We start from the raw sequence: 57,671 nt of genomic DNA on the forward strand, positions 1-57,671 counted from the left end.
AAAGGTCATGCAAATTAACCAACTCTCTCCCTGCGATACTGTGGAATCGATGATCCGGGCGTTACGTACGGGGAATTACAGCGTGGTGATTGGATGGTTATCCGACGAATTGACCGATGAGGATCATTTTCGGCTGACGGAAGCGGCTGAAGAAGGTAGTGCGATCGGGTTGATCATGCGCCCGGTTCGACCAGATTCTTATCGCAGAGGACAACTTTCTGGCCTAAAAATTCACTCAAATTTGTATCATTGAGGAAAATTAAGATTATTCCTGGAATTTTTTTTGACCACAAGATGCGATTTTAGTTCCAGGCGCCAAAACTGCGGCAAGGCTTGTCTGGTGCGGTTCTCCTTAATTTTATTGCACAAAACTCGTTCGAAAAATGTTAAATAATCGGTATACGGAACTTTTTTTTTCATATGCCTGACGGACTTCACACTTGTAAGTTTTCAGCTACGTTGTAGACTTTACATCGCCAGGGGTGCTCGGCCTAAGCCGAAGATATCGGTAGATTTATATTTGACCACGCCCCCCGGTGAAGGATTTAACCGTGAATCTCTATTGAGACCTTCATGGCGAATTTTGGATGATAACGAGGCGCAAAAAATGAAAAAGACAGCTATCGCGATTGCAGTGGCACTGGCTGGCTTCGCTACCGTAGCGCAGGCCGCTCCGAAAGATAATACCTGGTATGCAGGTGGTAAACTGGGCTGGTCTCAGTTCCATGACACCGGCTGGTACAACAGCAGCCTGAACAACGATGGCCCTACTCACGAGAGCCAGCTTGGTGCAGGTGCGTTCGGTGGCTATCAGGTTAACCCGTATGTTGGTTTTGAAATGGGTTACGACTGGTTAGGTCGTATGCCATACAAAGGCGACAACGTAAACGGCGCTTTTAAAGCTCAGGGCGTACAGCTGACCGCTAAACTGGGTTACCCAGTAACTGACGATCTGGACGTGTACACTCGTCTGGGCGGCATGGTATGGCGCGCTGACTCCAGCAACAGCATCGCTGGCGACGACCATGACACCGGTGTTTCCCCAGTATTCGCTGGTGGCGTTGAGTGGGCTATGACCCGTGATATCGCTACCCGTCTGGAATACCAGTGGGTTAACAACATCGGCGACGGCAACACCGTTGGTGTTCGTCCGGACAACGGCATGCTGAGCGTAGGTGTTTCCTACCGTTTCGGCCAGCAGGAAGATGCAGCGCCAATCGTTGCTCCAGCGCCGGCTCCAGCTCCAGAAGTACAGACCAAGCACTTCACTCTGAAGTCTGACGTTCTGTTCAACTTCAACAAAGCTACCCTGAAACCAGAAGGTCAGCAGGCACTGGATCAGCTGTACACCCAGCTGAGCAACCTGGATCCTAAAGACGGTTCTGTAGTGGTTCTGGGCTTCACCGACCGTATCGGTTCTGACGCTTACAACCAGAAACTGTCTGAGAAACGTGCTCAGTCTGTTGTTGATTACCTGATCTCTAAAGGTATCCCAGCTAACAAGATCTCCCCACGTGGTATGGGCGAAGCTAACCCAGTTACTGGCAACACCTGTGACAACGTTAAAGCTCGCGCTGCACTGATCGACTGCCTGGCTCCAGATCGTCGCGTAGAGATCGAAGTTAAAGGCATCAAAGACGTTGTAACTCAGCCAGCGGCATAAGTTATCGTCTTATAAAAAAACCCCGCACTGCGGGGTTTTTTATTATCTGAATCTGAAGAAAACAAAAATCTATTTCTTACCCAACAGAGCCTGAAGATCATTCTTCAGCGTCGACATCTGGTTGGCGTACTTCTCTTTATGCTCGGCATCTTCAATCAACTGCACTATCGTTTCTGACAGCGTTTTTCCACGCCGTTGCGCAAGCCCTGCCAGACGCTGCCAGACCATAAACTCCAGGTCGATGGATTTTTTGCGAGTATGCTGATGCTCCGCATTAAAATGCCGCTTGCGACGCGCACGAATAGTTTGCTTCATCCGGTTTAACAACGCAGGATTAATGTGTTTCTCAATCCAGCCGTTAACCTGTACCGGTTCATTTTCGAGGGTCAGCAAAATATCCACGGCTTCTTGCGCTGCGCTGGCTTCGATGTAGCAGGTGATCAGCTCCCCTTCACGGTGCTTTTTGACCAGGTACTTCCATTTCCAGCCGCTTTCGAGATTTTCCAGTTGTTGATATTTCATTGCGATCTCAGTGTTACCACGTAACTCTGTTCAGAATATCAGTTTTTTGGCAATCTGCTGAAAAGAAATCATATCCTGTGAGTGAATGCAGCCAATCACCCTGCCGAAATGCCCAATCCTGCTTGGGTAGAGCCCCCCGCTTACGGTATACTCCACGCTTTTACATCTAACTAAAAAACATCAACTTTGACCATTACGAAACTTGCATCGCGTGACCTCGTTCCGGATACCGAGAGCTATCAGGAACTGTTTGCACGACCCGATCTCGCAAAAGAACACGAATTCATCCTTAGCGATACGCAACCCCGTTTGCATTATGCGCTGGAGCAGGTGTTAAGCCCCTGGGCAACATCACCCTTCATGATGCTCAAGGCCCCGGAAGAAGCGGAATATCTGACGCTTCTGGGTGATGCCATGCGCCAGTTGCGACCGCAAGCGAACGCCGTCTTTGGCGGCCAATATCGTATCGCGGGACATGATGTCACATTCGAACCGGCAGAGCAGCCCGACGACCGCTTTGCTGCCAGGGGTGAAGTGATTACCGCTAACTGGGTCGAGGCTGAACAACTCTTTGGTTGTCTGCGCCAGTTTAACGGTGAGCTCTCGCTGCAACCTGGGCTGGTGCACCGCGCGAATGGCGGCGTATTGATCATCTCGTTGCGCACCCTTCTCTCACAACCTCTGCTGTGGATGCGCCTGAAAACGGTGGTTAATCAGCAGCGTTTTGACTGGGTTGGCTACGACGAGTCTCGTCCCCTGCCCGTCTCAGTTCCTTCAATGCCGCTGTCGCTGACCGTGGTGCTGACGGGTGATCGTGAATCGTTGGCTGACTTCCAGGAGATGGAGCCCGAACTGGCTGATCAGGCGGTCTACAGCGAATACGAAGATAACATCCAGATTACCGATGCCGATGATATGGCACAGTGGTGCCAGTGGGTGTTGGGCGTTGCGGAACGTTTCGCACTGCCAACGCCGGCCGCCGACGCCTGGCCTGGTTTGATCCGCGAAGCGGTTCGCTATACCGGTGACCAGGAGACGCTGCCGCTCTGCCCGCTCTGGATAGGCAAGCAGTTACGTGAAGTGGGTGTCGTCAGCGGTAACGGCGCATTCACCGGTGAGCAGCTTACCCAGATGCTGGCGCAGCGTGAGTGGCGTGAAGGCTATCTTGCTGACCGTATGCAGGATGAAATTCTGCTGGAACAAATTCTGGTTGAGACCGAAGGCGAACGTATCGGGCAGATCAATGCCCTGTCGGTGATTGAATTCCCCGGCCACCCGCGCGCTTTCGGGGAGCCTTCCCGTATCAGCTGCGTTGTGCATGTCGGTGACGGTGAGTTCACTGATATCGAACGCAAAGCCGAGTTGGGCGGCAACATTCACGCTAAAGGCATGATGATCATGCAGGCGTTCCTGATGTCAGAGCTGCAGCTTGAGCAGCAAATCCCCTTCTCCGCCTCGCTGACGTTTGAGCAATCATACAGTGAAGTCGATGGTGATAGCGCCTCTATGGCGGAGCTGTGCGCCTTAATCAGCGCCCTGGCAGAAGTGCCAGTTAATCAGAACATCGCGATCACCGGCTCGGTCGATCAGTTTGGTCGTGCGCAGCCAGTGGGTGGTCTGAACGAAAAGATTGAAGGCTTCTTCTCGATTTGTCAGCAGCGTGGGTTAAACGGCAAACAGGGGGTGATTATTCCTGCCCCTAACGCCCGCCATTTGAGCCTCAGCCAGGACATTCTTGATGCCGTGGAACAGGAACAATTCACCATCTGGGCCATCGAAGGCATTGATGATGCACTACCCTTACTGACAAACCTGGTATGGGACGGCGAAGGGCAAACAACCCTGATGCAGACTATCCAGGAGCGCATTGCTCAGGCGACGCAGCAGGATGCTCGTCATCGTTATCCCTGGCCGTTACGCTGGTTAGGCTGGTTTAGTTCAAACTGATCGGACTTGTTCAGCGTACACGTGTTAGCTATCCTGCGTCCTTCACTAAAATAAGGCTTACTGAGAACATGGTAGATAAACGCGAATCCTATACAAAAGAAGACCTTCTTGCCTCTGGTCGCGGTGAACTGTTTGGCGCTAACGGCCCACAGTTACCGGCCCCGAACATGCTGATGATGGACCGTGTCGTGAAAATGACCGAAACCGGCGGCAACTTCGATAAGGGTTACGTAGAAGCAGAACTCGATATCAACCCGGACCTGTGGTTCTTCGGTTGCCACTTTATTGGCGATCCGGTAATGCCTGGCTGTCTGGGTCTGGATGCAATGTGGCAGCTGGTTGGCTTCTATCTGGGCTGGCTGGGTGGTGAAGGTAAAGGCCGTGCGCTGGGTGTGGGCGAAGTGAAATTCACCGGACAGGTTCTGCCTACTGCGAAGAAAGTGACCTATCGTATTCACTTCAAACGCATCGTTAACCGCCGCCTGATTATGGGCCTGGCAGATGGCGAAGTGCTGGTAGACGGTCGTCAGATTTATACCGCAAACGACCTGAAAGTGGGTCTGTTCCAGGACACTTCCGCGTTCTGATTTCGCGTTGAGCGACCCCATAAAGGCGAAACCTCCGCAGTGCGGAGGTTTCTTTTTTTGAAAGAGACGTTATCAGGCTATGAGTGCCCTGTCGCCGATGGCTTCTCGCCAGCCTCCAAGCCATTGTGACCTTTGATTTATCGTCTGATAAGGACACATTTCTTTAGATCGTCCAGCGATGCCGGCCTGATAACCACGTTGATGAGCCCGTTCCAGGCGATCTCGTTTCTGTCTCTTCATGCCTCGTTTCCCTCATTCTTTTGTCTGGTGGAAAGAAAACAGTGTCTGCACAAACTTGCGCAGGCACAGATAACGAATACCCCGAATTAGTCGCAGCGTCAATGTTCAAAATTCATACGGGTGTCATATTTGTGAGCTACCTGGAAGATCATTTGTACAAAAATTGTGACCCGGCACAAGTAACGGTCTGAAGTGAAACTGAAAAAAAAACCGCAATCAGCAACAGGCCGACTGCGGTTTTTACCGATGAATTTTACTTATGGCAGCCGGGAAATCTCCCTGGCGATGCTGGCCGACTCTTGCGCCCACCCCTGGGCCAGCACTTTCACCATTTCATCGTAGCCATCTTTCTGCTGTTTCAGCTCAAGATGGAAAGGACGCTTAATCATCTGGCCCTGATGGTTCAGCAACCACTCTCCGCTAATCACCACCGCACCGTCATAACGGCCATGGAAACCCGTAACCGTGACGTTCAGCGTATCCTGGTCGTTACCCAGCGGCTGCGACGCGACAACCCAACCCGGAAGCTGGTTGCCCAGATTGGCCACCAGCGTGTTGCGCAGCTGCTGATCCAGCGGGCTGGCCCACAGGTTGTTTGTCGCAATCACGTATTTTACGTCGCTGGTCTGGTAGACCACGCCGTTGCCTGCCAGATAATCCGGCACGGCAACCTGCTCAACCCACAGCAGACGGTTTCCCTGACTGGCGGTACTTTGTACCCCGTTTTGCGCTGCAAGAGGCAACTGATAGTAGCTCTTGTTCTCCACGCCTGAACTGCACGCCGTTAACAGCAGAGCGCCAACCATTAATAGCCATTTATTCATTCTTTTGCCCTCTTAGGCTCAGGATCCTTTTTATCTTTCGCTTCGAACACCAGCGCGTTGCTCTTCTCATTGAGCGTTTTCAGAACCGGCTGCAGTTCACGCAAGACCTGATCAAGACGTTGCATATCTGCCACCATCTTGTTGTACGCCGCCGAGCCAGGCTGGAAGCCCTGCATACTGCGGTTAAGCTCACGCAGCGTTTTCTGCATATCCTGCGGCAGCTGCTGCATACTCTGGCTTGCGGTGATCTTGTTGATGTTATCCAACGTGGTTTGCAGGCGACGCATCGTTGCCTGACTTTCGCTGAGCGAACTGGTCGCGGCTTCAATCATCGGATTCAGTGGCAGATTGTTAATCTTATCCAGTGTCTCCATCAGACGCTGCTGGATCTGTGCCAGGCCGCTGCTCACCGTCGGGATGATCTTATAACCACCGAACTCCCGGATACCGGTAATCGGCGGGGCTTTTGGATAGAAGTCCATATCCACATACAGCGCACCGGTCACCAGGTTGCCCGTCTTCAGCGACCCACGCAGACCCCGGTTCATCAGTTCGGTAATATGCGTACCAATGTCCTGATTCTCGCCAATCTGGTTGAGCAGACGTTCCGGCTCAATGCGAATCAGCACCGGAATGCGGTAATCGTCATCCAGAACCTGCTGCAGACCCGGTACAAAGAACGGAACTTGCCCCACCGTACCCAGGCGAATGCCGCGGAATTCAACAGGCGCGCCCGGCTGAAGGCCACGGACGGAATCTTTAAAGAACATCAGGAAGTCGATGTGATCGGTATAGAGTGCGTCCTGAATGCTGCGTTGATCGTCAAAGAGCCTGAACGCCGTTTTCTCTGCAACCGGCTGTCCCAAATCTTGCCCTTCCGGCACATCAAAGCTTACACCGCCACCAAACAGCGTGGTCAGGGAGCCCATCTCCACGCGCATTCCCGCTGACGTCAGATCAACCGCGATCCCGCTGTCCTTCCAGAAACGGACGTTGCTGGTGACCAGCCGATCGTTTGGCGCATTGATGAACAGCTGATAGCTGATGGTGCGCTTTTGCGGATCAAAGGTACTTGTTTCAACCGATCCCACGCGATAACCGCGGAACAGCACGGGATCGCCCGCCGTTAACTGGCCCGCTTTTTTACTGTCCAGGATCACGCGGATGCCTTTCGCATCTGGCGGCGCAAGCGGTGGTGAGTCAAGCAGCTGGTATTGCGCCGGCTGGCTTCCTTTTTTACCCGGCTGCAGTTCAATGTAGGCACCGGAGAGCAGCGTACCTAAGCCGCTGATCCCTTCACGTCCTACCTGCGGCTTGACCACCCAGAAAGCTGAATCACCGTGCAGCAGTTTTTCCATGCCCGCGTTCAGGCGTGCCTTGATTTCCACATGGGTTAAATCGTCGGTCAGGGTTGCGCTTTCAACCACGCCCACATCGACGCTACGGCTTTTGATGGTCGTTTTACCGCCCTCAATCCCCTCGGCATTGGTGGTGATGAGCGTCACTTCCGGTCCCTGATGGCTGTAATGATAAAACAGGATCCATGCACCGATCAGCGCGGTCACGATGGGGAAAATCCACACCGGCGACCAGTTTTTGACCTTCTGCACTTTCGCCTCTCCACTCTTATTTTCCATGCTCTTACTGTTCCTCATGGCTTGATTCAGGCTCACGATCCCACGATAAACGAGGGTCGAAGGTCATGGCCGCGAACATGGTCATAATAACGACCAGCGCAAACATTAATGCCCCCATCGCGGGATAAATACTCATCAATCCGCCCATCCGCACCAGTGCAGAGAGAACGGCAATAACAAACACATCAATCATTGACCAGCGTCCAACAAACTCGACGACTTCATAAATCAGGTGCATGCGTTCGCTGTCGCGTTTGCCATGGCCTTTCGCATCCCAGCAGAGCCAGGCAATGGCGATCATTTTTAACGTGGGTACCATAATACTGGCAATAAAGATCACCCCCGCAACGGGATAGGAGCCTTCACCCCACAGCAGTATTACCCCGGCAAGGATTGTCGAGGGCATTTTGTCACCGAGCAAATCGGTGATCATAATCGGCAGGATATTGGCCGGCAGGTACAACATGATGGAAGTCACCAGCAGCGCCATTGTCCACTGCAGGCTATTTTTACGTCGCACATATCCTTTTGTTTCGCAGCGCGGGCACACATCCAGATCGGCTGGCAGCACAGCGGTGCAGCATGGGCAAGAACGAAGCCCCTGACGAATGCCTGGCACCCCCACCTTTACCGTCTGTACCAGCGTCGGTGCCGGCGCGATATCGTCCCACGCCCAACGTCTGTCCACACACTGGAAGGCGCGCAGTTGCAGCACGCAGTACAGACACCAGGGTACAAAGCTGCTGCCGATACCCACATCGCCATACGCCATCAGTTTGACGAAACTGACCAGGATACCTGCCAGAAAGATTTCGGCCATACCCCAGCTTTTTAACTGGAACAGGATACGCGCGAGCCAGATTTTAAGCGCGAGGGGCATCGCGACGCGGTTCACCAGCAACAGAATGACGACCAGACAAAAAGCCGGGACGATCTGTACGAACAGGAGGAAAAAGGTGCCGAGGCTGGCATAGTCTTCCGAGAACATAACCCCCGGAATTTCAAGCAAATCGACCTGGCTGGTCATCCCTCCCACCTTCATATAAATGAAGGGGAAGAGATTGGAAAGCAGCAGCATGAACAACGCCGCCAGCGCATAAGCAGTGGGACGCTGCCTTGGTGCGTCCCACTCGGTTGTCAACGTCGTACCGCAACGGGGACACAGGGCTTTATGTCCGTGACCAAGCTCTGGCAACGCCACGAGCATATCGCATTGAGAGCATAATATATGCCTGTCGGCATGGTGCTGGTCACACATATTGTATCCCTGTTTATGCGCCGTTCTTCAGAGACTCAAGGTACTCCCAGCGCTCAAATGCTTCTTCCAGGGCTTTTTCAGCCGCGGACAGTTCTGCCAGTACTTTTTGAGTATAGTCATGCGATTGGGTAAAGAATGACGCATCAGCGACCTGCGCCTGCAGATCTTCAAGTGCGGCTTCCAGCTCTTCAAGACGCTGAGGGAGTCCTTCCAGTTCGCGCTGCAGGTTATAGCTTAGTTTAACCGAGGTTTTCTTGACAGTTTCTGCTTTTGTTACAGCAGGTTCGGAACTGGTTCTGGATTTAGCCTGTTTTAGCGCCTGAGACTGCGACTGCTGTCCTTTTGCATCGTGATAGCCGCCCACATACTGACCGATTCGCCCTTCACCTTCGAAGATCCAGCACTCGGTCACGGTGTTATCGACGAACTGACGGTCGTGGCTTACCAGCATCACGGTTCCCTGATAGCCGTCGATCAGCTCTTCCAGCAGTTCGAGCGTTTCCACGTCCAGGTCGTTTGTTGGTTCATCGAGGATCAGCAGGTTACTTGGCTTCAGGAACAGACGTGCCAGCAGCAGACGATTTCGCTCACCGCCTGACAACGCGCGTACCGGCGTCAGCGCGCGTTTCGGATGGAACAGGAAGTCCTGCAGGTAGCCCAGCACATGGCGCGGCTTACCGTTAACCATCACCTCTTGTTTACCTTCCGCCAGGTTATCCATCACCGTTCTGTCCGGATCCAGCTCCGCACGGTGCTGGTCGAAGTAAGCCACTTCGAGCTTAGTACCGCAGTGAATGCGGCCGCTGTCAGGCTTCAGCTGATCCAGCATCAGCTTCAACAGCGTGGTTTTACCGCAGCCATTCGGCCCGATCAGCGCGATTTTATCCCCACGCTGAACCTGTGCGGAGAAGTCTTTCACCAGCACTTTGCCATCAACCTGATAGTTGACGTTTTCCATTTCGAAGACAATTTTGCCGGAACGGGAGGCCTCTTCAACCTGCATTCTGGCGCTGCCCATCACTTCGCGGCGCTCGCTGCGTTCACGACGCATCGCTTTCAGCGCGCGAACGCGGCCTTCATTACGGGTACGACGAGCTTTGATGCCCTGACGGATCCAGACCTCTTCCTGCGCCAGCTTGCGGTCGAATTCAGCGTTCTGCAACTCTTCCACACGCAGGTTTTCTTCTTTCTCCAGCAGATAGGTATCGTAATCGCCAGGGTAGGTCACCAGCTTGCCGCGATCGAGATCGACAATACGCGTGGCCATATTGCGGATAAACGAACGGTCGTGGGAGATGAAGATAATGGTCCCGTTGAAGGTTTTGAGGAACCCTTCCAGCCAGTCTATCGCTTCGATATCCAGGTGGTTCGTCGGTTCATCCAGCAGCAGCACTTTCGGCCCGCTGACCAGCGCGCGGCCAAGCGCAGCCTTACGCAGCCAGCCGCCAGAAAGCGCCGACAGCTCCATGTACGGTTCCAGTCCGAGCTGCGCCAGCACTTCATTGATGCGGTTTTCGAGCTGCCACAGACCGTGGTGATCGAGCATCTCCTGCACTTTCGCCAGTTCGTTAAGATTCTTGTCGCTCGGGTCGGTCATCACCAGGTGAGAAATCTCGTGATAACGCTTCAGGTATTCGGCCTGCTCAGAGATACCTTCGGCAACAAAATCGTAAACGCTGCCGGTCACGTGACGCGGCGGATCCTGCTGCAGGCGAGAGACGATAAGATCCTGCTCGTAAACAATACGCCCGTCGTCCAGGCCCTGTTCGCGGTTGAGGATTTTCATCAGCGTGGATTTACCCGCGCCGTTACGGCCGACCAGACAAACGCGCTCGTTGTCCTCGATGTGCAGTTCTGCATTGTCGAGAAGCGGCGAGTCGCTGAAAGAGAGCCACGCGCCGTGCATACTAATTAAAGACATGTATTATTCCTTTCAGACCGCGGAGATCAACCAGCAGTTATGGATCTGACGATTACGGGCAAAGTCCTGGGACAGCGTTTTTTGGCTAATTTCTTGTGCTTTCAGTCCCAGAGCAGCCAGCCCCTCATGATCCATGCGGAAGCCGCGTTTGTTATTCGAGAACATAATGGTACCGCCCTTACGCAGCAGGCGTTTCAGGTCGGTCATCAGGCGCAGGTGATCGCGTTGAACGTCAAAGCTATCTTCCATACGCTTGGAGTTAGAGAACGTTGGGGGATCGATGAAGATCAGATCAAATTGTTCGTCCGTTTCGCGTAGCCAGCCCAGCACGTCAGCCTGCATCAGACGATGCTGACGCCCGGTGAGACCGTTCAGGCGCAGGTTACGTTCTGCCCATTCCAGGTAAGTACGGGACATATCCACCGTGGTGGTACTGCGCGCGCCGCCAAGGCCAGCATGCACACTGGCGCTGCCGGTATAGGAGAACAGGTTCAGGAAGTCTTTACCCTTGCTCATCTGGCCCAGCATGCGGCGGGCGATACGGTGGTCAAGGAACAGACCGGTATCCAGATAATCGGTCAGGTTAACCCACAGGCGCGCGTTGTATTCGCCCACCTCGATAAAGTCACCCTTCTCACCCATTTTCTGATACTGATTTTTCCCTTTCTGACGCTCACGGGTTTTCAGCACCAGTTTGTTAGGCGCAATGCCCAGCACCGAAATCGTTGCCGCAATCACGTCCAGCATACGCTGACGCGCTTTTTGTGCATCAATCGTTTTTGGCGGCGCATATTCCTGCACCACAACCCAGTCAGCGTAACGGTCAACCGCCACGTTGTACTCCGGCAGATCGGCATCATACAGGCGATAACATTCGATACCTTCCTGTTTCGCCCATTTTTCGAATTTCTTCAGATTCTTACGCAGGCGGTTAGCGTAATCTTCCGCCACACCCGATGGTTTACTGTCCGCCGCTTTCTCGGCCAGATGGTAGTTTTTCTGCACGCAGTCCAGCGGGCCGTTTTTCGCCTTAAACTGGCGTTCGGCACGCAGTTGCAGACAGCTCAGCAGTTCTGGCGAGGCGCTAAACAGCGACAGGTTCCAGCCGCCAAAGTCATTTTTCATATTACGGCCCAGCAGGCTGTGCAGGGCAATCAGCGCCGGTTCGCTATCAAGACGCTCGCCGTAAGGCGGGTTGCTGATAACGGTACCGTATGGGCCTTTTGGCAGCGGATTGGTCAGGTTCGCGACGTCTTTCACCTCGAAGGTGACCAGCTCGCCGATACCGGCACGGCGGGCGTTGCTGCGCGCACGCTCAATGACGCGTGAGTCGCTGTCAGAGCCGTAGAAATGGGAGGTGTACTCCGCCAGACCTTTACGTGCACGGGTCTGCGCTTCGTCTTTGACTTCTTTCCACAGCGCCTCATCGTGCTGCGCCCAGCCACTGAAGCCCCAATGGCCGCGGTGCAGGCCCGGTGCGCGGTCGGTGGCCAGCATAGCGGCCTCAATCAGCAGCGTACCGGAGCCGCACATCGGATCGAGCAGCGGTGTGCCTGGCTGCCAGCCGGAACGCATCACGATGGCGGCGGCGAGAGTCTCTTTGATGGGCGCCATACCGGTACGATCGCGATAACCACGCAGGTGCAGACCCGCGCCGCTCAGATCCAGAGAGATACTGGCGGTGTCGCCGTTGAGCCAGACGTTGATCCGCAGATCGGGATTTTCACGATCGACGTTTGGGCGTTCCTTATTTTTACGCGTGAAGCAGTCCACAATGGCGTCTTTAACGCGCAGGGCACCGTACTGGCTGTTGCGGATTTCATCGTTCACGCCATTAAAGTGCACGGCAAAGGTGGCATTTGGGGAGAAGATCTCTGTCCAGTCGATCATCTGTACGCCGGTATAGAGGTCAAGGTCGCTGTAAACCTTGCACTCTTTCATCGGCAGCATGATGCGTGATGCCAGACGGCTCCACATCAGGCTCTGGTAAATAAGCCGTGTGTCGCCCTCAAAATGGACACCACCCTGAACCACCTGGCACTCTTGCGCCCCCAGGGTTTCCAGTTCAGTTTTTAACAGCTCTTCCAGCCCACGGGCCGTACTGGCAAACAGAGAATTCATATCGTCACTTTTACTCTTAGAAAATTGTCGCGCATTATAGCTAATATGGCGTGTATGTCATAAAGTTGAAGGCTTATTTTCATTCGAGGGGCTGTGCAGTGGCGACGTTATCCAGGCTTTTTATTCATCCGGTGAAATCCATGCGCGGGATCGGCGTTTCACACGCGCTGGCCGACATGAGCGGATTTGCCTTCGATCGTATCTTTATGGTCACCGAACCTGACGGTACGTTCATTACCGCACGCCAGTTCCCACAAATGGTTCGCTTTACCCCTTCCCCGCTTTATGACGGTTTGCATCTCACCGCGCCGGATGGCTCCAGCGTGGTGATCCGCTTTGCTGATTTTGCGCCTGTCGAAGCGCCAACGGAAGTGTGGGGCAATCATTTTACCGCGCGCATCGCCCCGGATGACATTAACCGCTGGCTGAGCGGCTTATTCTCCCGGGATGTGCAGCTGCGCTGGGTCGGCCCGGCGCTGACGCGGCGCGTTAAGCGCCACGAGGCGGTCCCGCTCTCATTCGCGGACGGCTTCCCCTTCCTGCTGACTAACGACGCCTCCCTGCGCGACCTGCAGCGTCGCTGTAAAGCCAGCGTCCAGATGGAGCAGTTTCGTCCCAACCTGGTTGTTACAGGCGCTGACGCCTGGGAAGAGGATACCTGGAAGGTGATCCGTATCGGCAGCGTGGTATTTGATATCGTGAAGCCTTGCAGCCGCTGTATCTTTACCACCGTCAGTCCCGAAAAAGGCCAGAAACACCCTTCCGGCGAGCCGTTAAAAACCCTGCAGTCATTCCGCACAGCGCAGGACAATGGCGATGTGGATTTCGGCCAGAACCTCATTCCGCGCTCAAGCGGCGTCATCCGCGTGGGTGACGAAGTCGAAATTCTCGCCCGTGGACCCGCAAGAGTGTATGGCGCAGGTCAGGAAGAAGAGTTCGTCGACGTTGAGACGCCAGCCAGCTCGCCCGTAGACATTCACTGGCAGGGCACCGTTATCCGCGGCAACAATCAGCAGGTTTTACTTGAACAGCTGGAACAAGCGGGGATCCGCGTACCTTACTCCTGCCGGGCAGGCATCTGTGGGTGCTGTCGAATCAAGCTGGTCGAAGGGGAAGTCAGCGCGCTGAAAAAATCCGCGATTGGTGATGATGGTACAATTCTGTGCTGCAGCTGTATTCCGAAAACGTCGGTACAGCTGGAAGCTTAAACGGCCTGCTCGAGGCTGAAAGCGTCTACGCGTTGCTGCGGTTTCAGCCTGTCATTCATTACCTTAATGGCATCCCCCAGTTGCATCGTCCGCCCGGCAATGGTCACACCGGGCTGGGCCAGCAGACAGAGCGCGGCATTTTCGCCAGGCTCAACCACCAGCAGGCTCACCTCTTCAGCGGTATCGCTTAGGTTTACGCTCGCCGCATCGCCGGTGGCGGGGGACCAGTTCATGCTGTGCGGTAAAAAATGCCAGCTTTTCGGCATTTGCGGTTTCAGGAATCGAATAGCCACTAACGCGTTTAATACCAGTTCGGCACGCTGCTCTTTAGAAAGCACCAGGTCGCGGCATTTTTCTTCAAAGGAGAAATAAAGCGCAGCGTCGTCAACACAAAAGCCTGACGGGGAGAAGGCGTCCGGGGTTAACATTCGGCGAGCAAAACGGGAACGAAACAACATACCATTGGCTAAATCGAGCATCATGCGGTCATGCTCGTCACAAAAATACCAGCGCCAGTTATCGTCAGGTTTAATTCGCATGTTTCTCTCCCGTCCCCAAACTTCCTGTACTAAAAATGTCCTGTTTGCCGCTTCGTTTATAACACCATTAATAAAAGACTATAATGACTAAATAAGCAACAATGACGGAATATAAAACAACCAGGGCTGGAAATAAAGCCCTGGTTGTCTGATAAAGAGAAAAGATTAGATATGAGTAACGATTTCTTTAATCAGCTGCGGTCCTTTAAAAATAAAACCGGAATAGATTTGCACCAGTGAGGCACCCGCCGCCATCTTCTCGCGAGCCGCAATCACGGAGTCGATACCACCGACGCCAATAATCGGCAGTCGTCCTTTTAATTCTGCTGACAGGGCACGAATAATTTCTGTGCTTTTTAATTGTACCGGACGTCCACTTAACCCACCCGCTTCGTCACAGTTTTTCATTCCCTGAACGAGCGAGCGATCGAGTGTGGTATTGGTCGCAATCACCCCGTCAATATTATGGCGAACTAAACTGTCGGCAACCTGGATCAATTCTTCAGCAGAAAGATCCGGTGCGATCTTAACCGCGACAGGAACATATTTATGGTGGATCGCCTGGAGCTCATTTTGTTTATTTTTAATGGCACTCAGAAGATCGTCCAGTGCTTCGCCATATTGTAAAGAGCGCAGACCTGGGGTATTTGGTGAGGAAATATTCACCGCAATATACCCCGCGTAGGCATAGACTTTTTCCATACAAATCAGATAGTCATCTTTACCCTGCTCTACCGGCGTGTCTTTATTTTTGCCAATATTGATGCCTAATACACCATCAAAATGGGCTTTTTTTACGTTCTCAACAAGGTGATCAACGCCGAGGTTATTAAAGCCCATGCGGTTGATCAGCCCTTCGGCTTCGACCAGGCGGAACAGACGCGGCTTATCATTACCTGGCTGCGGACGCGGCGTGACGGTACCGATTTCGATGGAGCCAAAGCCCATCGCGCCCAGGGCATCAATGCACTCACCATTTTTATCCAGACCCGCCGCGAGACCCAGCGGATTTTTAAAGGTCAGGCCCATGCATTGCACAGGTTTTTCCGGCACGTTTTGACGCACCAGTGCGGCCAGCGGTGTTCCGGTAATACGACGTAACTGCTGGAATGTAAATTCATGAGCGCGCTCAGGGTCGAGCTGGAAAAGGGCTTTACGAACGAAGGGGTAGTACATGAACTCTCCTGGATTCCCGGTGTGCAAACCGGGAGGGGATTATGTGCGATCCGGCCCGGAAAGGGAATTGACCTGTGGCAAAAAAAACACCGTTAGACGCAATCGTTTACCTCGCCGCCCCGTTCTTATGCGCTTTTTCGCATTTTAATTGCAGATAAATCATTTAGTGGAATAACCGGGCAGTGTCACACTCCTGAAAATTGTTATGAATGTTAGATAAAAGCAAACAATTAGTTATAAGGAGCATGCATGCGCGTCATAACCCTGGCCGGAAGTCCACGATTCCCCTCTCGCTCCAGCGCACTGCTGGAATATGCCCGTGAAAAGCTCAATGCTCTGGATGTGGAAATATGCCACTGGAATCTGCATAACTTCGACCCCGAGGATCTGCTCTACGCCCGTTTTGACAGTCCGGCGCTGCAAACGCTGACTGAACAGCTTAAAGGGGCTGATGGCTTAATCGTGGCGACGCCTATCTATAAAGCTTCGTTTTCCGGGGCCCTGAAAACCCTGCTCGATCTGCTGCCTGAACGTGCGCTGGACGGCAAAGTAGTCCTGCCACTGGCAACGGGCGGCACGGTGGCCCATTTACTGGCGGTGGATTATGCCCTCAAGCCGGTACTCAATGCGCTAAAAGCGCAGGAGATCCTCCACGGCGTCTTTGCCGACGACTCGCAGGTTATCGATTATCAACACAAGCCTCACTTCACGCCGAATCTGCAAACCCGTCTCGACAGCGCCCTGGAAACCTTCTGGCATGCCCTGCACCGCAGAGATATCCACGCCCCGGCGTTTAACCCGTCACAGGGAGTCGCTCATGTTTAAAAGATTAACCCGTCTCGGACTGGCCGGGCTGTTGGCGCTCACCTCGCTGGCCCACGCGGCAGAGACGGCGCCTGAACATTTACGCATCGGCTATCAGAAAGGCAGCGTCAGTATGGTGCTGGCTAAAAGCCATCAGCTTCTGGAAAAACGCTTCCCGAAGACCACATTCTCCTGGATTGAGTTCCCTGCTGGCCCGCAAATGCTGGAAGCCCTAAATGTCGGAAGCATCGACCTCGGCAGCACCGGGGATATTCCGCCAATATTCGCGCAGGCGGCGGGGGCCGACCTGGTTTATGTCGGCGTTGAGCCGGCCAAGCCGAAGGCTGAGGTCATTCTGGTCCCTGAAAATAGCACCATTAAGACGGTCGCCGATCTCAAAGGCCACAAGGTTGCATTCCAGAAAGGCTCAAGCTCGCATAACCTGCTGCTGCGGGCCCTGCAGGAGGCCGGGCTTAAATTCACCGACATTCAACCCGTTTATTTGACGCCGGCTGATGCTCGTGCCGCTTTCCAGCAGGGCAATGTCGACGCATGGGCTATCTGGGATCCCTACTACTCCGCAGCTTTACTGCAGGGTGGCGTGCGGGTATTAAAAGATGGCACCACGCTGAAACAAACCGGCTCGTTCTACCTCGCCGCGCGCCCGTATGCGGAAAAGAATGGCGCTTTTATTCAGGATGTTCTTAACACCTTTACTCAGGCGGATGCGCTAACGCAAAGCCAACGTCAGGAGAGCATTACCCTGCTGGCGAAAACCATGGGCTTACCTGAGCCGGTGATCGCGAGCTATCTCGATCACCGTCCACAGACCACCATTACCCCGGTGGACGCACACGTCGCTGCGCTGCAGCAGCAAACCGCAGATCTCTTCTATCAAAATCGCCTTGTTCCAAAACAGGTGAATATTCGCGAACGCATCTGGCAACCCGCAGGCAAAGAAGGAACCAAATCATGAGTCTGAATCTTTTCTGGTTTTTACCCACCCACGGTGATGGACACTATCTTGGCACAGAAGAGGGTTCACGCCCGGTTGACCACGGCTATCTGCAGCAGATTGCGCAGGCAGCCGACCGAATCGGTTTTACCGGCGTACTGATCCCCACCGGACGCTCGTGCGAGGATGCGTGGCTGGTAGCCGCATCGATGATCCCCGTGACCCAACGCCTGAAGTTCCTCGTGGCACTGCGTCCGAGCGTGGTCTCCCCGACCGTCGCGGCGCGCCAGGCGGCAACGCTCGACCGGCTCTCTAACGGCCGGGCCCTGTTTAACCTGGTCACCGGAAGCGATCCGCAGGAGCTGGCGGGTGACGGCGTGTTCCTCGATCACACCGAACGCTATGAAGCGTCCGCCGAGTTCACCCGCGTCTGGCGACGTCTGCTGGAGGGGGAAACCGTCACCTTCGAAGGTAAACATATTCACGTTCGCGACGCCAGGCTCTACTTCCCGCCGGTGCAGCAGCCGCGCCCTCCTCTTTACTTCGGCGGCTCATCAGATGTGGCGCAGGATCTGGCGGCTGAACAGGTTGATCTCTACCTCACCTGGGGTGAGCCGCCCGAGCTGGTCAAAGAGAAAATTGCCCAGGTACGCGCCAAAGCGGCAGCGCATGGTCGCAAGGTGCGCTTTGGTATTCGCCTGCATGTGATTGTGCGTGAAACCAATGAAGAAGCCTGGCAGGCGGCCGACCGGCTGATCGCGCATCTGGATGATGAGACTATCGCTAAAGCTCAGGCGGCGTTTGCGAAAACCGACTCCGTCGGCCAGCACAGAATGGCGTCATTGCACAACGGTAAGCGCGAGAATCTGGAGATCAGCCCGAACCTGTGGGCGGGCGTCGGTCTGGTACGCGGCGGTGCGGGTACCGCGCTGGTCGGCGACGGTCCAACTGTGGCTGCGCGGATCAATGAATACGCGGACCTGGGTATCGACAGTTTTATCCTCTCCGGTTATCCGCACCTGGAAGAGGCCTACAAAGTGGGCGAGCTGTTATTCCCGCATCTGGATGTCGCCATCCCGGACGTACCGCAGCCCCGCCAGCTCCAGCTTCAGGGTGAAGCCGTGGCTAACGAGTTTATCCCGCGAAGAGCCGCACAAAGCTAAGGAGTTGCCATGAATGCCCCCTCACAAAAATGGTTGCTACGTGCCGCCCCATGGTTTTTACCCGTTGGCATTGTGCTTGTCTGGCAACTGGCATCCTCTGCCGGCTGGCTGTCGAGCCGTATTCTGCCCTCTCCGGAGGGCGTAATAGAGGCATTCTGGTCGCTGAGCGTCAGCGGCGAACTCTGGCAGCATTTGGCCATCAGCTCATGGCGCGCGGTAATTGGTTTTTCGATTGGCGGAAGCATCGGCCTGGTACTGGGTTTGATCAGCGGGCTTTCTCGCTGGGGCGAGCGGCTGCTCGATACCTCCATTCAGATGCTGCGTAATGTGCCGCATCTGGCGCTGATCCCGCTGGTCATTTTGTGGTTTGGTATTGATGAGAGCGCCAAAATTTTTCTCGTCGCGCTGGGCACGCTGTTCCCGATTTACATTAATACCTGGCATGGGATCCGCAACATCGATCGCGGACTGGTCGAAATGGCACGCAGTTACGGCCTGTCCGGTTTTGCCCTCTTTATGCATGTGATCCTGCCGGGCGCCCTGCCCTCCATAATGGTCGGCGTGCGCTTTGCGCTCGGCCTGATGTGGCTGACGCTGATTGTGGCAGAGACCATCTCTGCAAACTCAGGGATTGGCTATCTGGCGATGAACGCCCGCGAATTCCTGCAAACGGACGTGGTGGTGGTGGCCATTATCCTCTATGCCCTGCTCGGCAAACTTGCCGACGTCAGCGCCCAGTGGCTGGAACGCAGCTGGCTGCGCTGGAATCCAGCCTATATTTCACAGGAGGCTAAAGCATGAATACTGCCCGACTGACTCAGGGTACACCGCTGCTCCTTAACGGTGTCACGAAGCGCTATGGCGAAAACACGATTCTCAACGCGCTGGATCTGCATATTCCTGCCGGACAATTTGTCGCCATTGTGGGCCGCAGCGGTGGCGGCAAGAGTACGTTGTTACGCCTTTTAGCCGGGCTGGAATCCCCCAACGGCGGCGAAATTCTGGCAGGCGCGACACCGCTGGCCACTATTCAGGACGATACCCGCATGATGTTTCAGGACGCGCGCCTGCTGCCCTGGAAAACGGTGATTGATAATGTCGGACTGGGCCTCAACGGCAACTGGCGGGATGAAGCCCGCCAGGCGCTGGCCGCCGTAGGGCTGGAAAACCGTGCGGGTGAATGGCCTGCTGCGCTCTCCGGCGGGCAGAAGCAGCGCGTGGCGCTGGCGCGGGCGCTGATACATCGTCCGGGCTTGCTGCTGCTGGATGAGCCACTCGGCGCGCTCGACGCCCTGACGCGAATCGAAATGCAGGACCTGATTGCTTCACTCTGGCAAAAGCATGGCTTTACGGTACTTCTGGTGACGCACGACGTGAGCGAAGCCGTCGCGATGGCAGACCGCGTGCTGCTAATAGAAGAAGGGAAAATCGGTCTTGATGTCACGGTCGATATTGCGCGTCCGCGCCGCGTAGGGTCGGCAAGACTGGCAGAGCTGGAGGCGGAAGTGCTGAATCGGGTGATGAAGCGCGGGGTCAGCGAGAGAGCGTTAATGACGGCTCACGGCTGACATCCTCCCTCTCCCACAGGGAGAGGGAGGATGGGTCTTTCGATCAGGCCAGTGCCTTAGCGATCTTCTCGTACAGATCGCCAGACAGGTTTTCCAGCCCTTTCAGCTGCTCAAGCGCAGCACGCATTTTCGCCTGGCGCTGTGCATCATAGCGTTTCAGACGGATCAGCGGCTCAATCAGGCGTGACGCCACCTGTGGGTTACGGCTGTTCAGCTCGGTCAACATTTCCACCATAAACTGATAACCGCTGCCATCTTCCGCATGGAACGCCGCCGGGTTGCTGCTGGCAAACGCGCCAATCAGGGAACGCACGCGGTTTGGGTTGCTCATGGTGAAGGAGCGATGCTTCAGCAGACTGCGTACATTGCTGAGGGCATCGGCCGCCGGGCTGGTGGCCTGCAGGATGAACCACTTGTCCATCACCAGACCATCCTGATGCCACTTGTCATCGTACTCCTGCATCAGCGCATCACGGCATGGCAGTTCGGCGGCAACACTCGCAGCCAGGGCGGCCAGCGCGTCGGTCATGTTGTCCGCTTCGTGATACTGCTTGCTCACCAGCGTGTTTGCCAGCTCGCGCTCACCGAAGGCCAGATAACGCAGGCAGGTGTTACGCAGGGAACGTTTACCGATGTCAGCATGTTCCACACGATAAGCGTCAAGCTTATTGGCGTTGTAGATTGCGAGGAATTCGTCTGCAAGCTCGTTCGCCAGCGTACGGGTCAGCGCTTCGCGCACCGCCACAATGGCAATCGGATCGATGATGTCGAACAGTTCGGCGATTTCGCCTGCGGATGGCAACGTCAGAATTTCAGCCGCCAGCGCCGGGTCAATCTTCTCATCCAGCAGGACTGCGCGGAATGCGTCCGCAACGTGAACCGGCAGCGACAGCGGCTGGCCCTGCTGATGACGATTAACGTTCAGCTTGATGTAGGTCGCCAGCAGGCTTTGCGCCGCATCCCAGCGTGAGAAGTCATTGCGTGCATGGCGCATCAGGAACGTCAGTTGCTGGTCGCTCCACTTATATTCCAGTTTCACGGGCGCAGAGAATTCACACAGCAGCGCGGGAACCGGCTGGAAATAGACGTTATCAAAGATAAAGGTCTGTTCCGCCTGGGTCACGTTCAGGACGTGGTGGACCGGATGGCCGCCCTTCTGCAGCGGGATCACGTTACCCTCGTTGTCATACAGTTCAATACTGAACGGAATGTGCAGCGGATGTTTTTCTTCCTGCTCTGCCGTTGGCGGCGTGCGCTGACTGATGGTCAGGGTGTACTGCTCGGTTTCCGGATTGTAGTCGTCTTTGACGGTGACAATCGGCGTGCCGGCCTGGCTGTACCAGCGGCGGAAATGGGAAAGATCGACATTAGACGCATCCTCCATCGCCTGCACAAAATCGTCGCAGGTGGCTGCGCTGCCGTCATGACGCTCGAAGTAGAGCTGCATCCCTTTCTGGAAGTTCTCTTCACCCAGCAGGGTATGGATCATACGGATAATTTCCGCCCCTTTTTCGTACACCGTCAGGGTGTAGAAGTTATTCATCTCGATGACTTTATCGGGACGGATAGGGTGTGCCATTGGGCTGGCATCTTCCGCAAACTGCAGGCCACGCATGGTGCGCACGTTGTTAATGCGGTTCACCGCACGGGAACCCAGATCGGAACTGAACTCCTGGTCACGGAAGACGGTCAGGCCCTCTTTCAGGCTCAGCTGGAACCAGTCACGGCAGGTGACGCGGTTTCCGGTCCAGTTATGGAAATACTCGTGTCCGATGACGCGTTCAATATCCAGGTAATCTTTATCGGTCGCGGTATCGGTACGCGCCAGCACGTATTTGGAGTTAAAGACGTTAAGACCTTTATTCTCCATCGCGCCCATGTTGAAGAAGTCGACAGCAACGATCATATAGATGTCGAGGTCATACTCGAGGCCAAAGCGCTCTTCATCCCACTTCATGGAGTTGATAAGCGAGGTCATCGCCCATGGCGCACGGTCCAGGTTGCCGCGGTCGACGAACAACTCCAGCGCGACGTCGCGGCCTGAACGGGTTTTGAACGTATCACGCAGCACGTCGAAATCACCCGCCACCAGCGCAAACAGGTAGCACGGTTTCGGGAATGGATCCTGCCACTGTACCCAGTGGCGACCGTTTTCCAGCTCGCCTTCACCTACGCGGTTGCCGTTGGAAAGCAGGAACGGATAGAGGGTTTTATCGGCAATGATTTTCGTTGTAAAGCGTGCCAGCACGTCCGGGCGGTCAAGATACCAGGTAATGTGGCGGAAACCTTCGGCCTCACACTGGGTGCACAGGGCCACGCCAGACTGGTAAAGCCCTTCCAGCGCCGTGTTGGCAGCCGGGCTGATTTCATTCACGATGCGCAGCGTAAAGCGTTCCGGCAGGTTGTCGATAACCAGCTGGTTGCCTTCTATTTTATAGTCAGACCATGCTTGATCATTGATCTGCACGGAGACCAGCGTCAGGTCTTCACCTTCCAGACGCAGCGGCACAGCCGTCGCGCTCTGGCGCGTGAGCTGGCTTACCGCCGTGACAACGGTTTTAGTGGCATCCAGGTCAAAAGTCAGATCGATATCGCTAATCAGGTAATCCGGCGCACGGTAGTCGTGGCGGTATTTGGCTTGTGGCTGTTGTGTCATAGAAAACCTTATGCATCGTTTGTCGAATAACGAATCCAGTCTATTCCTGTTGTGTAAAACGCGCTATGCAGAATGTTCATCTTTTCAGGTACAAACACCTTTTTCGCTACATTTGTATAACACGTGGCACAAAATGCCCTCGACCATAAAGAGCGCTTATGTTGTGATCGGGGTTCAATAAATCACTAAACAAGGTATACTCCGGAGTTGTTTATTGTACTAAACGCTCCTGTGAGAGGATGCTACTGCGCACCTATGACTCAATTCGCTTCTCCTGTTCTGCATACATTGCTGGATACCGACGCGTATAAACTGCATATGCAGCAAGCCGTTTTCCACCATTACTATGACGTCCATGTCGCGGCGGAATTCCGCTGCCGTGGTGACGACTTGCTCGGTATCTACGCAGACTCCATTCGTGAACAGGTCGATGCTATGCAGCATCTGACGCTGCAGGACGACGAATATCAGTGGCTCTCTGGCCTGCCCTTCTTTAAAGCTGACTACCTGAACTGGCTGCGCGACTTCCGCTATAAGCCGGAGCAGGTGACCGTGGTCAATGATAACGGCAAGCTGGATATTCGTCTTGAAGGACCGTGGCGTGAAGTGATCATGTGGGAAGTTCCGCTTCTCGCGGTGATCAGTGAACTGGCCCACCGCTACCGTTCGCCGGAAACCGGCGTTGAGCAGGCGGTCGCGTCGCTGGAAAATAAACTGGCCGCATTCTCAACGCTGACCGAAGGGCTGGATATGTCCCGCTTCCGCCTGATGGATTTTGGCACGCGTCGCCGTTTCTCTCGCGAAGTGCAGCAGGCTATTGTGAAGCGTCTGCAGCAGGAGCCGTGGTTCGTGGGCACCAGCAACTACGATCTGGCACGTCGTCTGGATCTGACCCCAATGGGTACCCAGGCGCATGAGTGGTTCCAGGCGCATCAGCAGATAAGCCCGGACCTGGCAAACAGCCAGCGTGCCGCACTGGCCGCGTGGCTGGAAGAATATCCCAATCAACTGGGCATCGCGCTTACCGACTGTATTACGATGGACGCGTTCCTGCGTGATTTTGGCCCTGAATTTGCCGAACGTTATCAGGGATTACGCCATGATTCCGGGGATCCGGTTGAATGGGGTGAAAAGGCCATTGCCCATTACGAAAAACTGGGCATTGACCCAATGACCAAGGTGCTGGTCTTCTCTGATAACCTCGATCTGGCAAAAGCGGTCGATCTCTATCGTCATTTCACCTCCAGAATTAACCTGAGCTTTGGGATTGGTACCCGTCTGACCTGCGACATCCCTCAGGTAAAACCTCTGAACATCGTGATAAAACTGGTGGAATGTAACGGTAAGCCGGTAGCGAAGCTCTCCGATAGCCCCGGTAAAACCATCTGCCATGACAAAGCCTTTGTGCGCGCATTACGCAAAGCATTCGATCTGCCGCAGATCAAAAAAGCCAGTTAACTGCTTTCGGGAGCCTTTCAGGCTCCCCTCTCCTCAATTTATTTCTTAATTCTTCTCTTTTGACTGCGAAATCTGCTTGTCTGATGGCGGATGCCAGGTAACATAGATATCCCCCCCAGTAAGGGTGGACAAGTGTTTATTTTTTCCGACTATTAACAGAGAGAATATTATGAGCGTTGTGCCTGTAGCCGACGTACTCCAGGGCCGTGTCGCCGTTGACCAAGAAGTCACCGTGCGCGGATGGGTGCGTACTCGCCGAGATTCTAAAGCTGGCATCTCCTTCCTTGCCGTCTATGACGGTTCCTGCTTTGATCCTGTACAGGCCGTCATTAATAATTCTCTGCCCAATTACAATGATGACGTTCTGCGCCTGACAACGGGTTGTTCCGTTATCGTAACCGGTGTTGTTGTGGCATCACCTGGTCAGGGTCAGAGTTTCGAAATTCAGGCCTCAGCCATTGAAGTCACTGGCTGGGTTGAAGATCCCGACACCTACCCAATGGCGGCAAAACGTCACAGCATCGAATACCTGCGTGAAGTGGCGCACCTGCGTCCACGCACCAACCTGATTGGTGCGGTTGCCCGCGTGCGTCATACGCTGGCGCAGGCGCTGCATCGTTTCTTCGACGAGCAGGGTTATTTCTGGGTGTCTACCCCACTGATCACCGCGTCCGATACGGAAGGCGCGGGTGAAATGTTCCGCGTCTCTACGCTGGACATGGAAAACCTGCCGCGTACGTCAGAAGGTAAAGTGGACTATGACAAAGACTTCTTCGGTAAAGAGGCCTTCCTGACGGTTTCTGGTCAGCTCAACGGTGAAACTTACGCCTGCGCGCTGTCCAAAATCTACACCTTTGGTCCTACCTTCCGTGCAGAAAACTCCAACACCAGCCGTCACCTGGCGGAATTCTGGATGCTGGAGCCTGAAGTGGCGTTCGCAGATCTGGATGATGTCGCGGGTCTGGCAGAAGCGATGCTGAAATATGTCTTCAAAGCGGTGCTGGAAGAGCGTCCTGACGACATGAAATTCTTCGCAGAGCGTGTCGACAGCGATGCAGTCGCACGTCTGGAGCGTTTCGTCTCAGCAGATTTCGCGCAGGTGGACTACACCGACGCGGTGGCCATCCTCGAGAAATGCGGTGAGAAGTTTGAGAACCCGGTTTACTGGGGCGTTGACCTGGCGTCTGAGCACGAGCGTTACCTGGCCGAGAAGCACTTCAAAGCACCGGTTGTGGTGAAAAACTACCCGAAAGACATTAAGGCCTTCTATATGCGCCTTAACGAAGACGGTAAAACCGTTGCGGCGATGGACGTCCTGGCACCGGGCATTGGTGAAATCATCGGTGGTTCTCAGCGTGAAGAGCGTCTTGACGTACTGGACGCACGCATGGAAGAGATGGGCCTTAATCCTGCGGATTACAGCTGGTATCGCGATTTACGCCGTTACGGTACCGTCCCGCATGCCGGTTTTGGTCTGGGCTTTGAGCGTCTGATCGCCTATGTCACCGGTGTTCAGAACGTCCGTGACGTTATTCCATTCCCACGCACACCGCGTAACGCAAGTTTCTAATCGACTGAATAACAAATGGCCAGCAATTGCTGGCCATTATTTTATTCTGCATTGTCAGTTTTCGTCAGCGCAAAGTCAGCATTTTTAAACCACAACCCCGTTACAACCACTACCTGTTACGTTTTGTTTCCACGAAACATCTACGCACAAAAAATAAACCCTATTCTTATTGCGCTTATTGCAATCTGAAGCAATAGCACAAAATTCAACCAGTTTTACAGCCATCCAGAAGTCTTTTTCGGGTCATAAGAAAAAATGAGCCGTTTGGCTTCTGTTTATAGGAATTGCCTTTATCTAAATTAATTATAAGCTTTTCATATAGATATCAAAGTATCTGCCGTTTAATTCGCCAGTGAACGCTGAAATTTGAGGTGGTTCACAAAGTTCCGAAAAATACACATTTGGTTACACATGATTTCTTTTTGTAACTTAATCTTGAGAATTGTAGCACTTTCAGGCTAGCGAAACGGTTCTATGAATGGAAAGATGCCTGTCAGATACATAAAGACACCTAACTCTCATCAATAGTTCCGGAAATATTTATTGACAGAATTTATTGGCGGCAGTGGCGAGTGTCATAAAAAAACCAATGAGGGTAATAAATAATGATGAAGCGCAATATTCTGGCAGTGGTAATCCCTGCCCTGCTGGTAGCCGGTGCAGCTAACGCTGCAGAAATCTATAACAAAAGCGGCAACAAACTGGATCTGTACGGGAAAGTGGTTGGTGAGCACGACTTCGTTACCTCTGGTGACAACACTGACAGCAACGACGCTACCTATGCTCAGATCGGTTTCAAAGGCGAGACTCAAATTAACGACCAACTGACTGGTTTCGGTCAGTGGGAATACCGTGCTCTGGCAAGCCAGGCAGAAAGCAACCAGACTCAGCGTACCCGTCTGGCGTTCGCCGGTCTGAAAGCGGGTGATGCAGGTTCCATCGACTACGGCCGTAACTACGGTATCGTATACGACGTAGAATCTTACACCGATATGGCGCCATCTTTCTCAGGTATGACCTGGGCAAACTACTCTGACAACTTCATGACTGGCCGTAACTCTGGTCTCCTGACTTACCGCAACTCAGACTTCTTCGGTCTGGTTGATGGTCTGAGCTTGGGTCTGCAATATCAGGGCAAAAACGAGCGTACTGACGTGAGAACCGCTAACGGTGACGGTTTCGGTACCTCTGTAGGTTATGAGTTCGGTGAAGGTTTCGGCCTGATCGGCGCATACAGCAACTCTGACCGTACTGACGGGCAATCCGCAGACGGCAAAGGCGAGAAAGCGGAAGCATGGGCTGTTGGTGCTAAATACGATGCGAACAACATCTACCTGGCAACCACCTATGCTGAAACGCGTAACATGACCCGTGAAGACGACGGTTCTTTCGCAAACAAAACGCAGAACTTCGAAGTTATCGCTCAGTACCAGTTCGACTTCGGTCTGCGCCCATCAGTGTCCTACGTGCAGTCTAAAGGTAAAAACCTTGCACAACGTGGCACCTTCGCTGGCGGCGATGCTGACCTGCAGAAATTCGTTGAACTGGGTGCAACTTACTACTTCAACAAAAACTTCAACATCTATGTTGATTACCAGTTGAACCTGATCGACGACACCGACTACTCTCGTAGCGTGGGTATCGTGAACGGTAAAGACGACCAGGTTGCAATGGCTGTGACCTACCAGTTCTAATCAGTACACCACGTTGTTATATGCTTAATGAACAGGGCTTCGGCCCTGTTTTTTTTATGTCTGATAGCAAAAAATGGCGACTTTTGAAAAGCCGCACGCTTTTTGTCGCAAACGGTTGGCATTTTGTAAATCTACCGTTAACCTGATAGCGGATTTCACTTCTGTAATCACAATGGAACTTCGTCATGTTTGAGAACATTACCGCCGCTCCTGCCGACCCTATTTTGGGCCTGGCCGATCTGTTTCGTGCCGACGACCGCCCTGGTAAAATCAACCTGGGTATTGGTGTATATAAAGATGAAACCGGCAAAACCCCGGTGCTGACCAGCGTTAAAAAAGCTGAGCAGTATCTGCTGGAAAATGAAACCACCAAAAATTACCTCGGTATTGATGGTATCCCTGAATTTGGTCGTTGCACTCAGGAACTGCTGTTCGGCAAAGGCAGTGCAATTGTGAGCGACAAGCGTGCGCGTACAGCACAGACTCCTGGCGGTACCGGCGCGCTGCGCGTCGCGGCGGATTTCCTTGCGAAAAACACCTCTGTTAAGCGTGTCTGGGTGAGCAACCCAAGCTGGCCAAACCACAAGAGCGTATTCAACTCTGCAGGCCTGGAAGTCCGCGAATATGCTTACTACGACGCAGCTAACCACTCTCTGGACTTCGACGGTCTGCTGGCCAGCCTGAACGAGGCTCAGGCGGGTGATGTGGTGCTGTTCCACGGCTGCTGCCACAACCCAACCGGTATTGATCCAACGCTTGAACAGTGGGAACAGCTGGCGAAGCTCTCCGTAGAAAAAGGCTGGCTGCCGCTGTTTGACTTTGCATACCAGGGCTTCGCCCGTGGTCTGGAAGAAGATGCGGAAGGCCTGCGCGCTTTTGCTGCCGTACATCAGGAACTGATCGTGGCAAGCTCTTACTCCAAGAACTTCGGTCTGTACAATGAGCGTGTCGGTGCCTGTACGCTGGTTGCGGCGAATACTGAAACCGTTGATCGTGCATTCAGCCAGATGAAATCCGTGATCCGCGCTAACTACTCTAACCCGCCTGCACACGGTGCCTCTGTCGTTGCGACTATCCTGAGCAACGATGCACTGCGCGCTATCTGGGAACAAGAGCTGAACGATATGCGTCAGCGTATTCAGCGCATGCGTCTGCTGTTTGTGAACACCCTTGCGGAGAAAGGCGCTGACCGTGACTTCAGCTTTATTATTAAGCAGAACGGTATGTTCTCTTTCAGCGGCCTGACCAAAGAACAGGTTCTGCGTCTGCGTGAAGAGTTTGGCGTCTACGCCGTGGCGTCTGGCCGCGTCAACGTTGCAGGCATGACCCCAGACAATATGGCGCCGCTGTGCGAAGCCATCGTCGCCGTGCTGTAAATTACACCCATAAAAAAAGCCTGCGTAATGCAGGCTTTTTTTATTCTGGTTACCAGACAGGCATTTCGTCCTGAAGGAACGGGTTATGGAGTCGTTCATAACCCAGCGTCGACATCGGACCGTGTCCAGGGATAAACGTCACATCATCGCCCAGCGGCAACAACTTCTGTTTAATCGACTGAATCAGCTGTCCGTGGTCGCCTCGTGGAAAATCGCTGCGTCCTACGCCACCTTTGAAAATCACATCGCCGGAAATCAGCAGACGGGACTGGTCATCAAAGAAGACAATATGGCCTGGCGTATGCCCAGGACAATGCAACACCTGTAAAGTCACATTCCCTACGTTAACGCGCTCTCCTTCATTTAGCCAGCGATCGGGCGTCAGGGGCAGACACTCATCAAGGCCAAACATGCGGCTCTGGGCTGGTAAACCCTGCAGCCAGAACTCATCTTCTTTTTCCGGACCGATCACAGGCACACCGAAGTGCTGTGCCAGCTCCGCCGCCGCACCAACATGATCAAGATGACCATGCGTCAGTAAAATCTGCATCAGCGTGACACCGCTATCAGCGACTTCCTGCTTGATTTTCTCAGCGTCACCGCCGGGATCGACAAGCGCGGCCAGTTTGGTTTGCTCACACCAGATTAATGAACAATTCTGGGAGAATGCAGTAACCGGAATAATACGATAGTTCATACTGCTCCTGTGTTTCGTTATTACCAGTGCCGGACCGGACCGGTATCAATATGCACAAAGTTGCTACTTGGGTAATATCCTACACCACCTGCGCGCATAGATAACGCAGCTTTGCGAATATTGGCTAACGAAACGCCTTCAATATGGAAATCCATTGCCTGTCCCTTCGTGTGATAGCTTTTTTTCGCTACCCCACGGCTGTGGGCGCGCAGTTCATTATTGGTATCAACAGAGCGATAACCAGAAATAAGCTGCACTGGCTTGCTGGTACCCAGCAGGCCCTGAAGGCGGAATAACTGATCAAACAGTCCTGGGTCGATGGCTTTTATTTTATTCGCGCGGAAATCACGGAAAAAATGGTTAAGTCTTGCTAATTCATCCTGAATATAGCCTCTGCCATCGAAGAACTCCGCTTTTAACGACTCACCGGTGTGGAGATTGTTGAGCGTTAAAACTCGCGGACGAGGTGTCGAGAGGGTGGCAAATGCTGGCGTCGGCAAGATGGCCGCTGCGCCGAGCGCAACACCACCTAACGCCAGCAGTTTGCGGCGATTAGCGTCAAATTTGTCCATGATAATCAGGTCTACAGGTCAATGTTTATCGTAAATATGCTTAGCGCACGAAGGGCACCTTAACTGGCAAAGCCGACTACGTCAAGGCACCCAACCCCAGTAAATACGCGGCCTCCAGCCATATAGCCCCGTATTCACCATTACTTACGACAACCTATTTTCCCGAACTGCTTCATTTACCTGATTAATTGTTCAGCTTTTGGCAAAATTTGTGCGCCGGATCGCGCCGTGAGATCATAATTGTAAATATCTGTACGATACTGCGTCCGCCCGTCCTCACCCACAAACGCCGTCAGATAATAAAGATTGACCGGAATATTATGGCGAATATTAACGTAACGCGTATCCCCCTGCTTCAGGGCGTCAGAGATGCGCGTATCGTTCCAGCCTGCATCCTGCAACAGCATATTAGCCAGCTCCGAGGCTTTATTGACACGCACACAGCCTGAACTCAGCGCGCGGGTGTCTTTCTGGAACAGATTGTGGTTCGGCGTATCGTGCAGATAGATAGCATCTGAACTCGGCATATTGAACTTGTAGCGTCCGAGCGAGTTATGCGCACCGGGTGCCTGCTGGAACCGGAATGGCAGATTAGACGCGGTAATGGTTGACCAGTCGACCATATAGGGGTCTATCGCCTCTTTGCTGTTCCAGCCGCGCATCACCGTATAGCCATGGCGTTCAAGGTAACCCGGATCGTTCCAGACCTTGGGCAGAATGTCTTTACGTGCCAGCGTCGGCGGTACGTTCCACGGCGGGTTAACCACCACGTTGTTCAGGGCACTGCTCATCATCGGCGTTTTGCGATCGGGACGTCCCACAATCACGCGTGACGCCAGCACTTCACTGCCGTTCTGGTAATAGACCAGCGAATACGCTGGAATATTCACCATGATGCCGGTAGAGAGGGTCCCTGGCAGCAAGCGTAAACGCTGGATATTGAGCGCCAGCACCCCTGCCCGCTGCGCAGGTGAGACGTTCAGCCAGTCGCGCGTTGACTGGCCAATCACGCCATCAGCACCCAGCCCCTGAGCAGCCTGAAACTGCTTAACCGCTGCAACCAGCTCCCGATCGTAGGCCGCGGGCTTATCACTCAGAACGGCGGCTTTTTTCTCTTTCACCGGGGCTGACGGGCTGACAACGACGCTTTGTGCATCGTCACCCGGCAGGGCAATTTTAGGCCCGCTATCCAGAATACCAGAGCGTTTGAGGATCTCACGCAGGGCAGGCACATCGCTGCTCCACTGTCCAGGACGCAGCGTCGCGGTACCACGCATCTGCGGCCACGGACGTGAATCCCCGACCAGTTCCAGAAGCGACTGATGCATGGTCGCGTATTGCGGATGTGCCGGCGCGAGGCTCGCAATAAAGCGCGGCAGATCGCCACTATCCAGCGCCAGTTGCCACTGGTTAATTACCGACAGTGCCGGAGTCGCCAGCTTGTAAGGCTTATCGCTGTACAACCAACGGTTACCATTGACCGGAATACCGGCCACAAACTGGAGATACCCCATCATGGCATCGGAAAGCACCACGTCCCGCGCCTGCCCGGTGACAGCAGGATCGGTTAAGAGCTCAACCCATTTTGTGAACTGCGGCTGGAACCCTGCAATGGCGACTTCTGCCAGCTGTTGCTGGAAGGCGCGCACGGCATCACGGTTTTCCCACATGGGTTTCATGTCACGCGCCGCATAGAGCAGCGTGAGCTGGCTGGTATAGACAGGCGTGTAGCCTGCTGGCAGCCCAGACAGCAGCTGCTGGCGAAGCGATTCCGCGTCGATGCCTTCTGGCAACGGTTTAATACCGGCCATGATGGCCGTCGCAGGAGACTGCTCCAGCGGTTGAGACAGCGACGTTGGCTGTGTGCCAGTCGTTGCTGTGCTGTCAGTCGGCACAATTTCAGGCTCGTCGGCCTGAGCGGTTAACAGTGGAGCAAACGTCACTGCCAGGCATAAACTTAGCGCAGACAGCTGACGACCACATTTTTTCTTTAGCAACATCCCTTGCCCCCTGTTTTCACGACATGCCCATCACGTTGGGGCTTTCTTTTATTATAGGGTGACGGCAAACCTGTTGCCTTACCTTATGTAAAGAAGTTTAAAGATAACGCAGCCTTAAACACAAGTTAAGCGAAAAAAAAAGCGGCGCTGGTGCGCCGCTCACGGTTAGAAAACGCCTCAGGACGCGTCTGCCGTTGTTTCCGGTAAGGATTCTGGCGGCTGTGGGGCAAAACCGCGTAACCCGACCACGTGAACGTGTTCGGTATTCTGGAATACCTTACGCACCAGTTTATACGTGGTGCCTTTCTCAGGACTGATGTTCTCCGGCGCTGCGATAATGAGCTGCATATCAAGACGCTCACAGAGTTCAAACAGCGTGGCAATTGAGCGGGCGTCAAGACGCGCCGCTTCATCCAGGAACAGCAGTCGACATGGGGAGATATCTTTGCCGCGCAGACGACGTGCTTCATCTTCCCAGCTCTGGACCACCATCACCAGAATCGACATCCCGGTACCGATAGCTTCACCGGTAGAGAGTGCACCGGACTCCGCACGGAGCCAGCCGTCTGAACCACGGTTAACCTCCACTTCCATTTCCAGGTAGTTACGGTAATCCAGGAGCTCTTCACCAATGGTTTGCGGCGTGCGTTGCCCCATGTCAATCTGCGGATTAAGGCGTTGATACAGTTTCGCCAGCGCTTCGGAGAAGGTCAGACGGTTGCTGTTGAACAGATCCTGATGCTGTTCGTGCTGTTCAGACAACACTTCCAGCAGCGTCGAGTGCGCTTCACGCACGTTCACGTTCAGACGCACGCTGTTCACCTGACCAAACGATACGCTCTGCAAGCCCTGGTTCAGCTGGCGAATTCGGTTCTGCTCGCGCTGGATGGTTTTACGGATGATATTCGCCACGCTGCGGGAACTGATAGCCAGCTTCTGCTCGCGGGAGGTCAACTCTTCCGTCAGGCGGCCCAGTTCGATTTCCATCTGCTCAATGGCTTCGACCGGATCGTCGGTACGAATGATGTCCTGACGAATACGCTCACGCAGGTGCTGATAAACGGCCACGAAGAACTGGATCTTACGCTCAGGGCGTTTCGGATCTTCGGACATACGCAGCACATCGCGCAGGTGTTCGTTATCCGCCACCGCCAGACGCAAGGCACCCAGCGCCTTATCGGACATAGAGCGCAGTTCATCCGCAGAGAGATAGGCCAGCTCGCGACGATGCAGACGGCGTTCAACGTTATTGTCTTTCACCATCCGCATGACGGCGCACCAGCCCGCCTTCGCGGTCACGACCTGCTCACGCATTTCGTGATAATCACGCTCCAGCTTGCGCAGGCGACGAGTCAGGTTATCCATTTCCGCTTCACAGAAGGCCAGCGCTTTTTCCAGCTGATTACGACGTGCGCGGTTATTACTGAGCTGCGCATGCAGTTCATCACGACGGATACGCGCCCGCTCTTCTGCTCCGCTGTCAGCACGGACGCCAATGTCCTGTAACTCTTTCTGAAGATCGTTTAACAGCTCTTTCTTGGTGTCGAAGGAGCTTTTCAGCGAGGCCAGGACCTGATTGTACTGGTTCAGCTGTGCCGAGTGGCTACGCATCGCATCACGGGCGCGAGTACGTTCAGCTTCAGCCTGTTCAAGGCGCTGACGCAGCTTCTCATTGAGATCGCTGTTACCGCTCAGCATCTCCGCGGAATCGGAGTAGCCGAAGTGGGCCCGGCGCTGCACCACTTCCGTCAGGGCAAACGCCTGCTGGCGCGCTTCGCGCTGCACCTGCTGCGACCAGGCGTAATCTTCTTTTAACTGCTCGAACTGCTCCGGATCGCTCTGCAACACGGAGACCATTGGTTCGAGCTTCGCCAGCTGATTACCGTACTGCTGAACAAAACGTGCCGCTTCCTGAGCTTCATCCAGACGTTCCTGAATCTCATCCACGCGGTCAGCCAGCGTGTCATCTGCCAGCAGATTCAGGCGAGGCAGGATGCGGTTAAGGGCCGCAACGCCCTCTTTCGCCTGTTCGAACTGAACGCGGCTTTGCTGGTTGTCATTTTCATGGTTTGAGATCGCACGCTCAAGCTCGCCGCGACGAGTGTTGAGCTTGCGAATTTCGGCTTCCGGGTCAGCTTCAAACGCCACGCCCAGATGGCTGCCGATAAAGCGGCTGAACGCCTGATGAAGACGCTGGGTTTTCTGCACGTCAAACGACAGGGTCGCAAAACGTTCAGACAGCGTCTCACGCTCGGCGTGCAGACTTTCAATCCGGTTTTCACGCGCTGCGCGACCAAACAGCGGAAGCTCAGGGAAGCGAGAATAACGCCACTGACGATCGGCGATTTTGACGACAACCGCTTTTTCCAGCTCATCGACGCTGAATACGCTGTCATCGAACGACTGCGGGTCCCCTTCGATTAAATAGAGGTCTTCCGGGCAATCTTCCAGCCCTGCCAGCTGGTCAGCAATCAGCGACAGATCCGGGACCACAATCGCGTTACGTGATGGGCCATACAGGGCTGAGAAGTACGGCGCATCGTCCAGACCGACATCGTCATAGATTTCGGACAACAGCACGCCGCCAAAACGTTCAGCCAGGGCGTTCAGACGTGAATCTTCCGAACCACCAGGCTGGCTTAAGCGCTCAATCTCTTCATCGATCTCACGTTTACGGGCGCCGACTTCATCGCGCTCAACAATCGCCTCGCGCTCGCGCTCCAGCAGCTGTTGCAGATATTCGGTCACGTCCTGGCTGGACTCAAACTGTTCGCCGCACTGTTCACTGAGCTGGTTCAGGCTGCTTTGGGCAGCCAGCCAGACTGGTGCACGCTGCAGCAGCACCTTAGAACGGGACTGCAGCTGCTCCATCTCCTGGCGCAGCGTCATGCGCTGTTCACTGGCGTTGGATACGGAATCGGAAAGCGCAGCAATACGCGCTTCGAGCTCCTGATGCAGAGCTTCAAGATCGTCGAAATCGTAATTTTTGCCCTGGCGCTTACAGAACTCCGCCAGCATACGCTCGGCTTCCTGTTGTTCGCGAAGACGCTGTTCCAGTTCGTTCAGGCGCATACGCAGCGGCTGAACCTGCTCGGCCAGATGGCGCTGGTTCACACCGTCGCGCAGCAGTTCACGGGCAACTTCCCACGCTTCGTTACGCGCAAGCGGTCCGTTAATTGCCACAACCAGCTGGTACGCTTGCTCAAACTGACTGTGCGCCGTTTGCGCGACGCTCATCTTCTGTTCAAGCGAGAGCAGTTTCTCGGTCGCTTCCTGCTCTTTGGCCTGGAAGGTACCCAGCCACTGGTCAGCGCTTTCCGGGGTGAGGTCAGGCAGATGACACAGCTCTTTTGCACGCTGTAACGCCTGAAGTGCCTGGGTATACTGAATTGCACGCGTCTGCTGCACGTCCAGCGCCTGCTGGTAATCGGCCAGCTGATTTTTCAGCTCATCCACTTCCAGCTCGGCGGCCTCGGCACGTGCTTCGTTCTCTTCCTGCATGTCGGCAGCTTCCGCCACCACTTCATTTTGCTCTTCGAGACGAATTTGCAGCTCATCGAGATCCGCTTCGTAGCGCTCGATCTTCTCCTGCTGACGCAGGGCGGTCTGCACCAGGTTCAGGTGATCGCTGGCAGCCTGGTAATCGGCTTCCAGATCGCCTTCGGCGCCGTTGTGCTCGCCCAGTTCACGCGCCATTTCGACGTGCTTATACTGCTCAGCCACCAGCTGTTTACGGGAGGTGAACAGCTCGCGGCGGTACTCTAACGCCTGATCGAGATGGACACGACGTTCATTGGCGTGACGCATATAGTCCGCCGCCACGTAGTTGGTGGCCTCGCTAATCAGGTGCTTAAACAGGTCACGGTCAGACTGCGTCACGCGAATGGCTTCGAGCGTCATGCGGTTTTCACGCAGCGCGGCTTCCATATCCTGGAAGGCCTTACGCACGCCGCTGTTTTCCGGCAACAGGTAGTCGCGCAGGGAGCGGGTAATGGCGCTGGAGATACCACCGTACAGCGATGCTTCGATCAAACGGTAGTATTTGCTACGGTCAGACGCGCTGCGCAGACGACGCGCCACAACGCCCAGATCAAACATCAGGGAGTGGTAATCCGTAATGGAGTTGAACTGCTTGAACTGCACGCCTTCGATGGTTTCGAGCTTATCTTTCAGCTCCTGCAGCGTCAGCACGCGCGCCTGGCGCTCATTCAGGGTTTCCGTCAGCAGCGCTGTGGGCTGCATGGAGGTTGGCAGACCCTGGATGGCAAACGGTTTAATGTCCACTTTACGGTCACGGCCTGCGACCTGCTGCAGACGTACCCCCACCACCACACGCTGATGTCGGGAGTTAATGACGTCCAGTACCGAATAACAGACGCCTGCTTTGAGTTTACCGTGCAGGCCTTTATCGCGAGAGCCGCTGGTCGCCCCCGCTTCGGTGGTGTTACGGAAATGGAGCAGCGTCAGATCGGGGATCAGTGCCGTAACAAACGCCGCCATGGTGGTGGATTTACCCGCACCGTTACCACCGGAGAGCGTCGTAACCAGCTCATCCAGATCGAACGTCCGGGCAAAGAAGCCGTTCCAGTTAATCAGCGTTAGTGAGCGAAATTTACCGCGTTCAATCATTACTCTTCCTCCCCGCTATCCGGCAGATTCTCTTCATGCTCATCATCGAGCTGCAAATGGTTTTCCACCGGCATCGCTTCACCGTCGCGGATCATGCGAAGCTGCGCTTCACGCGCATCGTCGCCCGCACGCACATCGGCGCCGAAGCGGAAGACAGATTCCGTGATGCGGAATTTGCTGCTGTCATGGCCCATAAACCAGACCATGCCCAGACGACGCAGACGGTTAAGGGAAGAGCGAACTTTTTCCTGCAATTTCTGGCGGTCAAGATCCGAACCCGTGGAGCGGTTGTTCACCAGCTTAAGCAGCTTGCTCTCATCCGCCAGCGCCAGCAGCTCGTCGTAAAGCTCCTGCTGGGTGAAGATGCCTTCATTTGCCAGACGCTCCGGGCTGAGATAGAGGTAGCAAAGAATTTTGCCGACCATCATATCCAGCTCGGAGAGCACGGAACGCGGAATCAGGGTTGTGGAACGTGGACGCAGGTAGAAAAACCCTTCCGGTGCGCGGATAAGCTCCACGTTATAGCGGGCGTAAAACTCTTCCAGGTACTCCTGGAAGTCCATCAAAAAGGCGTGATTGTCCAGCTCGTCTAAGCCAATGTGACGACCGGCACGCAGTTGGCTGTCCAGCGCCGGAAACAACGGATTCGCCAGCGCCTGTGCCAGCTTAACTGGCATCACTTGTTCAATATTTGTCAATGACATGCGCCTGTACCTTGGCTCCGTAATCGTTAATCGGCTGCCACTTCGGCGGCAGCCCGGTGAAATCTGCTTGCGCGACGCCCAGACGCACGGCCTGGTCTACCACGATGCGGGCGATGTCGAAGTGGCGCGCACGAGGATATTGCGCTAGATAGTCGCGCACCACGAGCCCAAGATCCAGCGGCACTTGTCTGGTTTTGTAGACAGCGAGCTGTTCTTCGATCATCGCCGCAAGTTGCTCACGAATTTCGTTGAACTCTTCATATTCCAGATCCGGTGGCAGTTCACCGGTCACTTCTTCATCGCGCAGAGCCATCTCTTCGTCGCGCATATCCAGCAGACGATCGGCACTGGCGTAAGTCAGCGCCCATGGCGCATCGAAATAGGTCTGTACCGACTGGCGCAGACGCTGAGCAAAGACGCGGTTTTTATCCATATCGATCGCGGTACGGATAAATTTATGCACGTGACGGTCATAACCGATCCACAGGTCAATCGACTGCTGACCCCAGCTAATAATACGATCGAGTTTGCTCTGCAGGTCGAACACTAGACGGTCAATAAAATGCAGATCGTCATGGGCCATGGTCGCATCCTGGATGCGCAGCAGGTTCGCCTGAAGCTTATCCCCTGCCGCTTCCAGCGTATCCTGCAGTTCACGCAGCGTACCCGAGGTTTCCGACAGCAACATTTCACAGCTGGAGATGGCCGCACGCCAGTCTTTATTCAGCAACTGTGCGATATCGTCTTTTACCTGTTGCTGCTGTTCATCCATCAGACGCTGGGTCAGATCGATGCTGTCGAAAATCTCTGCCACCGAATATTTCAGCGGCGCATAGACGTTACGGTGCCAGTGGAATTCGTCACCGTTTTCATCCGCTGCATCGGCGGCGCGCTTAAGTTCACCCGCCACAATCGAGAGCTGCATGGAAAGACGCAGCGTGGAAAATTCACGCTGGCGGATGTAGTAATCGGTGATGCCGATACCCAGTGGCGTCAGACGATAGATGGCGTTTCCTTCCGCCTGCTCGCTGGTAAAGCGGTTCAGCAGACGTTGACGCACCATATCGTTGATTGCGTTGTTGGCACGCACGCTAATGGTTTCGCTGGTTTGCTCAAACGCATCACTGACATGGCGGAACGCATCCACCAGTTCACCCTCGCTCATTTCGCCATCCAGCCGTTCGCCGTTCAGCGTGGCAACCGCCAGCAGGAAAGAGAGTCTGTCTACCGGCAGCGAGATGGAGAAATCGTTTTTCCTGGCCCAGGCAACCAGTTCGGGGACTGTCTGGGAAAATTCACTCATAGGTTATCCTTGCATCTGCGGCTTGTGCGCGGTGACGTGAATATAGCGGCCAAGACTGACAAAAGGTTCCTGACGACAATACCGCGTTTCTAATTCTGTTAAGGTGTCAAAACAGTCACGCTGTTTGTGTTTTTCACGCAGATAATCATGAAACACCCTGACGCCCGTTTTCCCGGTTATCTCCCAGCCAATCTCTTCCAGCCAGCCATACACCTGCTGCGGATCGCGCGGATAATCCGGGGAAAGCGTGCGTTTTTTCTTTTTTGGCATCCCGACCTGAACATAGTCGAAGTTACCCGCAACCATGTTGTGCATCAGGAAGCCGTTAGCATTGTAGAACATCAGTGACAGCGTACCGCCCGGGCGCAACATCGACCACAGGGTGCGTAACACGCTTTGCGGATCGGCAACCCACTCCAGCACTGCATGAAACAATATCAGATCAACCTGGGTTTCCAAATGCTGTGCGATGTCCTGAGCGGCGCATTGTATAAAATGCATGTTGTCGCTCACACCTTTCTCTTCTGCGGCACGCGTCGCACGCGCGATCATCTCAGCAGAAAGATCGCAAAGCGTTACGTGATGACCGCGCTGGGCCATTTTAATAGCCGTCTGCCCTTCACCGCCGCCAGCGTCCAGCACGCGCAACGTTTGCCCCTCAAACGAGGCCAGGATGTTGTCCAGATCCTGCCAGAGGATCGTCTGACGCAACTGCCCTTTCGTGGTGCCATAAATGTTGCGCGAAAACTTTTCCGCGATGTCATCAAAATTGCGATCCCGCATTGGGAGAGTTCCACTCGCTAACTGCAAAACCGCTATTTTGTCACACCCGCGCGGAGAATGAACCTCTCTGGTGTAATATCACGAGTAATCACCTGCTATATGGTTAAAAAAGGAACCAAAAAGGATGCTTTTTACCCTGAAGAAATACATTGGGGGGATGATGCTTCCCCTTCCACTGCTGCTTATCATCATTGCGCTGGGGCTGGCGCTGGTGTGGTTTAGTCGCTTTCAGAAAAGTGGCAAAACGCTTATTACCGTCGGCTGGCTGGTCCTGCTGCTGCTGAGTCTGCAGCCGGTCGCGGATAGCCTGTTACGTCCTGTCGAAAACAGGTACCCGACATGGCAGGGTCATCAGGAGGTGAAGTATATCGTGGTGCTGGGTGGGGGTTACACCTGGGATCCGAACTGGGCGCCCAGTTCAAACCTGATTAACAACAGCCTGCCTCGACTGAACGAAGGTATTCGCCTGTGGCTGGCGAATCCGGGATCGAAAATGATCTTTACCGGTGCGGCGGCAAAAACAAACCCGGTCAGCACGGCCGAAGCCGGAGCCAGAGTGGCTGAATCGCTGGGTGTACCGCGTTCCGCTATCATCACGCTGGACAGCCCAAAAGACACCGAAGAAGAAGCTGCTGCCGTGAAGCAGGCGATTGGCGATGCCCCGTTCCTGCTGGTTACGTCCGCCTCGCACCTGCCGCGGGCGATGATTTTCTTCGAAAGAGTTGGCCTGCATCCCCTCCCCGCGCCGGCTAACCAGATGGCCATCGACGCGCCGCTTAACCCATGGGAACGGGCGATCCCGTCCCCGGTATGGCTGATGCACAGCGATCGTGTCGGTTACGAAACGCTTGGACGCCTCTGGCAATGGCTAAAAGGCGCGTCAGGCGAGCCAGGGCAGGAGTGATTTCGTGGCGAGATCGAAGTTGGCGCGATTAAAACGGCCAGTATTGACCAGTTGCGCCACTTCATCCCAGAGCAGATAGAGCCAGCGGCGCCAGAGAAACGCTTCTGCAACCGGCGCGCGCTGGAGATAATGCCAGAGTAACCCCTCTGCGGCCCCGCTGTCGCTGAGCCTGAACAACTCGTACTCGCGCGGTGCCCAGAGCATGATTCCCGGCCCTACCATTGCCAGAAGCTGGTCGCTGCGAGGGTCTTTCAGCATGCTGCGCAGGGTAAAATTGCCGTGAACCAGCACGCAGTTGTCGTTAAAGCCGTCAAACAGCGCGGGCAAACACTCCCGGGTGCGGAACAAAATACGTTTGTCCTGCATGGTCAAACCGGTGTTATTAAACTGGTTAAGGGTGCCCCACAACACTTCGACCCGCTGGCGGTACCACAGTGGCCACAGGTTTTCCTGGGTGCTGTCTACCGGCCCGACGAGCCCACCGCTGTCTTGTCTGTGCCAGCCCAGTAGCGCCTCGACAATCTGATCTTTCAGCTGTTCCCAGCGTTCCGGTGAACGAGCAGGCGCTTCCACAGGCACGCCACGTAACCGCTCAATCAGCAGGACATCGGGGCCGGGGTGTTCTTCATGCGTCATCACGCCATACACCGTCGGCATGCGGACGGTCCCTTGTCGCGCAAGCATCGACATTTTCCAGGCCAACTGCCTGGCAACGCCCGGCGAGGTAAAACTTCGGGCCATCAGCGGCATTGGGTTTCCCTGGCTGTCATATAACGACCAGAGTGCGGTATCTGCTTTTTCGTTCACACACTCAACCCTGCTTAACTTCTCACCCAGCAGATGGCTCAGTTCAGCACGCAGCTGTTCCATATGAGATTACCCCCATTAAGACTACTGCTTTTATAATGAGCGCGCGGACAGAAGATGTCACCCGACAGAGATCAATTATGGAAAAGAAAGGGAAAATAACCGGGAGAGAACATCCCCCCGTAAGGAGGGATGCGGGCGCTATTAACGCAATTCGGCGCGGACGCGCTCAAGATCTTCCGGGGTGTCAACACCCGTACCTGGCACTTCCTGCGCAACGGCAACGTGGATTTTTTCCCCGTACCAGAGCACGCGGAGCTGCTCCAGCATTTCGATATGCTCCAGCGGGCTGGGTGCCCAGGTGACATAACGACGAATAAAGCCAGCGCGGTAGCCGTAGATCCCCAGATGACGCAGGAATGAATCACCAATGGTCTCTTTTGAAACCGCAAAACGATCACGATCCCAGGGAATAGTGGCGCGAGAGAAGTAGAGCGCATAGCCCTCGGCATCCATCACCACTTTCACCGCGTTCGGATTAAACGCCTCTTCAGCGTGGAGCACAGGTACCGCGAGCGTAGCCATACCGACCTGGCGCTGCGCCAGGTTTTCCGCCACCTGGCGAATAATGACCGCCGGGATCATCGGCTCGTCGCCCTGCACGTTAACGATGACCGTATCATCACTAAAACCGCATTTCTCAACCACTTCTGCCAGCCGCTCTGTGCCGGACTGGTGATCGGCGCGGGTCATGCACACTTCTCCGCCAGCCGCCTCAACCGCACGGGCAACGTCCGGATGATCGGTTGCCACGATAACGCGCTCAGCACCGGACTCACGCGCACGTTCAAGGACATGCACAATCATCGGTTTGCCGTTGATATCCACCAGCGGTTTACCCGGCAGACGGGTTGATGCATAACGCGCAGGAATAATGACAACAAAACTCATGGTTTGCTCTCTTCTGCCACCAGGGAGCGGGCTTCGTTTTCCAGCAATACCGGAATACCGTCGCGCAGCGGGAATGCCAGACTGTCCAGCTTGCAAATCAGCTCTTGTTTGTCCTGGCTGTAATAAAGTTTGCCGTTGCACACCGGGCAGGCAATAATTTCAAGTAAACGGTGATCCATAGTTCCTCCGTATGGGTAATCGCTAAAGCTTAACACATTCCTTTTTCAGGGAGTGTCTGTTTCCCAGCCACGTCGACAGGTGCTAAACAACCCGTCAGGCACCCGACCCAGCGCCACGTCGTGGGCCCCCTGCCAGCATGCGAATTCGCTAATGGCGGAGGTTAATCCTTTTTCCAGCGCCGCTGTGGTCTGGATCCCCTCTTCAAGATAGAGCGCGATAATCTCCAGCGTGCCGGTTTTGCGGTGCATTTTAGCGTCCATTCGACCGACCAGTTGCCCTTTGTGCAGCAGAGGCAACACAAAGTAGCCGTACTGACGCTTTGGCGCGGGGGTGTAACACTCAAGCCGATAGCTGAAATTAAACAGCTGTTCGGCCCGTTTTCTGTCCCACACGACCGGATCGAAAGGCGATAACACCGCGCTGTGGGTTGCCTGAAGCTTACTGTCCAGAGCCTGGGGTAAGAGCGGGAGGAGATCCGAATGCAGCCACATGTCCCCGAGGGTTTCTACCGTGACGGGGATAACACGATGTTCACGCTGCCACATTTCCAGCAGCGGTTTCAGGGCCGGCTGGCGAAGGCGATAGTAATCCGCCAGCCACTGCGGCCGGAAAATGCCCAGACTGCGGGCGCTGTTTTCCAGCATGATGGCTTCCGCTGCCTCCTGGGTGAGTAAGTCACGCTCATCGTCCCAGTGGGGCATCACGCGGTGCGTCAGGTCATACACGCGCTGAAAATTACGCCGTTCAATCACCATGACTTTGCCGGACGTAAACAGTCCTTCAAGGTGGCGTTTGTGCGGCTTCCACTCCCACCAGCCGCTGGTCCCTTTTCTCGGATGTTCAAAATCGGCGGAACGTACAGGACCGTTTTGCTGAATATGCTCGATAAGCTGTGCAATTTCAGTCGCGTGCTCCTGCATCCATTCCTGGCGGTATTTCCAGCCCATCTTTTCGGGGGCCAGCATGCGATGGCGAACCAGGGCAAAATCGCTGCGCGGCAGGAAACAGGCCTCGTGCGCCCAGTACTCCATTAAGTCCCCCTTACTGAGCGCGTCATCCAGCCACTGAGGCGGATAATTCCCCAGTCGACTAAACAGCACAAGGTAAGGGCTACGGGCCACGATATTAATGGTGTCAATTTGAAGGAGCGACATGCGCTGAACGGTAGAGAGAATATCGGCGGGCTGCGCGCGGCGGCGGGGCTTTTTGAGCAGCCCCTGTGCGGCAAGGTGCAAATGACGTGCGGCTGAAAGCGAGAGTTGCGGTAAAGACATGCGTTTTCCTGTCAGTCAAAGCGCCACCAGAACCGCGTAAGCCATTACTGCACTAACGCAATCAGTTCCTTGAGCAATTGTTCCGGTTGCTCACCGCTGAGTTCAGCGTCAACCGGCAGATACCACCAGTTATCCTTCGCAAAGGCACGGCATTTCACCGCATCTTTTTCAGTCATGATTAGCGTCTGCCCCGGAGCAGTCAGAGCCGCGACCTGATCTGGCACCAGCGCCTGATGATCGGCCAGCGGAACGCGTTTTTCAAGCCGGGCACCACACTGTTCCAGCGTCGCGAAGAAACGCGGAGGATGACCGATACCCGCCATGGCCACCAGCGCGGGTAACAACGAGACAGTACGGCGCTCTCCGGTCAATAGATTCACCGCCATTCCCGGCCTGAGATGCATAGGGATCTCACCCGGTTTGGCCTCTCCACCGTTAACAATCACCGCATCAACGGACCTGAGACGCGAAGCACGTTCGCGCATTGGTCCGGCGGGTAGCCACCAGCCGTTACCGAACCGGCGAACCCCGTCAATGACCACAATCTCTTTATCACGCGCCAGCGCGTAATGCTGCAGACCATCGTCAGTAATAATAATGTCTACCGTGTGTTCGGCAAGAAGTGCCTGAACGGCATCACTGCGTACCGGGGAAACCGCAACAGGTGCACCTGTACGCTGGTATATCAATACTGGCTCATCACCCGCTTCAGCGGTCGTAGTTTCCGCGGTCAACAACAGGGGATACTGCGCCGCTTTTCCGCCATATCCACGCGATACCACGCCTGGGCGTATACCGCGTTTTTGCAGTTGCTCCACCAGCCAGATCACCACCGGTGTTTTACCGTTGCCGCCAGCCGTCAGGTTACCCACCACGACAACCGGCACCGGCGCGCGCCATGCTTGCTTCAACCCCAGACGGTAAAGCAGACGAATGACGCCGCTCACCAGGCCATAAAGCCAGGAAAGCGGCAGAAGCAGCAGCCACAGCGGTGATTCACCGGACCAGATGCGTGCAATCATTCGCCGAATTGCATCTTATGCAGTTGGGCGTAAACGCCGCGGTGCGCCAGCAAATCAGAGTGGCTTCCGCGTTCGACAATCACGCCATCTTCAACAACAACGATTTCGTCAGCCTGCTCGATAGTCGACAGACGGTGCGCAATCACCAGCGACGTACGGTTCTTTTGCAGCTCATCCAGCGCAGACTGAATGGCACGTTCAGATTCCGTATCCAGCGCAGAGGTTGCTTCATCCAGAATCAGAATCGGGCTATCACGCAACAGCGCACGAGCAATGGCGATACGCTGGCGCTGGCCACCGGAGAGCAGTACACCGTTCTCACCGATAATGGTATCCAGACCGTTATCCATCTTGTTGATAAAGTCCATCGCATAGGCCATACGAGCGGCCTTTTCAATCTCCGCACGGCTGTACTCTTCTGTACGCGCATAGGCAATGTTATTTGCCACAGTATCGTTGAAGAGATGCACATTCTGGGAGACCAGCGCCACCTGGTTACGCAGCGACTGCAGGGTATACTCCCGCAGGTCATGGCCATCCAACAGGATTTCACCCTCGTCGATATCATAGAAACGGGTGATCAGGCTGGCGATGGTGGATTTACCTGAGCCGGAGCGGCCTACCAGCGCAACGGTTTTACCCGCGGGAATGGACAGGTTGATATTACGCAAAGCCGGCGTTTCGCGGCCAGGATAGGTGAAAGTCACATTGCGGAATTCAACATCGCCGTGGGCGCGTTCAATCTCGCGTTTACCTTCATCTTTCTCCTGTTCGGTATCCAGAATGCTGAACAGGGTCTGGCAGGCAGCCATCCCGCGCTGGAACTGAGCGTTGACGTTCGTCAGTGATTTCAGCGGACGCATCAGGGCAATCATCGATGAGAAGACCACGGTGATGGTACCTGCCGTCAGCGTCTCCATCACGCTCGGGAAGCTGGCCGCATACAGAACAAAGGCCAGCGCCAGAGAAGCGATCAGCTGGATGATAGGGTCAGAAATTGAAGAGGCCGAAACCATTTTCATCCCCTGCAGACGCATTTTGTTGCTGACTTTATCAAAGCGTTTGGTTTCGACTTCCTGCCCGCCGAAAATCAACACCTCTTTATGCCCTTTCAGCATCTGCTCAGCGCTGGTCGTAACCTGGCCCATCGTGTTCTGCATATTCTTACTGATGTTGCGAAAACGCTTTGAAACGACGCGAATAGCAATAGAGACAACCGGTGCCAGCACGATAAGGATCAGTGACAGCTGCCAGCTGTAATAGAACATCATGATGAACAGACCGATAATCGATGCACCTTCACGCACCACGGTAATCAGCGCGTTGGACGACGATGATGCCACCTGCTCGGAGTCGTAGGTAATACGTGACAGCAAGGTACCGGTAGACTGCTTATCAAAGAACGCTACTGGCATGCCCATCATGTGGCCAAACAGCCGACGGCGCATGGTCATAACGACTTTCCCGGAAACCCAGGAGATACAGTAGCTCGAAATGTAGCTGGTGATACCGCGTAAGATCATCAGTCCAATAACCACCAGTGGCATCCATATCAGCACTGAGCGATCTGTTTTACCAAAACCGTCATCCAGTAACGGTTTGAGAAGCGATAACATAAACGTATCGCTGGCTGCGTTGAGAACTAACGCTACACCCGCCACGATCAAGCCTGCTTTAAAAGGTGCAATCATCGGCCAGAGTCGGCGGAAGGTTTGCCACGTGGAGAGATCTTTGTCGTTATGCATTCAAAAAACCAGCATCTGTTGAAATAGCCGCATATTCTACCCGTTATCTCCGGGCGCGCCAAACCACTGATGATACCAACGCGGTAAATATTCATCACGTACGCGCTGTATTTGCCATCGATGTTGCGAGAATGTCACCGATATTTGTCCAGAATGGGGGGTATCGTGCCAGATATAGCCCTCTTTTCGATAACGTCTGATAACTTTTGCCGACGGAAAATGCCATGCGTTATAGCGGGCCGCAGAATCGAGCGCGATCCTCCCCTCTACCCGCTGTACCAGTGGCAATGATGAAGACGTATTGCTGCCATGATGGGGTACCTGTATTACAGTGGACGTCAGATGACGCCAGTAATGGCTAAGCATAGTCTGTTCCGCTGGCGCTTCAATATCCCCCGTAAGCAACGCACTCTGCTCACCATCGTCGATTTTTACCACGCAGGAGCGATTGTTCCCCCTTTCGGAATAGCCCTCAGGTGGCCAGTGGACGGTGAAGGTTAACCCTTCCCACATCCATCTCTGCCCGCGAAAACAAGGCCGATGTTCCGCCCGGCCTAACGGGCTTCTTATCCATAACGTGGGCCATGTTTTTTGCAGCGTCGCCAGGCCGCCCGCATGGTCGAGATGCTCATGACTGAGGATGACGCCTTCTGGTTGCAAATGGTGCCAGCGTAGCCACGGAATGATTAACTGCCGGGCGCTATCACCACCCGGCCAGGCGAGCCCGGTATCATAAAGAAGGGCTTTACCGTGGCGTTCAATGACCATTGCCAGTCCCTGCCCAACATCCAGCATATGCAGTGTCCAGCCCTCACTTCTCACCGTTCGCCAGAGTGGAAATGCCAGTAAGACACTCCCTGCCAGACAAACGGCAGGAACGGATTTCCAGGCATGAAAGCGCCAGCCAATAATGGCAAGCCAGGGCAATAACGTCAGGTATTGCCACCGTTCATCTACATTCTGCCAGCCATCCGGCAAGCGCATCAGCATCCAGAACAACCCCCCCAGGGATTTATCGGCTGCAAACCAGAGGGCACTTTCCAGCGCCGTCAGCGGCAACAGATGAAGCAACATTCCGGAAAGGATCAGCGGTACGCAGACAAAAGTGACCAGGGGGACGGCAAAGAGATTAGCCACCAGGGAAGAGAGGCTGAATCCATGAAAAATCAGCACCTGTAATGGCATGAGCAGAAGCAACATGCCAGTTTGCAGATAGAGCAGATTCACCAGAGGCTGTAACCAGCGAACCCGGTGCCCGCGGGGAAGAGGCAGCCACTGAAACCAGAAAATCAGCGCGGCGACGGCAAACGCTGAAAGGGCCAGACTTTGAGAAAGCACGGCTAAGGGATCGCTTATCAGGATTGCCGCGATACAGCAACACCACACCTGCCAGGGAGACCACTGACGGGCGCCAATGCGCAATGCCGCCAGCACGGCAAGTGCGATAACCGTTCGCAATGCGGGCGGTTGCAGCCCGGTAAGCCAGGCGTAGAAAGCGGCAAAGAGCAACCCGGCCAGGAGAGGAATCTGCCAGTGGATCCAGTGGCCCGGCATCAAGAACTGAAGCCCACGCGCAAGTAACCAGATGATGGATGCGGCCAGCGCAATATGCAGACCCGAAATTGCCATCAGGTGCAGCGTGCCGGTGTCGCGCATCAGATCTTTAATTTCCCGGGGCACCTCCAGACGTTCTCCCATCCCCAGCCCAAGCATAACCGCGCCCCAGTGAAAAGCAGAAAGCCGGTGTTGCAGTGACATCAGGTACTGAGCAAGCAAGCTGCAGTTTTCATCGACGATTTTCGCCTGCGTAAAACGTCCGCTGAGCGTCTGGTGCCGGGCAAAGGCGCTTCGCTGGGGATCATATCCCCCGTCGTTTAGCTCGCCATGCACAGGCCGGAGCCTGAGCGACATAGCCCAGCGCTGACCGGCACATACCTTTTGCGGCAGGTAATTGCCATACAGCGTCACGCCCGTGGATGCCCACCAGCGCTGACCATCGATACGCAGAATGTTGCCCTGATGCATTGTTGCACCATCAGTGGCCGTGATTTCTATCTCTGCCTGCACTGCTCCCGTCGTTAAATGTTGCATCGGCCAGACGCTTTCCTGCGCAGCAAGAAGACCCCAGACACAAAATAACACCATGATCCCCATATACTTCAGGACGTTGTGTCGCTGGGCGGCCAGCGCTATCCCACCGGCTATCATTACCCACACGGTATGACGTTCAGGCAGGACGGGTAACCAGAGTAACGGCATGATCGCCAGAATGGCGCAAAGACTTATCGCGGGAATGCCCATTACTACCTCCCTGTTTGAGGGTGACAGTATGGAAGCATGCAGGGTGAGTCGTCAGCCAGAAGAAACGCGGTTTACAGCGGGCGCTGAAGCATTTTTATCCGTTTGCAGAAAACAAAAGGAAAATTGCGCGGCATCTTCAGAATAAAAGCGACAGGCACAAAAAAAGCACCCGCAGGTGCTTTCTTTCGAACCCAGTTTAGCGCTGATGGCTAAACTCAGTTGCCGTAAATGTTGGCGCGATCGCGCAGTTCTTTACCCGGCTTAAAGTGTGGAACGTACTTACCTTCCAGTTCGACTTTATCGCCAGTTTTCGGGTTACGCCCGGTACGTGGAGCACGATAGTGCAGAGAAAAACTACCGAAACCGCGGATTTCAATGCGCTCGCCCTGGGCAAGAGTGGAGGCCATATGCTCCAGCATCTCTTTTACGGCATCCTCCACTGCTTTCGCAGGGATATGCGGTTGCTGACTGGCAAGTCTTTCAATCAATTCTGACTTGGTCATGATTCCTCCGGTTCCTTTCAAACCAATTAGCTGAACAGCTCATTAAACAAGGGCGGCCGTAGCCGCCCTTTGTTATTGATTACAGGACGAATCCTCTAATCTGTCAAGTTTGCTCCTCATCCTTCTCGCTGTAAATGCGTTATAGCTCAAAATGATGCGGACAACCTGATATTACTCGCCTTTAGCTGCTTTGAAAGCTTCAGCCATTGCGTTGTTAGAGAAGTTTGCATCTTCCTGTTTGTTAACAGTGGCGATTGCATCTTTCTCATCAGCTTCGTCTTTAGCACGAACAGACAGGCTGATTGCACGGTTCTTACGGTCAACACCGGTGAACTTAGCTTCAACGTCGTCACCAACGTTCAGAACCAGAGTCGCATCTTCAACGCGGTCACGTGAAGCTTCAGAAGCGCGCAGGTAACCTTCAACGCCGTCAGCCAGTTCTACGGTTGCGCCTTTAGCGTCAACTGCAGTGACTTTACCGTTTACGATTGCGCCTTTCTTGTTCAGTGCAACCCAGTTGTTGAACGGATCTTCTGCGAGCTGTTTAACGCCCAGGGAGATACGTTCACGCTCTGCGTCAACCTGCAGAACAACTGCAGCGATTTCGTCGCCTTTTTTGTATTCACGAACTGCTTCTTCGCCTGCAACGTTCCAGGAGATGTCAGACAGGTGAACCAGGCCATCGATGCCGCCGTCCAGGCCGATGAAGATACCGAAGTCAGTGATAGACTTGATTTTACCTTCAACACGGTCACCCTTGTTGTGGGTTTCCGCGAACTGCTGCCATGGGTTGTTTTTGCACTGTTTCAGGCCCAGGGAGATACGACGACGTTCTTCGTCGATATCCAGAACCATAACTTCCACTACATCACCAACGTTAACAACTTTGGATGGGTGGATGTTTTTGTTGGTCCAGTCCATTTCGGAAACGTGCACCAGGCCTTCAACGCCTTCTTCGATTTCAACGAAGCAGCCGTAGTCAGTCAGGTTGGTAACGCGACCAGTCAGTTTAGTACCTTCTGGGTAACGCTTAGCGATAGCTACCCATGGATCTTCGCCCAGCTGTTTCAGGCCGAGGGATACACGAGTACGCTCGCGGTCGAACTTCAGCACTTTAACAGTGATTTCGTCGCCCACGTTCACGATTTCGCTTGGGTGCTTAACGCGTTTCCACGCCATGTCGGTGATGTGCAGCAGGCCATCAACGCCGCCCAGGTCAACGAATGCGCCGTAGTCAGTGAGGTTCTTAACGATACCTTTGACTTCCATGCCTTCCTGCAGGTTTTCCAGCAGCTGATCGCGTTCTGCGCTGTTTTCGGATTCGATAACGGCACGACGGGATACAACAACGTTGTTACGCTTCTGGTCCAGCTTGATTACTTTGAACTCAAGCTCTTTGCCTTCGAGGTGCAGGGTGTCACGGACTGGACGAACGTCTACCAGAGAACCTGGCAGGAACGCACGAATACCATTCAGCTCAACAGTGAAGCCACCTTTAACTTTGCCGTTGATAACACCGACCACAGTTTCAGCTTCTTCGTAAGCTTTTTCCAGCGTGATCCAAGCTTCGTGACGTTTAGCTTTTTCACGGGAAAGCAGGGTTTCGCCGAAGCCGTCTTCTACTGCATCCAGAGCAACGTCAACTTCGTCACCAACCTGGATTTCCAGCTCGCCCTGGGCGTTTTTGAACTGCTCTGCCGGAATGGCGGACTCAGATTTCAGACCGGCGTCAACCAGTACTACGTCTTTGTCGATAGCAACAACAACACCACGAACGATGGAACCCGGACGGGTTTCGATTGTTTTTAAGGATTCTTCAAATAGTTGAGCAAAAGATTCAGTCATGTTTAATCTTCAGGTTAATATAACGTCCACCTGGCTCCGTGCCGGATGGGGTTGTTTCACATACCCGCCGTCAATCCATTGCAGCGGGGGTACTGCTAAATCGGTCGCAATTACGCGAGTGCCAGTTTTTGGCGCGCATATTGTAGCGCTTTTTCAATCACTTGCTCAATAGTTAAACTGGTTGAATCCAGAACTAATGCATCTTCTGCAGGAACAAGTGGGGCGACGGCGCGGTTACGATCGCGGTCATCGCGCTCTTTTATCTCGGACAAAAGGCGATCAAAGTTAACACTAAACCCCTTTTCCTGCAACTGAAGCATGCGGCGTTGAGCCCGTTCTTCCGAGGAGGCGTCGAGGAAAATTTTCACTGGCGCATCAGGGAAGACAACGGTTCCCATGTCACGCCCGTCAGCGATCAGGCCAGGCAGCTCACGGAAGGCGCGTTGACGGCGCAGCAGTGCTTCACGCACACGCGGGAAAGCGGCAACCTGTGACGCGGCATTCGCCACGTCCTGAGTACGAATTTCACCGCTGACATCTTCACCTTCGAGAATCACTTCCAGATTTCCGTTGGTTGAGATAAAGCGAACATCAAGATGGGTAGCCAGCGGAACCAGCGCGTCTTCGGAGGCCACATCAACATGGTGATGCAGCGCCGCAAGCGCTAACACGCGGTAAATAGCACCAGAGTCCAGCAGATGCCATTGCAATGCTTCCGCCATTGCCTTGCACAAGGTGCCCTTTCCTGCACCGCTTGGGCCATCAATGGTTATGACCGGGGCAATTGCCGTCATCTTTATCTCCTTAAACAGGCATACCGTTAACGTAAACGCCGCGCATTATACGCGCCAATGCCCACAATCGTTAACGTTGTGTGCAAAAACGCGAATTACAGGTATTTAGATGAAGAATTATTGCGCAATGATACTTCTACATCGTTCGCGTTGCTTGCCGGCGGCAGGCGCACATCTTCAGAAGTGTAGATCATCACGTCAATGAGTGGGAACGGTGTAAGCGCGCCAGCACAGAGGCTGGCGCGAAGGCAAATCAGGCAGGGGTACTGATACGCGCCAATTGCCCGAAGTAGTCCGGGAAGGTTTTCGCCGTACATTTCGGGTCGAGAATGGTCACCGGCGTATCGGAGAGCGCCACCAGCGAGAAGCACATTGCCATGCGGTGATCGTTATAGGTGCCGATTTCCGCAAATTGCAGTTTTGCCGGAGGCGTGACGCGGATGTAGTCTTCGCCCTCCTCCACTTCGGCGCCCACTTTACGCAGTTCGGTCGCCATCGCGAACAGACGGTCAGTCTCTTTTACGCGCCAGTTGTAAATGTTACGCAGCGTCGTGGTGCCTTTTGCGAAGAGCGCCGCCGTGGCAATGGTCATCGCCGCATCCGGGATATGGTTCATGTCCATATCGATAGCGTTCAGCTCGCCATGGGTGCAGGAGATGAAATCATCGCCCCAGGTAATCGTGGCGCCCATTTTTTCCAGCACGTCAGCAAAACGGATATCGCCCTGAACGCTGTTACGGCCAATGCCGGTCACTTTCACCGTACCGCCCTTAATCGCCCCTGCCGCCAGGAAATAGGAGGCAGACGAAGCATCACCTTCCACAAGGTAATGACCCGGAGACTGGTACTGCTGCGCACCGCGAACCACGAATTGCTGATAAGCGCGGTTTTCCACCTCAACCCCAAAGGTTTTCATCAGGTGCAGCGTAATATCAATGTACGGTTTAGAGACCAGGTCGCCTTTGATGGTGATGACCGTATCCTGTGGTGCCAGCGGCGCAGTCATCAGCAGAGCCGTCAGGAACTGGCTGGAGACGCTGCCATCCACCTCGACGTTACCGCCATTGAAACCACCGCGCAGACGCAGAGGCGGGTAATTTTCCTGCTCCAGATACTCAATCTGCGCGCCGCCCTGACGAAGGGCATCCACCAGATGGCCAATGGGACGCTCTTTCATGCGTGGCTCACCGGTCAGCACAATATTGTTGCTGCCCAGGCACAGGGCCGCCGCCAGCGGGCGCATTGCCGTCCCCGCGTTACCCAGAAACAGTTCACGCTCTTCAGCCGAGCGTAACGCGCCGCCGTTGCCGGTCACTTCACAGCGGGTGCGGTCGTCAGACAGCGTGTAATGAACTCCCAACGCTTTCAGCGCATTGAGCATATGGCGCACGTCATCGCTGTCCAGCAGGTTTGTGAGGACGGTGGTGCCGTTTGCCAGAGCTGCCAGCAGCAGAGCGCGGTTCGAGACACTTTTTGAACCAGGCAGATTAATGGTGCCATCTACCCGCGCGATAGGTTGTAACGTCAGGGATTCCATGAAACTTAACTCTCAACTCAACATAATAAAAACCCCGCAGCAGAGCTACGGGGGTGAAAACAGCGTAATTAACCGTGGCGACGTTCGAAGTCGATCATGAAATCGGTCAGGGTTTTAACCCCTTCCAGCGGCATCGCGTTATAGATAGAGGCACGCATACCGCCTACAACACGGTGGCCTTTCAGCGCATGCAGGCCTGCAGCGAAGGACTCTTCAAGGAAGACTTTATCCAGGTTGCTGTCCGCCAGCTGGAACGGCACATTCATACGAGAACGGTTAGCTTTCGCGACATCGTTACGGTAGAAATCGCTCTTATCGATCACGCTATACAGCAGGTCGGCTTTCTGCTGATTGATTTTGTCCATCTGCGCCACGCCGCCGTTTTGCTTGAGCCATTTAAAGACCAGTCCAGAGAGGTACCAGGCAAACGTAGGGGGAGTGTTGAACATGGAGTCGTTATCGTTGAGGACCGTATAATCCAGAATAGACGGGCAAGACTGATGGGCTTTACCCAGCAAATCTTCGCGCACGATGACGATCGTCAAACCCGCCGGGCCGATATTTTTCTGCGCACCCGCATAGATAACACCGTAGCGGCTGACGTCAATTGGCGCGGACAAAATGGTAGAGGAGAAATCGGCTGCAACCACCACGTCTTTACTGAAGTTCGGGGTCTCGTCGATGGCAATCCCGTCGATGGTTTCATTTGGGCAATAGTGCAGATACGCAGCGTTATCAGAGAGCTGCCACTCGCTCATCGGCTTCACGGCACGCAGGCCATCAACGGTAATTTTGGCGTCGATAACATTTGGCGAGCAGTACTTTTTGGCTTCTTTAACCGCACTTGCCGCCCAGTAACCCGCATCAACGTAGTCTGCCGTGGTTTTGTCGCCGAGGATATTCAGCGGGACGCCAGCAAACTGACCGCGGCCACCGCCGTGGCAGAACAAAACTTTGTAGTTTGAGGGAATGTTCAGCAGATCGCGAAAATCCTTTTCTGCCTCTTCCGCCACCTGAATAAACTCTTTACCACGGTGGCTGATTTCCATCACCGACGTACCCAGACCGTTCCAGTCACAAAGTTCCTGTTGAGCCTGTTTAAGCACGTCTGCCGGCAACATCGCCGGACCTGAACTGAAATTAAAGACTTGAGCCATTTCCCCTCACCACGCTAAAAGCAATAAGTTATAACTGTGGATATCGGTTTTATCATTCAGTGACACGCGCCGCAATGTCTAAAACTTATGACCGGTGAAATGTGTCCCGCGTCACACAATACAATCTGCCACCTCTCTGCGGCAAAACCGACAATATGGCTGTCAGGTAAGGCGTTTGGCCCGGCTAACCTTCGTCCATTCCGGATTTGTACAGCGGGGACATAATTGATGATCGCCCGGCTGCATCGCCACAACATGGCTACATCTTATACAGGCATATTCGCCTGACTCAGGCACGGTCGTGAAACGCTCAATAAGCATATCCGGCAGAATACAGAGCCCCGGCTTCACCTCGTCGTCAGCATAGTAATAGACGCTGATTTGCCCGTTCGTTTCCATGATTGCCAGCCGCACCTGCCCGAGTTGTTCAACGCTATTCAGACGCAGTTCCATAAAAAACTCGAACTCGGTCATGTTGGCACTCTGTACATTTTCCCAGGCCAGCCGCCCGTTCTCGACGATAACCACCGGCTTCCCTTCGAGAAGATCTTCCAGCTTTTCACTTTTCGACATCAGCCACATGACAAGCCGGTAAAGTAGCGCCAGTGAGACAAAAACGATAAAGACCGGCACCATCGGCACATCGTCGTAAAAGGCGACATCCCCCGCCGCTGAACCCAGCGTCAGAATAATCAGCACCTCAAAGAGGGACATCTGCCGGACACCACGCCGCCCGGTGATTTTGAGAAACAGGAAGACCAATACAAAGGTATACAGGCTGCGCAGGGCCACTTCGCCCAAAAATTCGGGAGGAACTTTATCAAACGCCATCCGCTGGAGATCAAATGCTTTCATTTTTCTATGCCTTAACAGTAAGTTACTGTCTGTAAGCATAGTCGAGTCTTTTATTTTCGCCGAAGATAGCACCTGTCACGCAAAACCCGTATCATTGCGCGCTTTACGTACGATAAAAGTGAACGCCATGACTCAAACGTTTATCCCCGGCAAAGACGCCGCTCTGGAAGATTCCATCGCTCGCTTCCAGCAGAAACTGACCGACCTGGGCTTTAATATCGAAGAAGCCTCCTGGCTCAACCCGGTGCCTCATGTCTGGTCCGTGCATATTCGCGATAAAGAGTGTGCCCTGTGCTTTACCAATGGTAAAGGCGCGACAAAAAAAGCGGCACTGGCCTCTGCGCTGGGTGAGTATTTTGAACGTCTGTCGACCAACTATTTCTTCGCCGATTTCTGGCTGGGTGAAACCATCGCCAACGGCCCGTTTGTGCACTATCCGAACGAAAAATGGTTCCCGCTGCCTGAAGACGACGCGCTGCCGGAAGGCATTCTCGACGCGCGTCTGCGTGCGTTCTACGATCCGGAAAACGAACTGACCGCCAGCATGCTGATCGATCTGCAGTCCGGCAATGAGGATCGTGGTATCTGCGCCCTGCCGTTCACGCGTCAGTCTGATGAGCAGACCGTCTATATCCCGATGAACATCGTTGGCAACCTGTATGTGTCCAACGGTATGTCTGCCGGTAATACCCGTAATGAAGCGCGCGTACAGGGGCTGTCTGAAGTCTTTGAACGCCACATTAAAAACCGCATCATTGCCGAATCCATCAGCCTGCCTGAAATTCCGGCTGACGTGCTGGCGCGCTACCCGGGCGTGGTGGAATCCATTGCCAGGCTGGAAGCGGAAGGTTTCCCAATCTTTGCCTATGACGGCTCGCTGGGCGGTAAATACCCGGTTATCTGTGTGGTGCTGTTTAACCCTGAAAACGGAACCTGCTTCGCCTCTTTCGGCGCGCACCCTGACTTTGGCGTGGCGCTGGAGCGTACCGTCACCGAGTTACTGCAGGGCCGTGGCCTGAAAGATCTGGACGTGTTTACGCCACCGACCTTTGACGACGAAGAAGTGGCCGAGCACACCAACCTTGAAACCCACTTCATCGACTCCAGCGGTTTGATCTCCTGGGATCTGTTTAAGCAGGACGCGGACTATCCGTTCGTCGACTGGAGCTTTGCAGGTACCACCGAAGAAGAGTTCGCCACGCTGATGGCTATCTTTAAGGCGGAAGATAAAGAAGTCTACATCGCTGACTACGAACACCTTGGCGTGTACGCCTGCCGCATTCTGGTGCCGGGCATGTCCGACATCTATCCGGCAGAAGATCTGTGGCTGGCGAACAACAGCATGGGCGCGCACCTGCGTGAAACCCTGCTGGCCTTGCCGGGCAGCGAATGGGAAAAAGAAGATTACCTGAACCTGATCGCGCAACTGGACGAAGAAGGCCATGATGACTTCACCCGCGTACGCGAGCTGCTGGGTCTGGCGACCGGTAAAGATAACGGCTGGTATACCCTGCGTATTGGTGAGCTGAAAGCAATGCTGGCACTGGCTGGCGGCGATCTGGATCAGGCTCTGGCCTGGACCGAGTGGACTATGGAGTTTAACCAGTCTGTCTTCTCTGCCGAGCGCACTAACTACTATCGCTGCCTGCAAACCCTGCTGCTTCTCGCGCAGGAAGACGATCGTCAGCCGCTGCAATACCTGAATGCGTTTGTTCGCATGTACGGTGCTGACGCCGTTGAAGCCGCCAGCGCAGCACTGAGCGGTGAAGCGCCGTTCTACGGTCTTCAGGCTGTGGATAGCGATCTGAAAGCCTTCCCGGCACATCAGTCTCTGCTGAAAGCGTATGAAAAATTGCAGAAGGCGAAATCCGCTTACTGGTCAAAATAAGCGCATATAACATTATCAGCTGTAGGCGTATTCAATCGTCTGGGCTATATTACGGGGCAATTTCATTGCCCCGTTTTTTATTTTTTTCGGCAATGACTGTTGATTGTAATAATAAAGTTAAATATGGGTAAATATAATAATATTTACCTGGGCTTTACTGTTACTTTTTATGGTAATTACTCCATATTAATTAACTGTTGCAGAGGTGGCCGAAAGAAATAATTCAACTCTTTTCATAACTTTTAAAATTTATTTTTATACGGATAATCAAATACTTACTCCGCTTTTGCTGTAAATCCATACACATTGCGGGCCTATAAGCCAGGCGAGATA

At 54.2% G+C, this 57,671-nt stretch carries 46 protein-coding genes (1 of these 46 cut by a window edge); 16 read left to right on the forward strand and 30 right to left on the reverse strand.

Annotated features, from left to right (window positions below; genetic code table 11):
• Both sulA and ompA read left to right on the forward strand, forming a co-directional pair.
• A protein-coding gene (gene sulA, locus QE396_RS09070; RefSeq protein ID WP_025204536.1) for an SOS-induced cell division inhibitor SulA crosses the window boundary here: on the forward strand, window positions 1–253 show its 3' portion. It extends 257 nt beyond the left edge of the window; only the last 253 of its 510 coding nucleotides appear in the window; the start codon falls outside the window, past its left edge; the stop codon is at window positions 251–253.
• Between the two features lie 354 nt (window positions 254–607).
• The gene (ompA, locus tag QE396_RS09075; RefSeq protein WP_020884794.1) at window positions 608–1,663 is read left to right on the forward strand and encodes a porin OmpA; all 1,056 of its coding nucleotides are present in this window, start codon (window positions 608–610) and stop codon (window positions 1,661–1,663) included.
• Between the two features lie 69 nt (window positions 1,664–1,732).
• On the opposite strand, the gene matP is transcribed toward ompA, so the two are convergent.
• The gene (gene matP, locus QE396_RS09080) at window positions 1,733–2,185 is read right to left on the reverse strand and encodes a macrodomain Ter protein MatP (RefSeq protein WP_014169429.1); all 453 of its coding nucleotides are present in this window, start codon (window positions 2,183–2,185) and stop codon (window positions 1,733–1,735) included.
• Between the two features lie 186 nt (window positions 2,186–2,371).
• Here matP and QE396_RS09085 point away from each other — a divergent pair, with 186 nt between their 5' ends.
• Both QE396_RS09085 and fabA read left to right on the forward strand, forming a co-directional pair.
• The gene (locus QE396_RS09085) at window positions 2,372–4,132 is read left to right on the forward strand and encodes a Lon protease family protein (protein ID WP_020884795.1); all 1,761 of its coding nucleotides are present in this window, start codon (window positions 2,372–2,374) and stop codon (window positions 4,130–4,132) included.
• Between the two features lie 68 nt (window positions 4,133–4,200).
• On the forward strand, window positions 4,201–4,719 hold the full coding sequence (fabA, locus tag QE396_RS09090; RefSeq protein WP_014169427.1) for a bifunctional 3-hydroxydecanoyl-ACP dehydratase/trans-2-decenoyl-ACP isomerase: 519 nt from the start codon (window positions 4,201–4,203) through the stop codon (window positions 4,717–4,719).
• 72 nt (window positions 4,720–4,791) lie between these two features.
• On the opposite strand, the gene rmf is transcribed toward fabA, so the two are convergent.
• The 6 genes from rmf to rlmKL all read right to left on the reverse strand — a co-directional run bounded on the left by rmf (window position 4,792) and on the right by rlmKL (window position 12,720).
• A complete protein-coding gene (gene rmf, locus QE396_RS09095; protein WP_013097261.1) occupies window positions 4,792–4,959 on the reverse strand; it encodes a ribosome modulation factor in 168 nt (55 codons plus the stop codon).
• Window positions 4,960–5,216: 257 nt separating this feature from the next.
• Entirely contained in the window at window positions 5,217–5,783 is a 567-nt protein-coding gene (gene pqiC / locus QE396_RS09100; RefSeq protein WP_014169426.1) for a membrane integrity-associated transporter subunit PqiC, read from the reverse strand.
• Window positions 5,780–7,420 carry an intermembrane transport protein PqiB gene (gene pqiB / locus QE396_RS09105; protein ID WP_020884796.1) on the reverse strand — a complete coding sequence of 547 codons (1,641 nt, stop codon included), beginning with the start codon at window positions 7,418–7,420 and terminating at the stop codon, window positions 5,780–5,782. The genes pqiC and pqiB overlap by 4 nt, the downstream gene beginning before the upstream one ends.
• Window positions 7,421–7,424: 4 nt before the next feature.
• The gene (gene pqiA, locus QE396_RS09110) at window positions 7,425–8,678 is read right to left on the reverse strand and encodes a membrane integrity-associated transporter subunit PqiA (RefSeq protein ID WP_020884797.1); all 1,254 of its coding nucleotides are present in this window, start codon (window positions 8,676–8,678) and stop codon (window positions 7,425–7,427) included.
• 13 nt (window positions 8,679–8,691) lie between these two features.
• Window positions 8,692–10,599 carry an ABC transporter ATP-binding protein gene (locus QE396_RS09115; protein ID WP_020884798.1) on the reverse strand — a complete coding sequence of 636 codons (1,908 nt, stop codon included), beginning with the start codon at window positions 10,597–10,599 and terminating at the stop codon, window positions 8,692–8,694.
• 12 nt (window positions 10,600–10,611) lie between these two features.
• Window positions 10,612–12,720: a bifunctional 23S rRNA (guanine(2069)-N(7))-methyltransferase RlmK/23S rRNA (guanine(2445)-N(2))-methyltransferase RlmL gene (gene rlmKL / locus QE396_RS09120; RefSeq protein ID WP_014169422.1), complete on the reverse strand. Its 2,109-nt coding sequence runs from the start codon at window positions 12,718–12,720 to the stop codon at window positions 10,612–10,614.
• A 98-nt stretch (window positions 12,721–12,818) separates the two neighbouring features.
• On the opposite strand from rlmKL, the gene QE396_RS09125 reads away from it, so the two are divergent.
• On the forward strand, window positions 12,819–13,928 hold the full coding sequence (locus QE396_RS09125) for a YcbX family protein (protein WP_020884799.1): 1,110 nt from the start codon (window positions 12,819–12,821) through the stop codon (window positions 13,926–13,928).
• Here QE396_RS09125 and zapC read toward each other — a convergent pair.
• Complete coding sequence (zapC, locus tag QE396_RS09130; RefSeq protein WP_014169420.1) at window positions 13,925–14,467, reverse strand: cell division protein ZapC; 543 nt, start codon at window positions 14,465–14,467, stop codon at window positions 13,925–13,927. The genes QE396_RS09125 and zapC overlap by 4 nt on opposite strands.
• Window positions 14,468–14,632: 165 nt before the next feature.
• Entirely contained in the window at window positions 14,633–15,643 is a 1,011-nt protein-coding gene (gene pyrD / locus QE396_RS09135) for a quinone-dependent dihydroorotate dehydrogenase (RefSeq protein WP_020884800.1), read from the reverse strand.
• Window positions 15,644–15,892: 249 nt separating this feature from the next.
• Here pyrD and ssuE point away from each other — a divergent pair, with 249 nt between their 5' ends.
• Genes ssuE through ssuB form a run of 5 tightly spaced genes read left to right on the forward strand, consistent with a single transcriptional unit; the run spans window position 15,893 to window position 20,133 of the window.
• Window positions 15,893–16,468, forward strand: coding sequence for an NADPH-dependent FMN reductase (gene ssuE / locus QE396_RS09140; RefSeq protein ID WP_020884801.1), 576 nt, complete (start codon window positions 15,893–15,895; stop codon window positions 16,466–16,468).
• Entirely contained in the window at window positions 16,461–17,423 is a 963-nt protein-coding gene (locus QE396_RS09145) for a sulfonate ABC transporter substrate-binding protein (RefSeq protein WP_020884802.1), read from the forward strand. The genes ssuE and QE396_RS09145 overlap by 8 nt, the downstream gene beginning before the upstream one ends.
• Entirely contained in the window at window positions 17,420–18,565 is a 1,146-nt protein-coding gene (gene ssuD, locus QE396_RS09150) for an FMNH2-dependent alkanesulfonate monooxygenase (protein WP_014169416.1), read from the forward strand. The genes QE396_RS09145 and ssuD overlap by 4 nt, the downstream gene beginning before the upstream one ends.
• 9 nt (window positions 18,566–18,574) lie before the next feature.
• The gene (gene ssuC, locus QE396_RS09155; protein ID WP_020884803.1) at window positions 18,575–19,366 is read left to right on the forward strand and encodes an aliphatic sulfonate ABC transporter permease SsuC; all 792 of its coding nucleotides are present in this window, start codon (window positions 18,575–18,577) and stop codon (window positions 19,364–19,366) included.
• Window positions 19,363–20,133: an aliphatic sulfonates ABC transporter ATP-binding protein gene (ssuB, locus tag QE396_RS09160; RefSeq protein ID WP_020884804.1), complete on the forward strand. Its 771-nt coding sequence runs from the start codon at window positions 19,363–19,365 to the stop codon at window positions 20,131–20,133. The genes ssuC and ssuB overlap by 4 nt, the downstream gene beginning before the upstream one ends.
• 43 nt (window positions 20,134–20,176) lie before the next feature.
• Here ssuB and pepN read toward each other — a convergent pair whose 3' ends face one another.
• On the reverse strand, window positions 20,177–22,789 hold the full coding sequence (gene pepN, locus QE396_RS09165) for an aminopeptidase N (RefSeq protein ID WP_020884805.1): 2,613 nt from the start codon (window positions 22,787–22,789) through the stop codon (window positions 20,177–20,179).
• Window positions 22,790–23,044: 255 nt separating this feature from the next.
• On the opposite strand from pepN, the gene pncB reads away from it, so the two are divergent.
• From pncB to aspC, 4 genes are all read left to right on the forward strand, one after another.
• Window positions 23,045–24,247, forward strand: coding sequence for a nicotinate phosphoribosyltransferase (gene pncB, locus QE396_RS09170; RefSeq protein WP_020884806.1), 1,203 nt, complete (start codon window positions 23,045–23,047; stop codon window positions 24,245–24,247).
• Window positions 24,248–24,416: 169 nt separating this feature from the next.
• Window positions 24,417–25,817 carry an asparagine--tRNA ligase gene (gene asnS / locus QE396_RS09175; protein WP_020884807.1) on the forward strand — a complete coding sequence of 467 codons (1,401 nt, stop codon included), beginning with the start codon at window positions 24,417–24,419 and terminating at the stop codon, window positions 25,815–25,817.
• Between the two features lie 605 nt (window positions 25,818–26,422).
• Entirely contained in the window at window positions 26,423–27,511 is a 1,089-nt protein-coding gene (locus QE396_RS09180; protein ID WP_020884808.1) for a porin, read from the forward strand.
• A 185-nt stretch (window positions 27,512–27,696) separates the two neighbouring features.
• Complete coding sequence (gene aspC, locus QE396_RS09185) at window positions 27,697–28,887, forward strand: aspartate transaminase (protein ID WP_020884809.1); 1,191 nt, start codon at window positions 27,697–27,699, stop codon at window positions 28,885–28,887.
• 49 nt (window positions 28,888–28,936) lie between these two features.
• Here the strand turns inward: aspC and QE396_RS09190 are convergent, their stop codons facing one another.
• From QE396_RS09190 to cmoM, 7 genes are all read right to left on the reverse strand, one after another.
• Window positions 28,937–29,584, reverse strand: a complete 648-nt coding sequence (locus QE396_RS09190) for an MBL fold metallo-hydrolase (RefSeq protein ID WP_020884810.1) — start codon at window positions 29,582–29,584, stop codon at window positions 28,937–28,939.
• Window positions 29,585–29,604: 20 nt separating this feature from the next.
• Window positions 29,605–30,156 carry a YcbK family protein gene (locus QE396_RS09195; RefSeq protein WP_014169403.1) on the reverse strand — a complete coding sequence of 184 codons (552 nt, stop codon included), beginning with the start codon at window positions 30,154–30,156 and terminating at the stop codon, window positions 29,605–29,607.
• Window positions 30,157–30,332: 176 nt separating this feature from the next.
• Entirely contained in the window at window positions 30,333–32,156 is a 1,824-nt protein-coding gene (gene ldtD / locus QE396_RS09200) for a L,D-transpeptidase (protein ID WP_014169402.1), read from the reverse strand.
• Between the two features lie 177 nt (window positions 32,157–32,333).
• Window positions 32,334–36,785 (reverse strand): chromosome partition protein MukB, encoded by a 4,452-nt coding sequence (gene mukB / locus QE396_RS09205; protein ID WP_309950810.1) that lies wholly within the window; start codon window positions 36,783–36,785, stop codon window positions 32,334–32,336.
• Window positions 36,785–37,489, reverse strand: coding sequence for a chromosome partition protein MukE (mukE, locus tag QE396_RS09210; protein ID WP_014169400.1), 705 nt, complete (start codon window positions 37,487–37,489; stop codon window positions 36,785–36,787). Before mukE ends, mukB begins: the two co-directional genes overlap by 1 nt.
• Window positions 37,470–38,792, reverse strand: coding sequence for a chromosome partition protein MukF (gene mukF, locus QE396_RS09215; protein ID WP_014169399.1), 1,323 nt, complete (start codon window positions 38,790–38,792; stop codon window positions 37,470–37,472). Before mukF ends, mukE begins: the two co-directional genes overlap by 20 nt.
• Window positions 38,793–38,795: 3 nt before the next feature.
• Window positions 38,796–39,575, reverse strand: coding sequence for a tRNA uridine 5-oxyacetic acid(34) methyltransferase CmoM (cmoM, locus tag QE396_RS09220; protein ID WP_020884812.1), 780 nt, complete (start codon window positions 39,573–39,575; stop codon window positions 38,796–38,798).
• A 124-nt stretch (window positions 39,576–39,699) separates the two neighbouring features.
• Here cmoM and elyC point away from each other — a divergent pair, with 124 nt between their 5' ends.
• A complete protein-coding gene (elyC, locus tag QE396_RS09225) occupies window positions 39,700–40,479 on the forward strand; it encodes an envelope biogenesis factor ElyC (RefSeq protein WP_020884813.1) in 780 nt (259 codons plus the stop codon).
• Here elyC and QE396_RS09230 read toward each other — a convergent pair.
• From QE396_RS09230 to QE396_RS09290, 13 genes are all read right to left on the reverse strand, one after another.
• Entirely contained in the window at window positions 40,456–41,349 is an 894-nt protein-coding gene (locus QE396_RS09230) for a YcbJ family phosphotransferase (RefSeq protein WP_014169395.1), read from the reverse strand. The two genes, elyC and QE396_RS09230, sit on opposite strands and share 24 nt — an antisense overlap.
• 141 nt (window positions 41,350–41,490) lie before the next feature.
• On the reverse strand, window positions 41,491–42,237 hold the full coding sequence (gene kdsB / locus QE396_RS09235) for a 3-deoxy-manno-octulosonate cytidylyltransferase (RefSeq protein ID WP_014169394.1): 747 nt from the start codon (window positions 42,235–42,237) through the stop codon (window positions 41,491–41,493).
• A complete protein-coding gene (gene ycaR, locus QE396_RS09240; RefSeq protein ID WP_006174474.1) occupies window positions 42,234–42,416 on the reverse strand; it encodes a protein YcaR in 183 nt (60 codons plus the stop codon). The genes kdsB and ycaR overlap by 4 nt, the downstream gene beginning before the upstream one ends.
• A 45-nt stretch (window positions 42,417–42,461) precedes the next feature.
• Entirely contained in the window at window positions 42,462–43,691 is a 1,230-nt protein-coding gene (locus tag QE396_RS09245) for a winged helix-turn-helix domain-containing protein (RefSeq protein WP_020884814.1), read from the reverse strand.
• A gap of 44 nt (window positions 43,692–43,735) precedes the next feature.
• Window positions 43,736–44,713: a tetraacyldisaccharide 4'-kinase gene (gene lpxK / locus QE396_RS09250; RefSeq protein WP_020884815.1), complete on the reverse strand. Its 978-nt coding sequence runs from the start codon at window positions 44,711–44,713 to the stop codon at window positions 43,736–43,738.
• A complete protein-coding gene (msbA, locus tag QE396_RS09255; RefSeq protein ID WP_020884816.1) occupies window positions 44,710–46,458 on the reverse strand; it encodes a lipid A ABC transporter ATP-binding protein/permease MsbA in 1,749 nt (582 codons plus the stop codon). Before msbA ends, lpxK begins: the two co-directional genes overlap by 4 nt.
• Before the next feature lie 36 nt (window positions 46,459–46,494).
• A complete protein-coding gene (locus QE396_RS09260) occupies window positions 46,495–48,759 on the reverse strand; it encodes a ComEC family protein (protein ID WP_309950816.1) in 2,265 nt (754 codons plus the stop codon).
• A 215-nt stretch (window positions 48,760–48,974) separates the two neighbouring features.
• Window positions 48,975–49,262, reverse strand: a complete 288-nt coding sequence (gene ihfB / locus QE396_RS09265) for an integration host factor subunit beta (RefSeq protein WP_008499965.1) — start codon at window positions 49,260–49,262, stop codon at window positions 48,975–48,977.
• Window positions 49,263–49,433: 171 nt separating this feature from the next.
• Entirely contained in the window at window positions 49,434–51,107 is a 1,674-nt protein-coding gene (gene rpsA / locus QE396_RS09270; RefSeq protein WP_014169387.1) for a 30S ribosomal protein S1, read from the reverse strand.
• A 110-nt stretch (window positions 51,108–51,217) separates the two neighbouring features.
• Window positions 51,218–51,901: a (d)CMP kinase gene (gene cmk / locus QE396_RS09275; protein WP_014169386.1), complete on the reverse strand. Its 684-nt coding sequence runs from the start codon at window positions 51,899–51,901 to the stop codon at window positions 51,218–51,220.
• 253 nt (window positions 51,902–52,154) lie between these two features.
• Entirely contained in the window at window positions 52,155–53,438 is a 1,284-nt protein-coding gene (gene aroA, locus QE396_RS09280; RefSeq protein WP_020884818.1) for a 3-phosphoshikimate 1-carboxyvinyltransferase, read from the reverse strand.
• Between the two features lie 68 nt (window positions 53,439–53,506).
• A complete protein-coding gene (gene serC / locus QE396_RS09285) occupies window positions 53,507–54,595 on the reverse strand; it encodes a 3-phosphoserine/phosphohydroxythreonine transaminase (protein WP_020884819.1) in 1,089 nt (362 codons plus the stop codon).
• 162 nt (window positions 54,596–54,757) lie between these two features.
• Window positions 54,758–55,450, reverse strand: a complete 693-nt coding sequence (locus QE396_RS09290; protein ID WP_020884820.1) for a DUF421 domain-containing protein — start codon at window positions 55,448–55,450, stop codon at window positions 54,758–54,760.
• 127 nt (window positions 55,451–55,577) lie between these two features.
• Here QE396_RS09290 and ycaO point away from each other — a divergent pair, with 127 nt between their 5' ends.
• A complete protein-coding gene (ycaO, locus tag QE396_RS09295) occupies window positions 55,578–57,338 on the forward strand; it encodes a 30S ribosomal protein S12 methylthiotransferase accessory factor YcaO (RefSeq protein WP_020884821.1) in 1,761 nt (586 codons plus the stop codon).
• Window positions 57,339–57,671 lie beyond the last annotated feature (333 nt).

This window comes from Enterobacter sp. SORGH_AS_0287, from assembly GCF_031453695.1.
GTDB lineage: Bacteria > Pseudomonadota > Gammaproteobacteria > Enterobacterales > Enterobacteriaceae > Enterobacter > Enterobacter ludwigii.

Coding starts and splice junctions, on each gene's coding strand:
- ompA (WP_020884794.1), top strand. CDS start 608: ATGAAAAAGACAGCTATCGCGATTGCAGTGGCACTGGCTGGCTTCGCT.
- matP (WP_014169429.1), bottom strand. CDS start 2,185: ATGAAATATCAACAACTGGAAAATCTCGAAAGCGGCTGGAAATGGAAG.
- fabA (WP_014169427.1), top strand. CDS start 4,201: ATGGTAGATAAACGCGAATCCTATACAAAAGAAGACCTTCTTGCCTCT.
- rmf (WP_013097261.1), bottom strand. CDS start 4,959: ATGAAGAGACAGAAACGAGATCGCCTGGAACGGGCTCATCAACGTGGT.
- pqiC (WP_014169426.1), bottom strand. CDS start 5,783: ATGAATAAATGGCTATTAATGGTTGGCGCTCTGCTGTTAACGGCGTGC.
- pqiB (WP_020884796.1), bottom strand. CDS start 7,420: ATGGAAAATAAGAGTGGAGAGGCGAAAGTGCAGAAGGTCAAAAACTGG.
- pqiA (WP_020884797.1), bottom strand. CDS start 8,678: ATGTGTGACCAGCACCATGCCGACAGGCATATATTATGCTCTCAATGC.
- QE396_RS09115 (WP_020884798.1), bottom strand. CDS start 10,599: ATGTCTTTAATTAGTATGCACGGCGCGTGGCTCTCTTTCAGCGACTCG.
- rlmKL (WP_014169422.1), bottom strand. CDS start 12,720: ATGAATTCTCTGTTTGCCAGTACGGCCCGTGGGCTGGAAGAGCTGTTA.
- zapC (WP_014169420.1), bottom strand. CDS start 14,467: ATGCGAATTAAACCTGACGATAACTGGCGCTGGTATTTTTGTGACGAG.
- pyrD (WP_020884800.1), bottom strand. CDS start 15,643: ATGTACTACCCCTTCGTTCGTAAAGCCCTTTTCCAGCTCGACCCTGAG.
- ssuE (WP_020884801.1), top strand. CDS start 15,893: ATGCGCGTCATAACCCTGGCCGGAAGTCCACGATTCCCCTCTCGCTCC.
- QE396_RS09145 (WP_020884802.1), top strand. CDS start 16,461: ATGTTTAAAAGATTAACCCGTCTCGGACTGGCCGGGCTGTTGGCGCTC.
- ssuD (WP_014169416.1), top strand. CDS start 17,420: ATGAGTCTGAATCTTTTCTGGTTTTTACCCACCCACGGTGATGGACAC.
- ssuC (WP_020884803.1), top strand. CDS start 18,575: ATGAATGCCCCCTCACAAAAATGGTTGCTACGTGCCGCCCCATGGTTT.
- ssuB (WP_020884804.1), top strand. CDS start 19,363: ATGAATACTGCCCGACTGACTCAGGGTACACCGCTGCTCCTTAACGGT.
- pepN (WP_020884805.1), bottom strand. CDS start 22,789: ATGACACAACAGCCACAAGCCAAATACCGCCACGACTACCGTGCGCCG.
- pncB (WP_020884806.1), top strand. CDS start 23,045: ATGACTCAATTCGCTTCTCCTGTTCTGCATACATTGCTGGATACCGAC.
- asnS (WP_020884807.1), top strand. CDS start 24,417: ATGAGCGTTGTGCCTGTAGCCGACGTACTCCAGGGCCGTGTCGCCGTT.
- QE396_RS09180 (WP_020884808.1), top strand. CDS start 26,423: ATGATGAAGCGCAATATTCTGGCAGTGGTAATCCCTGCCCTGCTGGTA.
- aspC (WP_020884809.1), top strand. CDS start 27,697: ATGTTTGAGAACATTACCGCCGCTCCTGCCGACCCTATTTTGGGCCTG.
- QE396_RS09190 (WP_020884810.1), bottom strand. CDS start 29,584: ATGAACTATCGTATTATTCCGGTTACTGCATTCTCCCAGAATTGTTCA.
- QE396_RS09195 (WP_014169403.1), bottom strand. CDS start 30,156: ATGGACAAATTTGACGCTAATCGCCGCAAACTGCTGGCGTTAGGTGGT.
- ldtD (WP_014169402.1), bottom strand. CDS start 32,156: ATGTTGCTAAAGAAAAAATGTGGTCGTCAGCTGTCTGCGCTAAGTTTA.
- mukB (WP_309950810.1), bottom strand. CDS start 36,785: ATGATTGAACGCGGTAAATTTCGCTCACTAACGCTGATTAACTGGAAC.
- mukE (WP_014169400.1), bottom strand. CDS start 37,489: ATGTCATTGACAAATATTGAACAAGTGATGCCAGTTAAGCTGGCACAG.
- mukF (WP_014169399.1), bottom strand. CDS start 38,792: ATGAGTGAATTTTCCCAGACAGTCCCCGAACTGGTTGCCTGGGCCAGG.
- cmoM (WP_020884812.1), bottom strand. CDS start 39,575: ATGCGGGATCGCAATTTTGATGACATCGCGGAAAAGTTTTCGCGCAAC.
- elyC (WP_020884813.1), top strand. CDS start 39,700: ATGCTTTTTACCCTGAAGAAATACATTGGGGGGATGATGCTTCCCCTT.
- QE396_RS09230 (WP_014169395.1), bottom strand. CDS start 41,349: ATGGAACAGCTGCGTGCTGAACTGAGCCATCTGCTGGGTGAGAAGTTA.
- kdsB (WP_014169394.1), bottom strand. CDS start 42,237: ATGAGTTTTGTTGTCATTATTCCTGCGCGTTATGCATCAACCCGTCTG.
- ycaR (WP_006174474.1), bottom strand. CDS start 42,416: ATGGATCACCGTTTACTTGAAATTATTGCCTGCCCGGTGTGCAACGGC.
- QE396_RS09245 (WP_020884814.1), bottom strand. CDS start 43,691: ATGTCTTTACCGCAACTCTCGCTTTCAGCCGCACGTCATTTGCACCTT.
- lpxK (WP_020884815.1), bottom strand. CDS start 44,713: ATGATTGCACGCATCTGGTCCGGTGAATCACCGCTGTGGCTGCTGCTT.
- msbA (WP_020884816.1), bottom strand. CDS start 46,458: ATGCATAACGACAAAGATCTCTCCACGTGGCAAACCTTCCGCCGACTC.
- QE396_RS09260 (WP_309950816.1), bottom strand. CDS start 48,759: ATGGGCATTCCCGCGATAAGTCTTTGCGCCATTCTGGCGATCATGCCG.
- ihfB (WP_008499965.1), bottom strand. CDS start 49,262: ATGACCAAGTCAGAATTGATTGAAAGACTTGCCAGTCAGCAACCGCAT.
- rpsA (WP_014169387.1), bottom strand. CDS start 51,107: ATGACTGAATCTTTTGCTCAACTATTTGAAGAATCCTTAAAAACAATC.
- cmk (WP_014169386.1), bottom strand. CDS start 51,901: ATGACGGCAATTGCCCCGGTCATAACCATTGATGGCCCAAGCGGTGCA.
- aroA (WP_020884818.1), bottom strand. CDS start 53,438: ATGGAATCCCTGACGTTACAACCTATCGCGCGGGTAGATGGCACCATT.
- serC (WP_020884819.1), bottom strand. CDS start 54,595: ATGGCTCAAGTCTTTAATTTCAGTTCAGGTCCGGCGATGTTGCCGGCA.
- QE396_RS09290 (WP_020884820.1), bottom strand. CDS start 55,450: ATGAAAGCATTTGATCTCCAGCGGATGGCGTTTGATAAAGTTCCTCCC.
- ycaO (WP_020884821.1), top strand. CDS start 55,578: ATGACTCAAACGTTTATCCCCGGCAAAGACGCCGCTCTGGAAGATTCC.